The organism is Priestia filamentosa (assembly GCF_900177535.1).
GTDB lineage: Bacteria > Bacillota > Bacilli > Bacillales > Bacillaceae_H > Bacillus_I > Bacillus_I filamentosa.
Genome location: NZ_FXAJ01000006.1, coordinates 1 through 56392, shown reverse-complemented (window position 1 = coordinate 56392; position 56392 = coordinate 1). Strand labels below are relative to the sequence as shown.

The following is a 56392-nucleotide window of genomic DNA, read 5'->3' as shown; positions in this document are numbered from 1 at the left end:
ACTACCCTTTTGATACACCACTCATCCATACAGTTAGAGGAGTAGGCTATACGCTAAAGGAGCAAGCTTAATGCCTATTAAGTATAAAATTTATATTTTTACAACAGTAACGTTACTCTCGTTACTGTTGCTTGCAAATAGTGCTGTTTATTTGTTGTTTAATAAAATGACAACAGACAGTGAACTAGAACGTCTTCAAACTCAAGCAAAAGACATGGTTGGTACAATTCAACCTCAGGATAATCTTCAACAGCTATTAACAGCATACCTGCCCCCAAATGGAATGATACGCGTGATTGACGAAGACAATAAGCTTGTATCAAATACTCTAACAAAAGAAATTCATTTTCAGAAGCTGCCTGTTACGTATCAGCATGGGGAAAAAGCATTTGTACGGGAATATAATGGAGAAAAGTTTGCTGTTGTATATCATCCCTTGATTTGGACAGATGGTTCAATTGTGAGCTTAGAGATTACAACAAGCTTAAAACAAATGAGTGAAAATTTAAGTGCTCTTCGTTTTGTTTTGATTGGGACGTCACTCTTAATTTTAATTCCCATTATTCTTGCGAGCCGAACCTTAGGAAATATTGTGCTTTCACCTATTCAATCTCTTGTGCAAACGATGGAAGAAATTCAAAAAAACGGACGATTTAAAAAACTTTCATTACCAAAATCTTCGCGTGATGAGTTATACATTATGGGGAAAACATTCAATAATATGATGGACATTTTAAGGCGGAATTTTGAGAAACAGCAGCAGTTTGTTTCAGATGCTTCGCACGAATTAAAGACACCACTAACTGTTATTGAAAGCTATGCAAGCCTCCTAAAGAGATGGGGTACAAAAAAGCCTGAAGTCCTTGAAGAATCAATTGAAGCTATTCATTCTGAAGCTGTTAGAATGAAAGAGATGACAGAACAGATGCTTATGCTTGCTCAAAGCAATGAACAAGGAGATCTTCAGGAAGAAGAAGTGGATGTTGTTCACCTTGTTGCAGAACTTTCACAGCGCTTAGAACATGCCTATAATAGGACAATTAAGGTTCATAAAGAGGAAGAGAACATAACTATTGTAGGCGATTGCAATAAGCTCAAACAGCTTTTGATTATTTTACTTGATAATGGCCTAAAGTATAGTGAGAAACACTTGGATGTGTCTCTTCACAAGAAGCCAAAAGGTGTTACAGTTTCTGTTCAAGATTACGGAATTGGTATTCCCCAGGAAGATCAAGCATCTATTTTTGATCGGTTCTACAGAGTAGATAAAGCAAGAAACCGAAAAAGCGGTGGAACAGGTCTAGGTCTTGCTATTGCCAAAAACATTGTAGAAGCTCATAAAGGCACGCTCATCTTTACGAGCGTGCCTGGAGAAGGGTCAACATTTACAATTGCCCTTCCATTTCATATAAAACAAGATATGCCCAAAAAAAGATTGAAAAGGAAATAAAACCCTTGCAGTATTTCAATCATTTATAGTTCTTTCTTACTGTTTTCTCATTTTGTTTTGCTATAGTTTTTGATAAGAAGGGAGGAACAGATATGAGAAAAAGTCTGATTGTTCTTCTTAGTTTACTCCTTATTGTCATTTTAGGATTTGGTACTTATCGTACGATTGCATCAAAAGATGAAAAACATTATAGTCAGCATGATGTAAAAGGTCTTATTACTGAAAAATATAGAGGTAAAATTCAAAGTGTCGAACATATTGGCGAAAGCTATGTTGCTCAATTTCAAAATGAATCAGGAATTTATAAAGCTATTATTAATAGTGAAGATGGAGAAGTAACAGATCTTGTTCAAATTAAAAGTAGCGGTAAAACATCGCTAACTGAAACAGAGATTAAAGATATTGCTTTGAAACAAGCGACAGGCGATATTTCAAATATTAAGCTTCACGAGGATAAAAAGAATCCTTATTATGATATTGAAGTGACAGGGAAAGAAAAAAAAGTGGAAATGAAAATTGCTAAAATGGACGGAGAACTTTTATCTAAGGAAGAGTATAAGCTTGAAACTAACGAAACAGAACAAGAAGGAAAAGGTAGTGAAAAGTCTTCAATTATTAATAAAAAGAAAGCAGAGGAAATTGCTCTTACCAAGTTTAAGGGAAAAGTAAAAGAAACAGATTTAGGAGAAGAAGATGGTCTTTTGCAATATGAAATTGAGATTGAAGACAGCAGCGGGCAAGAAGCTGAAGTTTACATTAATGCTTATACTGGCACAATTATTCGTTTTGAACTTGATAAAGATGACTAAAAAACCTTGTACACACTGTGCAAGGTTTTTCTTTCATCATGGAAATTAAATAGTTTTCTCATACGTTTATCATTTTCTTTTCCTTTTCTTATCATTTTCCGTGGGTAATATAAAAGTAAGAAAACGATAGGAGGATGAAAGTTATGAAATTCAAAGCAACAGTATTAGCAGGTGCAATAGCATTTGGCAGTGCAGCTTATGGAGTACATGCAATGGGAACAAATAGTGAAGAAGCAAATAAAAATACGCAACCTGCTAAAATTAGCATAGATGAAGCAAAAAGTATTGCTGTAAAAGAAGTTGATGGAAAAGTTACAGACGTTGATCAAGATCGAGAAGGTCCATATGTTGTTTATGAAGTAGAAGTTCAAACTTCAAATGGAGAAAAAGACATTGAAATTAATGGGCAAACAGGTAAAGTGCTAAAAGATGAGGATGATCTGCTAAAAGAGCAAGCTAAAATTACAGCACAAGAAGCTGAGACAATTGCTTTAGGAAAAGTATCTGGAGAAATGACGGATCTTGACTTAGATTATGACGACCGAACAGCAAAAGTAGTTTATGAAGTTGAAGTAACTCACAACGGATTAGAGCAGGACGTGAAAATTGATGCTGTTACAGGTGATGTGCTGCATGTTCAAAAAGATGAGGATGATCGTGATGACGACCGCGATGACGAAAATATTAATTCATCTCAAGTGAAAGTCACAGCACAAAAAGCAGAAAGTATTGCTGTAAAAGAAGTTGATGGAGAAGTTGTGAGCATTGAACTTGATGAAGATGATGGTGTAGCACTTTACGAGATTGAGGTTCAATCCAATAAAGGAGAAGCAGAAGTAACTGTTTCTGCCACAAATGGTGATGTGCTAGAAGTAGAATGGGATGATTAATCTATAAGAGAGCTACAAGATCGCCTAAAATGTTGGATGTAAGTTAAATAGAGGTCGAATAAAGTGGAATAATAAAATAAATTAGTATTATTTTACGGGAAATACATCGAAAAAAGGGGAACCGAGTCCAAGACTCGATTCCCTTTTTTTAACGTAAGTAACGTCTTGCTCCTGCATATTCTTCTCCATATCCAGATGTCTCAATTTTATCAATTTTCACCGTTGTGCTCGTATTAGGAGAATGAATCATTTCACCATTTCCAATATACATTCCAACATGATGTACACGCCCTTTGCCTTTTTCATATGCAAAGAAAACAAGATCGCCTTTTTGTAGATCTTCTCGTTCAACAGGCTTTCCATGTGTTGCTTGGACAGATGAATCACGAGGGATAGTGATACCATGTGATTTATAGAGAGTGTACGTAAAGCCTGAACAATCAAATCCATACCCAGACATTCCCGCCCAAAGATATGGCAAACCTAAAAACTGTTTCCCAGAGCGAATTAAATCATCAGCAGTTGGCTCTGGAATGTCTTGCTCTGTTTGATAAATAGAAGCATCAGATTTGCGTAGCCACTGTGCTCCGCTGTTTGGAGTGTATACAAGTAATTTATTTCTCTTCTCTTTGAGTACAGGAAGTCTTGTATTAAAACTGATTTCTATTCCTTTCTTCTTTTCGGCAAAATCCTTAAAAAGAGGGGCAGTGTTTGCTGTTACTAAAGCAAATGGACGTTTTTCTTTTAAGACGGAAAAGGAAGGGCTTTTAGAGAGTTGAGCTTTAGGCATCCAGCCAGGATAACCTTTGTCATTTCTAGGTGTTGGCTGATCATGTACGGCTACTTTAACCCAACCATTTTGTTCTTCAAGGATGGTCACCTTTGAGCCATAGAGGGCTTGTGTTTCTAAATTCCCAACAAGCCATAACTTCTCCTCATAGCTCATAGCTGAAGTCCATTTTTTCATATCAACCGGATTTGAAGTAGAAGGGGCATCAAGTTTTCTTGCAATGTTTGGTTCTGTCCAAAGTGTCGCTACTGAAACATTCACAAAAGCTTCATCTTTTTTCATTTCCTTTGCTTTTGTCACAGAAGAAAAAGAAAACAAAAATAACAGAGATAAAATAAAAACCCACATTTTTTTCATAACAAATCCTCCTTTAAATTAGACAGAAATGGAAAGGGAGTTGTGAGAAATACCAATCCCGCTGTCTTCTGATAAAATGATTTTCTCCTTCAGAATATGATGATCAACAGTTAAATCTTCCAACCAAAGCGGGGCATCAAGGTCAATCATCGTAATGTTAGGATGGGATGCTGCTACATGTGCAGCAGCAACAACGCTAATAGAAGCTTCCATCATACTTCCAATCATACATTCGACATTATAAGACTGGGCAATGCTGGCAATCGTAAGAGCATTTCGTATGCCTCCAGTTTTCATTAGTTTAATATTCAAGAAATCAACTGCCTTGTTCTCAAGGAGGCGAATAGCATCTCTAGTTGAAAAAAGACTTTCATCAGCCATAATAGGAGTGAAAACATGCTCTTTGACAAACTTAAGCCCTTCAATGTCAGTAGCATCAACAGGTTGCTCTACAAGTGTAAGGTTTACCTGTTGTCTTTCAAGTGATTGAATAATTTTGACCGCTTCTTTTGCCCTCCATCCTTGATTTGCATCAATTCTTAGAGAAACAGAGGGACCCACAGCCTTACGCACGGCTAAAATTCGTTCTATATCTTTTTCGCCGTTTTTCCCCACTTTAATTTTTAAAATCGAGAATCCTTCAGAAATTAGCTTTTTTGCTTCATTTGCCATGTTTTCAGCAGAATCTACGCTAACAGTCATATCGTTTTCTAATAAAGTCTTTTTTCCGCCGAGTAATGTATACAAAGGAAGACCCAACAGCTTGCTGTAGCCATCATAAAGGGCAATTTCAACGGCTGCTTTAGCACTCGTATTCCCAATACACGCATTCTGGATAGCGGTTAGAAGAAAGTTCAAATTGTGAATGTCTTTGTTTACTAAAAGTGGAGCTAGTACATTTTTAATAATATCTTTGATTCCTTCAGTACTGTCTCCTGTAATAGCAACAGTTGGAGCTGCGGACCCTATTCCAACTATGCCGTTTTCAAGCTTTAAAAAGACAAACACGTTTTCAATTGATGTTACAGTGCGTAGAGCAGTCTTAAACGGTTTTTTCAATGGAATAACTTTTGTATGGAGAGAGATCGTCTCGATTTTCATTTTGTTCATCCTTTCTTACAGTTTGGAAAGAATAAAGTTTGTAATAAGGCCAAAATACGTACCAAAAAAGCTGCCCATAATAGCCATAATGATGCCAATTGGAATTAATGAGCGATGAAAAGCTCCTGCTAGAATAGGCGCTGAGGCAATTCCTCCTACGTTGGCCAGAGAAGCGACGCCCATTGTAAATAAATCAAGTTTGAAAATTTTGGCTAGAAGAATCATGATTAAAGCATGAAACAACAGAATCATAAAACCAGATAAAATGTAGATAGGGGCTTGTAAAATCTGTGAGAAGTCTGCATGTGAAGCAATAAGTGCAATGACGATATAAAGCATCACTTTGGATAACTCCATGGAACCAGGAATTTTTGCTACTTTCGTCATAGCAAGCACAACCCCCACAAAAGATGCGATAACGATGGTCCATGTTGTTCCATTTACGGCTTCTCCAAGTTCAGGAAGCCTATTTCCAATTGCTGTTGAAATTGCGGCTACGAAAAGTCCGAGTGCAAGCATCCCAAGCATTTCAACAAAGCCGATATTTTTAGATTCGCTTTCTTCAGATGAAGCAGCAAGCTCTGCCGTCACTTGGTCTAAATACTTCGTATCTGTTTTTGTCCACTTATTAAAAACTTTTGCAAAAGGCACAAGCCAAAACATAAACATTACCCAAATGGAATAGTTAATCGTGTCCATAATAAGCGCGTAGCCGAAAATGCCTTCTGGAACGTTTAAAATATCTTGAAGGACCACCATATTGGCAGAACCACCTGTCCAGCTTCCGCTTAGTGCTGCGAACGCTTTATCAGTACCAGGTGCATAAAAGCTTTGCAAAAGAGCAAAGGTAATAGAAAATCCTGCGATAATACTAAAAGAGGCTGCAAAGAAAGTGAGCAACATCTTTGGCCCAAGTTTAAATAACTTCCGTAAATCACAGTGTAAAAGCATCAGCATCAGCATAGCAGGTAGAAGAGCACCTCTTAAGGAATTATAAGTGCTATCCATTGAGTCACTCGTGCCAAACAGCCCAAATGTTTGCATAAGAGTACAGCCGATATAAATCAATACAATGCCTGGTACATATTTAAAAAACTTGCTTTTAATTTTGCTTTCAGCAAGCGCAACAATAGCTGTAAAGGCGATTAAAATACTCACATATAAGAACCCATCTTCAATCATAAAAGCTCCTCCTTAAAATAAAATGAAAAAATCCAGCCCTTAGAAGAAAGTGTCCTCTAAAGGCTGGATTTCATCTGCGTGAAACAGATCAAGCAGCACTAATTATTTTAAACTATTATATTTAATGAGCGCATTTTTAAGCGCTACTGTTAATGCCTTTTGGGAAGATCCAAAATAACGATTTTGAATTTCAGCACATAGTTCTTCATAGTCTTGAATGTTTTTATAAATGAGAATGGACTTAACAAATGCTGACGTAAGAGGAACGGTAGCAGAACAGTCTGCATCTATAATCATTCCTGTTGAGCGCTCTACAACAAGCGCGATAAAAAAAGCATTATATTTTTGCGTAATTGGATTATTCGAAGATGTTTTCGCATCTCCAATAATATAAACAGTATCGTTTTTGAACACAAAAGTTCCTCCTGCTCGCTGCGGGTATTACGGGCGATATTTACTTTTAGAGTAAACAAACCTCATAATAAGAGACAAGCTTTAATCTTATTGTATTATACGGAGATAAAATTCTCAATATTTAAATAATTTATATGTATAAAAAAGACAACTTATTTTTTCGTTGTCTTTTCTGTTTGAAGTAAAAAGTAAAGTTCTGCTTCATTTTGAATTAAATCTTCTAATGTATACTGCTTGAGAACAGCTAAAAAAGCTTTTAGGGCTTCCCTTAAAACACCTTTTAATTTGCAGGCAGAGGAGATTGCACAGCAGCTATTTTGCTGGAAGCATTCAACAATTTGAAAATCTTCTTCCGTTTGAGCTACAACGTCTCCAATATTAATATCTTGCGGAGCTTTGTTAAGAGCGATGCCCCCATTTCGCCCTCGAACAGTTTTGATCAAACCCATTTGTCCGAGCTGATGAGTCACCTTCATAAGATGATTTTTGGAGATGTTATAAGAATCTGCAATTTCTTTAATGTTGCTTAATTTATGTTGATCACGCAACCCTAAATAAATGAGAACGCGCAAAGAATAATCCGTATACTGTGTTAATCTCATGGAACAGCCTCTTTCCTTTTATTCTTATCTACTATAATAGCATGTTTAATTTTTAAAACTAAATGTGACAAATATTTTAAAGATGTATTTTATATATATCTTTTAAGACTTTTTCGATGTACAATCAATCTGAAGTTAAAAAATCCCACTAAAGGTGTGATGAATAATGTTAAATGAATCTGTTATTAAAATTGTAAAAAGTACAGCTCCTATTCTTGCAGAAAGAGGAGAAGAGATTACAAAATGTTTTTACAAGCGTCTTTTTGAAGACTACCCACAATTGCTGAACGTATTTAACCATACAAACCAAAAGACAGGTGAACAGCCTCGGTCTTTAGCAACAGCTGTATATGCTGCCGCCGTGAATATTGACAAATTAGAAAATATTACAGCTGCTGTTGTCCAAATTGCTCATAAACATCGCAGTGTTGGTGTACAGAAAGAGCATTATCCAATCGTTGGGGAGTACTTGTTAAAAGCTATTAAAGAAGTACTTGGAGACGTTGCAACAGATGAAGTACTACAAGCATGGGAACAAGCTTATGGTGTAATTGCTAAAGCATTTATTGATGTTGAAAACACAATGTACGAAGAAGCTGAAAAAGGAGAAGGATGGAAAGGGTTTGCTCCATTTAAAGTTGTTCGTAAAGAAAAAGAAAGTGAGCTTGTTACATCCTTTTATCTAAAAAAAGAAGATGGAAAGGCCCTTCCTGCTTTTTCACCTGGTCAGTACATTAGTATTGAAGCGCATATTCCAAATGAGGAATACACACATGTAAGACAATATAGTGTTTCATCCACTCCAAACAAGCAGTACTTACGTATTTCTGTAAAGAAAGAAGGAAAAGTATCATGTTACCTTCATGAAGATGTGCAAGTTGGAGATCTTCTTCAAATTAGCGTACCAGCGGGTGAATTTGTTTTACAAGAGCATCATGGGGAGCCGCTTGTTTTCCTTGGTGGTGGTGTAGGTGTAACACCGCTAATGAGTATGCTTGAAACGTTGGTAGACCAAAAGTATAGTGGAAATATGACGTTTGTTCAAAGCTCATGTAACCGAAACTTACACCCTTTCTATGATTATGTACAAGAGCTTATGGATAAACATTCGTTTAAATCCTATAATTTCTATTCCAAACAGACTGAAGCGTGTGGGGAAAATTATTTCAATGGAAGAATTGGTGAAGAATGGATTAACGATAACCTCATACAACCAAATGCCCACTATTATGTTTGTGGACCAAAGGGATTTATGGAACAAGTTGTAGGTGCTTTGTATAAAAAAGGCGTACCAGCAGATTGTATCCATTATGAATTTTTCGGCCCAAAACTTATGCTCGATGTTGAACAAGAGCAAGCAGTCCTATAAGAGAAAAATGAAAACCAGTTCACATTGTGAGCTGGTTTTTTAATTGAGAGAATTGAACAACGCGGCATGTTTAATTGAAATCTTAGCGGGTAGATTAATTATAGATATAAAACAATTTTATTTAGGAGTGAAGTTATTATGGGTAAAAAAATTGCAGTAGTACTAACAGATTATTTTGAGGATGTAGAGTATACAGATCCAGCTAAATCATTTAAAGAAGAAGGGCATGAATTAACAGTAATCGGTGCTGAAAAAGGCAAAGATGTAAAAGGAAAGCAGGGAGAGGCGACAGTGACAATTGATCAAAGTATTGAAGATGCAGATCCATCTCAATATGACGCTTTATTTATCCCTGGCGGTTTCTCACCAGATATGTTGAGAGCAGACGGCCGTTTCGTAGCTTTTGCAAAATCATTTATGGACGATGAAAAACCTGTTCTAGCAATCTGTCATGGTCCACAGCTATTAATTACTGCAAAAACGTTAAAAGACCGTGGCGTGACAGGATTCAAATCTATTCAAGTAGACCTTGAAAATGCAGGAGCATCATTCCAAGACAAAGAAGTTGTCGTTTGTCAAAACCAACTTGTAACAAGCAGAACACCTGATGATATCCCAGCATTTACAAGAGAATCATTAAAAGTATTATCTTAATATAATTTATTGAGGTTTTCGTACGCTGAAAAACCTTTTTCATTATAGAACACCTATAAAAGGAATAAATTAGCATGGTAAACTGAAAAAAGAGCTATACCCTTTCTATATCAAGGGGTTTAGCTCTTTTTTATATTTTTCTAGAAAGTATTGGTAGCTTATAAAGGTTGATAGTTTACTAGTTTTTTTGCACAATGAAGAACGTGAGGGGGTCAAAAAATATAGGAGGTATTATTTTATGAAGAAACTTCGTGCATTAACAGTCGCAGGTGTGATGTCACTAGGAATTGTCGGTGCAACAGGGCAGGCTGATGCAGCATCTGTGCAAAACTCACAAATGAAAGAACATACGTACAGCTATACAGTACCTTGTGATGGCAGTACAGTAAATAGCGGCGATGTGACAAAAACAGCAACGCCAACAACAGAGAAACAAACAAAAACAGCAGCGCCAACAGAGAAACAAACAAATGCTGCAGAAAATCAAGCAGAATCATCTGATTCTAGTCAATATGCAGAACAAGTTGTTCAGCTTGTAAATAAAGAGAGAGAGAAGCAGGGTCTTAAACCTGTAACATTAGATAAAGAACTAAGCGATGTTGCAACTAAAAAATCAGAAGATATGAAAGCAAAAGGCTATTTTGATCATACTTCTCCAACATATGGTTCACCATTTGATATGATGAAGCAATTCGGTATCGAATATAAATCAGCTGGAGAAAACATTGCTAAAGGCCAACAAACACCAGAAGAAGTAATGAATTCTTGGATGAACAGTGATGGACACCGCAAAAACATTCTAAATCCTAGCTTTACTCATATAGGTGTTGGTTATGTAGAAGATGGTAATTCAACATATTGGACACAAATGTTTATCGGAAAATAAGTATAGAACAAAAAACCTCTTACGCATACTAGGCGTAAGAGGTTTTTTTATTCTACTTATTTGCGTAATGTACCGAGCTCTGTAGCAATAGCTTGCATTTCACTTGGACTAAACTGACGCTTGGCTTCTACCATCTCATAAATTTCACGAAGTTCTTCATAAGATTCTTCATCAAACTGCTCTGGTTTCATAACACCCATATTCATAATGTTTAACTTCTGGCTGATTTTTTCAACCATATACTTAATATTCTCTGCTGATTTCTCTTGCAAATTCACGCCTGTCATCCTTTCGTATTAAAAGCTTTTGTTTATTGTAACATGGAAAGAGAACAGAAAAGAAGAAAGGATTGAATTTCTAGGAGAGAAGAAGAAGGATTAAATATTGTAGAACATAGGCATTCTATGGGATTATAGAGTCAAGTTAACCAAAAAGGAGGAGTTTTATGATTCGTGTATTGTTCGTGTGTTTAGGGAACATTTGCCGTTCCCCAATGGCGGAAGCAGTTTTTCGAGATTTAGTCAAAAAAAAGAATTTGCAACATATCATAGAAATAGACTCAGCTGGGACAGGTAATTATCATATTGGGAAATCTCCGCATGAAGGAACTCTTCATATCCTAAAACAAAACAGCATAAGCAGTGAAGGGATGAAAGCTCGTCAAGTGAAAGAAGAGGATTTAGGGAACTTTGATTATATTATTGGGATGGACGCAGAGAACATAGGGAATCTACATCGTCTAGCTCGATACAATAAAACAGGATATATTGGGCGTTTATTGGACTTTGTACCACAAGGAAAAGTTGATGATGTTCCTGATCCGTATTTTACAGGAAACTTTGAGGAAGTATATGATCTTGTGAAAGAAGGGTGTGCACGTCTACTTGAGGAGATTATTTTGAAAGATTTGAAAAAGGAGGAAATGCAATGAGCATAGGAGGAAGAGTGTTAACGAAAATGGCGCTTGGAGCTTTAATTGGGGCAGGAGCAGCTATGGCTGATCGGGAAACGCGCCAATATGTGATTCAAAAAGGAAAAAAAGCCGTAAGCTATACCACATGGGCAATTAAAAACCCTCGTGAAGTCTCAGAAGAGCTGAAGATTGTGTATGAAGACACAAGAGACCTTTTCAATAAGCTTGCAGATGATGTTTCCTATTTAAATAATAAGTGGGATGAGCTAAAAGAAGCAACTCCTCCTGTGTTAGAAGCTATTCATGATACAAAAGAGGTTATTGAGAAATGGAGAGGCGAAGAACCGAAACAATGAGCCAAAAATGAAGGAGAGAAAAAATGAAAAAAAGTGTTAAACATCAGCCATTTATCAAGGAGATGTTTCTTCGGTTTCATAGAGATGAAGTGCTTAATTTATCTGCTGAACTTGCTTATTTTCTGCTTCTCTCTCTTTTTCCATTTTTAATTTTCATGTTCACGCTTATTGCCTTTTTACCTTTTCAAGGGGATGATTTGCTTTCTCTTGTGCGTCAATTTGCTCCTGAGGAATCACTCTATTTAATTGAGCATAACGTTCAAAACGTATTGAGTAAGCAAAATACATCACTCTTATCATTTGGGGCTATTGCGACAGTTTGGTCTGCCTCTAACGGTATCAACGCGATTATTCGAGCGTTAAACAGAGCCTATAATGTAAAAGAAACTCGTTCTTTCCTTATAGCGAGAGCAATTGCTATCTTACTTACTATAGCAATGATTTTTGTAATTGTGATTGCATTGCTTCTTCCTGTATTCGGAAAAGCGATCGGCGTTTACTTTTTCTCTTCTTTTGGGGCTTCAGAAGAATTTTTAGACGTTTGGAATATGCTTAGATGGATTGTGAGTATTGCCATTTTATTTATTGTTTTTACATTCTTATACCTATTCGCTCCAAGTAAACGCCTAAGGTTGTCACAAGTAGTACCAGGGGCCATTTTTACGACAGTAGGGTGGTCCTTTTCTTCGCTTGCTTTTTCGTACTATGTGAACAATTTTAGTAATTATAGTGCTATGTACGGAAGTCTTGGAGGTGTCATTGTGTTGATGATTTGGCTGTACTTATCAGGTATCATTCTCGTGCTTGGAGGGGAAGTGAACGGAATTTATCAGGAGAGGATAGAACTAGAGGATTAACCAATGTTCGTCATGAATGTTTTGTGCTCTCTTTCCTATACTATAAGAGAAAGTTCTTATAAAGGAGAGATAGCGATGAGCAAGCATACAAAAAAAGGCGGAAGCCATAATAAACAAAATTCAAAACAATCTCCAAAACATAAAACAAGCGGCAGTCAAAATGGTCAAAATGGCTACCATTAAATAAAAAAGCGCTCATCTGAGCGCTTTTTCTTTAGTTTTTAAGAAGGCGTAATCCGTTTAAGATAACAAGAATTGTACTACCTTCATGACCGATTACTCCAAGAGGAAGATCTAAAAATTGAAGAAAGTTTGAGCAAATTAACAGTACAATAATGCTGATAGAAAAGATGATATTTTGTTTTATGATAGCGTTCATTTTTTTGGACAACTTAACAGCTTGAGCAATTTTAGATAAGTTATTTTTCATAAGAACAATATCGGCTGTTTCAAGCGCTACATCTGTTCCTTCTCCCATGGCAATTCCGATGTTTGCATGAGCAAGAGCTGGGGCGTCATTAATGCCGTCTCCAACCATTGCAACAGTTTCGTGCGTTTGTTTTAGAGTTTTTACATGTGTTACTTTTTCTTCTGGTAAGCAGCCTGCGATATAGTTTTCAACAGAACATTCTTTACTAATAGCAGAGGCTGTTTTTTCACTGTCACCTGTAAGCATAACAGTTTTAATACCAAGTTCATTCAAAACAGAAATGGCCTCTTTTGCTTCTGAACGAACCATGTCTTTTAAAGCAATCATTCCAATAATTCCTTGATCATCTTTTGCATATACAACTGTTTTTCCTTCTGTCGCAAAACTTTCCGAAAGGTTAGGACAAAATGCATGGGCCTCTTTTTTGAAAAATTCCCTTTTTCCAATTTTAATTTCTTGGTTATTAAGAGAGCCGATAACACCAAATCCAGGCACGTCTTCAAGTTGCTCTGGCTGTTTTAGCTCCTTTGTTATTTTCGATTGAGCATGTTGCACAATTGACTGTGCAAGCGGGTGATGCGAGTAGCGCTCAATAGAAGCAACTATGTAAAGGAACTCCTCTTCTGATACGCCTTCTCTTGTTATAACGTCTGTGACAGCTGGTGTCCCTTTTGTGAGCGTGCCTGTTTTATCAAAGGCAATTGCTTCAAGATGAGCCAAGCGTTCGAGATGCAAACCGTTTTTAAATAGAATTCCATGCCGAGCTCCATAGGAAATAGCGGAAAGGGAAGCAGGTGTAATAGCTGCTACAAGTGCACAAGGAGATGCAACAACAAGCAAAATCATTGCGCGATAAAATGTCTCTGTCCAGCTCCAGTCTAAAAGAAAATGAGGTAAAAACATCATAAGAGCTACAATAATTAATACTGCTTTCACATAGACAGACTCAAACTTTTCAATAAAAAGCTGTGAAGGAGACTTTTCATTTTGGGCTTGCTGAACAAGTGTAATAATTTTTTGGAAAAGTGTATCTTGGGCAGGCTTTGTGACTTCTACTGTAACAGCTCCGTTTACATTAACAGTTCCTGCATATACTTCATTACCAATCTCTTTGAAAACAGGAACAGCTTCACCTGTAATGGCAGCTTGGTCAATGGACGTTTGACCACTCAAAATAGTGCCGTCAAGTGGTACACGCTCACCTGGTTTAATTAACAGAATATCACCTTTCTTTATGTTAGGAAGAGAAACTGTTTTTTCTTTTCCTTCATAAAGAACTGTTGCCTCCTCTGGCTGAAGTTCCATTAATGAGGTTAGCTCTCGTTCACTTCTGTTCATTGTGTAAGTTTCAAGAGCTCCGCTTAAGGCAAAAATAAAAATAAGAAGAGCTCCTTCAAGCCAATAACCAATAATAGCTGATCCAATTGCAGCAAGGAGCATGAGCATTTCTACGTTCAGCTCTTTTTCCTTGATTGTTTCTTCAATTCCTTCTTTTGCTTTAGCAAATCCACCAATTACATAAGCTAAAATAAAACTTCCAATACCAAATTCACTGTAGTCTTGATTCATCAAGAACCAACCGATCACAATTAAGATTCCGCTCACAATAGCAGCCGTCATTTCTCCATGTAAAACTAGAAAAGATGGACGCTCATTCATCGGCTGTTGTGGTGCTGATTGTACAACTGCTTCTCTTTCCATTTTCATTCCCCCTTAGCTAATTGAGAATTAGAATCAAAATCATTCCCTTAAAAAACACAGTGGTGCTGCTATCATGGGATAGCAGCACCAACTATAAAACCTATAGGAAATCTCTTGTTTCTAACTTTGTTTTTTATAGTATAGCACTTATTTACTAAAAGGGAAATATTATAACTTAATAATTATTTTAATTTAGGTTTTTATTCTGCAATTTCTTCATGATAAAAATAAGTTGTGTTATAAACTTGCTCAAGATCAGCATCCGTCATGTACATGAAAAGCTCCATATCTACTGGTCTTACTCTTGAAATAAATTCGATCATATTTTTCCGTTCTTGTCTGCTCATATTCTCCATCTCCTCTTTTCTGTTTTAATACAGTTTATTTTACTTACTTGTATTATATAACAGAGAAAGAAAAATGTGTATCTTTTTTTTGAAAAAAATATTTTTCCGCTCATTGTATGAAGCTGTCAGCCGTGATATAAGGGAGAAAAGAGGTGAAGAGATGGAATTACAAAAAAGTGAAGGGTGTTTTAGTACAGAAAAGGAACATATCAGATTATATATATCAGGGAGTAATAAAAGAACGTTTTCTCCCTCAGATCTCATGATTGCATCAATTGCTTCGTGCAGTGGAGAAGTTTTACTCTCTACGTTAGAAAGAAAAGGGATGGCTATAACAGATATGAAAATAGAAACAAAGGAAAAGAGAAGTACTGGTCTTATCAAACGTCTTGAACATGTTCATCTTCATTATTCGATAAGAGGTACTGCCTTAAAAGAAGAAGAAATTAAAAAAGTTATTCAATTATCTAAAAAAGTGTGTCCGATGATTCAATCTGTGCAAGGAAGTATAAGTATTACTGAAAGCTTCTCAATTCTATAAATAAAGAGGGGCTCATATTGAGCCCCTCTTTATTTATAGAATTTGAGCTTTACTTCCAGGTTTTTCGTAGTAATAAATCTTTTTTGGTGTCAGTTGAAGAAGAAGGTAGTCTGGATCCTCTGGACTATCAATCCATTCCTTCAGCTGTTCGTTCCAAAATTTTTCCTTTAATGCTTTTGTTTCTTCAACTGTTGCTTCCGCTTCAATTTCAACATATGGACTATTCCACGAATCTTCTTTTCTTAGCAGAATATGAACATGGGGATTTTTCTCAATGTCCTCTGCTTTATGAGTTTCTTTGTTTGTTGCTGTGTAAAGTACAAGCTCTTCATGGAAAAACATCATAAAGCGAGAGAATGGTTGATCGTTCCGAATTGTTGCTAGCGTTCCTACTTTATAATTGTTTAGGATAGACAATACATGTTCTTTCAAAGCTTCACTCATCGTAAATAAGCCTCCTTTTCGTCTTTAATTTTCCTAGTTTTCGCTGTTTTAAACACACTTCCTAAAATCTTCTTCATAATAAGTGAAAGATTAGCTCAAAATAACGTAGATATATGAAGTATGAAGTGAAAAGCTATGAAGGGAGGCAGTTTGTTTGATTAATAAAGTCTTTCTTATTATTACAATTATTGGGGTTCCGCTCTCTGTTATTGGTCATCTTCTACATTTTTCTCCACTTGTTATGTTTGGAGTATATTGTTTGACAATTATTGCTCTAGCAAGCTATATGGGGAGGGCAACAGAAAGTCTTGCAATTGTAACAGGCCCACGAATTGGAGGTCTTTTAAATGCGACATTTGGAAATGCTGTTGAATTAATTATTTCAATTTTCTCTTTAAAAGCTGGACTTGTTACAATAGTACTAGCATCGTTGACGGGCTCTGTGTTAGGGAATCTTTTACTCGTTGGCGGCCTTTCTTTTTTTGTTGGCGGGCTGAAATTTAAAAGACAGACGTTTAATGTCTATGATGCGCGCCACAATTCAGGATTGCTTGTTTTCTCTGTTATGGTTGCTTTTGTTATTCCAGAAGTATTCTCAAAAGGAATGTCAGAGCAAAATGCTATTAGTCTTAGCATTGGGACTTCTATCATCCTCATTTTTCTTTATCTTGCTGCTCTTTTGTTTCGTCTTGTCACACACAGAGGCGTTTATACACAAGAAGGGCAAAATGTTGCTCATGAAGAGGAAACAGCAGAATGGACAACAAAACGAGCGTTTGTGATCCTTGCATTAGCAACAATTGCTGTCGCTTATATTTCAGAAAGTCTTGTGGAGACATTTAAAATTGTTGGAGAAAGTTTTGGATGGAGCGAGCTGTTCATCGGGGTAATTATCGTAGCTATTGTAGGGAATGCAGCTGAACATATTTCTGCTGTTATTATGGCTTATAAAAATCGAATGGATGTTGCTGTTGAAATTGCGATTGGTTCAACGCTTCAAGTTGCCATGTTTGTAGCTCCAGTGCTTGTATTATTATCTCTCTTGTTTCAAGAGTCAATGCCTTTAGTATTTTCTTATCCAGAGCTTATCGCTATGTTTTCTGCAGTATTTTTAACTGTAATTGTATCAAACGATGGAGATACGAATTGGTTTGAAGGAGCTATGTTATTAGGGGCATATGTCATTATTGGAATTGGTTTCTATTTATTTTAAAAAAGAATGTTACGGATAAAAAAATAGGGATAAGAAAAAACTACGAACAAAGGAATTTCTTATTGTTGAAAGGAGTGTTAGAATGCTTCGGAAAGTAGTGTTAAGCTTTCTTATTTTTCTACTTGTATTTGGAGGAGTTTCCTCAATTTCTGCTGAAGGAAAGAAAAAAGGAAGCAGTGGCGTTGAAATTCCAGGGGCGACGTTAAATATTGGGAAAGAGAACACGTATCCTAATTCAAACCATGATTCACCTTCTTTACAGCCTAGTGAGCTTACAAAAGAGCTTATCGAAACATCCAATGTTAAGATTGAAAGTCCAGACCTTATTCGCATGTTAAACGAGTCTTCTATTTCTTCTAATCCTCTTTCACTTGGTTTTAAGGCAACGGTCTATTTAGGGGAATGGCCACTGAACTATCAGTCAGATGAAACAAATACGAACTGGGAGTATCAGAATATTAATACGAACCGTTACGATAACCGAGGAGTTGAAAGTCCTGCTAAGATGTACTACAGACAAGAACAGCAAAAGCAAGTTAAAGGTGGATTAACAGCTGACATCCCAAATGCGGATGAAGTAAAAAAGATGATGCTTTTAAAAGCGCAAGCAAAAACAAAGCTTCCTCTTGCATTTACAACGGTTGTTGGGGCAGGAACGAAAAAAGAAAGAGAATATACGGTGCCAGCAAAGAAATTTGCTCAGCTTCACTCATATGTTCCCGCTGTAAGTGAGAAGGGGAAAGTCACATATGGGGAAGTGTATCTTGTTATTAAAGGAACGAAGCGAACAATTGTTGTGAAGAATGTTACATCACAAGGAATTGGAGCTTGGATCCCTGTTCAAGATCACTTATCTTTTACTTATCATGTTTCATAAAAAAGGTGCTCAGTTGAGCACCTTTTTTTATAGTTTGGAAGAAAGTTTTGTAAAATCTGTATCTTTGTAATAAGAATCACGTACTAAAATATTTGGTCCAAGGCATTTCACCGCCGGACAGTGACAGCTTATTTCTTTTGAGATATTAGAATTTTGCCATGTTTGGAAAGCATCTAGAAGTTTTGTGTCCTGAATATTTCCAAGTGCTGGCGTATCTCCGAAATCTGTGACGATAATATCTCCGGAAAAAATGCTGACGTTCAGTCGTGAACGGCCATCAGGATCGTTTCGAACTGTAACATTTTTAGCACTATGAAGACGTTTTAAAAGTGCTAAATCTTCTTCATTTGAGCTACAAGGATAAAAGGGAAGCGTTCCAAACAGCATCCATACATTTTCATCTCGAACATCTAACAAATCATGAATCGCTTTTCTCATGTCTCTTAAAGAAAGGGTTTCAAGAGCGCTTGCAAAGTCACTCGGATACATAGGGTGAACTTCGTGTCGGCCACATTGCATTTCGTTAACAATTTGATGGTGAATATCTTTCATGTATGGTAGCGTTCGCTTGTTTAACATAGTTTCTGCAGAAACCATAACACCTGCTTTTGCAAGGGCTCGGCTATTCTCAATCATTTTCTCAAAATATTTTGCACGTTGCTTATACGTTGGTTTGCGCTCCATCATCGCAAATCCGCCTTCAACAAACTCATCCATTGTTCCCCAGTTATGAGAAATATGTAAAACGTCTAAGTATGGAATAATAAGCTCATAACGAGATAAATCTAACGTTAAGTTCGAATTGATTTGCGTGCGCACACCACGCTCATGTGCATACTTTAATAGCGGTACAACGTAATTTTTTACAGATGAAAGAGAAAGCATTGGCTCTCCACCTGTAATGCTAATGGAACGAAGATGAGGAATTTCCTCTAGTCGCTGAATTAACAAATCTAATGGAAGAGCTGGATCATCTTTTGGTTGTAATGTGTAACCAACAGCACAGTGTTCACAGCGCATATTACAAAGAGTAGTTGTTGTAAACTCGACGTTTGTTAATGTTGGTTTACCAAACTCCTCGATATCTAAATAAGCTTCCCACGGGTCGTACTGTGGGGTTATCGGTTTTAAAACCGTTTGTTTCATCATAAAAACTCCTTTAAAAAGAGAACTTGTCTCTCACATTATTTCATCAAACTAAATAAAGGGCACTAACGATTATTATGGAATTATCCGCTTTTAGTTGTCAATGCTGAAATCATTCGCTACCATTAAGAATGTGAAGGGAGAGTGTGAAAATGGGCAATGCAATTCACGATAAAGAAGCACAGCTTCAATATTTAAGAACCCGTCTTGATATGTTTATGCACGTACTGGACTCTTTAGAGGCAGAAAATGCTGACATTGAAGATATTGACCGCCTTATTGGCATGATGGACGACCTTCAGCTAAAGTGTGAACAGTTCAAAAAAGACTGGAAGTAAAAGCAGTCAAATAATGGTGTGCATGAACTTGCTGACTCAAAGTCCAAACTAACAGTAAATGACTGAAAGGGGACTAGGGGATGCGTTATTTTCTTCTCGTGCTATGCATGATATTAGCATTGCCAATGAGTATCTCAGCAAGTTCTTCGAACACACCTTACAACTGGGGATTTGCGAAAAACAAAGACCATGTAAAACCCGAAGTTGGAAAGCAGTATGAAGAAATGTTGAAAAGGCAAAAGTCTGTTTACGTTGGTAAAGACAAAAATGTCTATCTAACTTTTGATAATGGTTATGAAAATGGATATACACCAGGTGTTTTAGATGTTTTGAAAAAACAGAATGTCACAGCAACGTTTTTTGTGACAGGTCAGTTTCTAGAGAGTGAGCCTTCACTTGTAAAGCGAATGGCGAAAGAAGGCCATATAGTTGGAAATCATTCTTGGCATCATCCAGATTTTACCCAAGTAAGTGATGAACGATTAAAAAAAGAGCTTAAATGTGTAAAAGATGAATATACAAAACTCACTGGAAAAAAAGAGATGCGCTATTTAAGGCCACCAAGAGGGGTTTTTAGTGAGCGTGTTTTAGAAGTAGCTCGTAATGAAGGATACACGACAGTTTTTTGGTCTGTTGCATTTGTGGACTGGAAAACAGATCAGCAAAAAGGATGGCGTTATGCATACGATAATATTATGGAACAAATCCATCCGGGGGCTGTCATTTTGCTTCATACAGTGTCAAAAGACAATGCTGAAGCACTTGAGCGTGCCATCATTGATTTAAAAAAGCAAGGATATAAATTCAAATCTTTGGATCATTTACTAAACGAAAAGCAAAAGGAGAAGTCTGCTGACTAAGCAGGCTTTTCCTATTTGCGTTTTAGCCCCTAGTTCGTTTACTATTATAAGGTTGATAAAAAGGAGGGGGAAGGGAAATGAGAATAGAAAAGAAATTAAAATCCCCATATGATTTTACCCACGTTTTTACCCGTCTTTCTCTTGATTCTTTACACAACATTGATCATGACTACAAAGGGATGAAAGTACCGTTACGGATTCATAATATCCCTACTGTTGTTTATATAAAAAGTACTGGAACTGTCAAAGAGCCTTCGTGTGTTATCTATAGTGAAGATTCTCTAGATGAAAAAGCAGTTATGGAAGAGCTCTCACGCATTTTTCAGTTTGATCGAGACTTACAAAAAGTAGAAGATCATTTTAAAGAAACAAGTCTAGCGCCACTTTTTAAAAAGTTTCGTGGCTCTCCGCTTGTTTGTGAATTTAACCTTTATGGATGTTTAGTGAAAAACATTATTCATCAGCAGGTGAGTATGAAAGTTGCAGATCTTTTAACGGCTCGCTTCGTAAGAACATTCGGGACAATGATAGACGAAGTTTTTGTCTACCCAGAGCCAGAAGAAATTGTTGCTCGCTCCATTGAAGAACTCCGTGAAATTGGATTAAGCGAGCGTAAAGCAGAGTATATTCTAGGTGTCTCTAGAGAGATTGTTTCAGGAACTTTGTCTCTGGAAGCTTTACAAGAGCTTTCAGATGAAGAGGTTGTTAAAACTTTAGTTGAAATTCGCGGTATTGGTCCGTGGACAGCGCAAAATTTCTTAATGGCAGGATGTGGACGAGAAAACTTATTTCCGAAAGCAGATCTTGGCTTACAGAACGCTGTTGCTAAGCTTTTTAACTTAGAAAAGCGACCAACCCTTTTACAAATGGATGAACTTAGTGAGGGCTGGGCTCCATATTTAAGTTATGCAAGCTTGTATTTATGGAAAAGCATTGAATAACATTAAAGGAGGTGCAACCTTTTGAAGACAAATCAGAAAAAAGAAAAGGTTGAGATGAAAGTAAAAGTTGGACAACATGTTCCGCTTACAATCAAAAGACTCGGCATTAATGGAGAAGGTGTTGGGTATTTTAAAAAGCAAGTCGTATTTGTTCCGGGGGCGCTTCCAAATGAGGAAGTTATCGCGGAAATTACGAATGTAAAACATAAATTTGCCGAAGGACGTGTAAAACGCATACGCAAAATGTCCGACGAACGTGTTAAAGCTCCCTGTCCAATTTATGAAAAATGTGGCGGCTGTCAGCTTCAGCATTTAAGCTATGAAGGGCAGTTGAGAGCCAAACGAGACATTGTTGTTCAGGCATTTGAACGTCATGGTAATGTACGTAATTTAGAGAAAAAGCTTGAACAAACAATTGGAATGGAAGAGCCATGGAAATATCGTAACAAAGCTCAGTTCCAAGTAGGCCTTTTAAAAGGAAAAGTAATTGCAGGTCTTTACGGAGCAAATTCACACCGTCTTATTAATATTAACGAATGTATTGTACAGCGTCCTGAAACAACGAAAGTCATTAACAACGTAAAACAAATTCTTCAAGATTTGAAGATCTCGATTTACGATGAACGTAAACGTAAAGGGCTTGTTCGTACAATAGTGACTCGTATTGGAGTGTCAACAGGGGAAGTACAGCTTGTTCTTATTACTTCTAAAGAAGAGCTTCCTAAAAAAGATCTTCTTATTCAAGAAGTGAAAAAGCGCCTGCCAGAAGTGAAATCCATTATGCAAAATGTGAACGGTCAAAAAACCTCACTGATTTTTGGAGATAAGACATTTACGTTAGACGGAAAAGAAACAATCGAGGAAGTACTTGGCGACTTGTCTTTTGACTTATCAGCTCGTGCTTTCTTCCAGTTGAATCCAACGCAAACTGTTAAACTTTATAATGAAGTAAAAAAAGAAGCTGGTTTAACAGGAAAAGAAAAAATTGTAGATGCTTACTGTGGCGTCGGAACGATTGGTCTTTGGCTTGCTGATGAAGCAGGTGAAATACGTGGCATGGACGTTATTGAAGATTCTATCGTCGATGCTAATAAAAATGCCAAAGCAAAAGGCTATGACAATGCTCATTATGTAGTTGGAAAAGCCGAGTATTGGATGCCGAAATGGGTAAAAGAAGGATGGAAACCAGATGTCATTGTTATCGATCCACCTCGCACAGGATGTGATGAAAAACTTCTAAAAACCATTTTAGACGTCAAGCCGAAAAAAGTCGTATATGTTTCATGTAATCCATCAACTCTTGCTAAAGATGTTAAGATCTTAACAAAACTATATAAAGTAGAGCGCATTCAGCCTGTGGACATGTTTCCTCAAACAGCACACGTCGAAAGTGTGACAACGCTGAGCTTGAAATAGGAAAGGGAATAAGATATTTCTTGTTCCCTTTTTTAGTCGCAACATCTCTTTTTCGCCCATATACTGATACAAAATGATTTGAAAAGGAGAAGACTATGCACTATTTCAGACAACAGCTAAGCACTGTAGCTTTTACGACAGGAGATGTCACAGGAGATAAGGTGCCAGATTATATCTCGTTAGTCGGGGAGAGGACGGCTGATAGTCCCTTTATTCAGCACCTCCGTCTCCTTGTAAAAGATGGGAGAACAGGAAAGGTAGTAAGCGTTTCTTTAACAGAAGATGCGGGATATGCCCCATCATTATTTGTTGGAGATGTTACAGGAGATAAAACAGCTGATATTTTAGTAAGTATTGATTCAGGGGGAAGCGGTGGCATGATGTATCATAATCTCTATTCGTTCGTAAATCTCACACCTCGGCTAATTTTTGATTCGAATGTATATAATGACTACTATAAGTATGAAATCACGTACAAAAACGATAAAAAAGTAGAGGTCATAAGCGAGCGGAATCGGAAAAAATACATCATTGATATTTCGACAAGAGATAAGCAATATTTAGATGAGATATATAATAGTGATGGAACATTAAAAGAGCCCATTAGTGGGTTTGTCAATCCCCTTAGTGGATTGTATCCTGTGGACTTCGATCGCGATGGTGTGTATGAGCTTTTAGCCTATCAGCGAATTGCGGGGCGCTATAATGCAGATGCTTTAGGATATGTATTAAATACGCTAAAGTGGAGAAACCAAACGTTCTTCTTACAAGATCAACAAGTTGCTATTTTCGGGTCGTAAAGCAAAAGATAGAGGAATAAGCTTATTTTTACCTGAGCCTAATTCCTTTATCGTCTTTTTTCTGCTGTATGTATAAGCGAGCACAAAGCATTCTTTTTGTACAACCTATTACATATTCTCATACCTAAAAGAGAAAGAAAACGACTGTTGATTATTTCCCTTTTGTATATCTCCTGTTACTATAGAAAAGGGTTAAGAAACTACATGACTTATTATTAAATGAAAAGAGTAAGAAATAGATCTACCAATAGATGTCAAACTTAGATTGTAAATAAAGGAGAATTTCATGAAAGACCAAGAATTTTTATCATCATTTCAGCCGTTTTTGCAAGAAAAGTGGGAAGAAGCAGGATTTGAAGCACCAACAGGCATTCAAAAGAAGGCTATCCCTGCAATTCTAGAGGGTGGAGACGTTATTGCAAAGTCTCCAACTGGAACAGGAAAAACACTTGCTTACCTACTTCCTTTGATTGAGAAGATTGATCCGAGCAAGCCGCATATTCAAGCCGTTGTCCTCGCTTCCTCACAAGAGTTAGTTATGCAAATTTTTGAAGAAGCTCAAAAGTGGACAAAAGGAAGTGATGTGAAAGTTGGCTCATTTATTGGAGGAGCTAACGTAAAGCGTCAAGTTGAGAAGTTGAAGAAAAACCGTCCACATATTGCATTCGGAACACCTGGCCGTGTTAATGAACTAATTAAAATGAAGAAGTTCAAGATGCATGAAGTGAAGACTATTGTAATTGATGAAGGTGACCAACTTCTTATTCCAGAGCACATTAGTACTGTTCAGGATATTATCAAATCTTCGCTAAGTGAGCGTCAAGTCTTATTGTTTTCAGCAACGTTAGCAGGAAAATCAGAGCAGCTTGCAGATGACTTAATGAGCGGAGCGCCACACATCTTTAAAATTGAGCGTGATGAGCTTACAGCGGCAAAAGTAGAACATATTTATTTTGTTTGTGAAGGGCGAGAAAAGCTTGATGTGCTACGTAAGTTTCTTCATGCTGAGAAAGTAAAAGCACTTGGGTTTGTACGTGATATCGGAAATCTTGTTGTTGCTGCTGAAAAGTTAGAGTATAAAGGCATTTCGCTTGGTGTTTTGCATAGTGAGGCGAAAAAAGAAGAACGTGCAACAGCTCTAAAAATGCTTCGTAAGGGAGACATCCCTCTTTTATTAGCAACAGATGTAGCTGCACGTGGATTAGATGTAGAAGGTTTAACCCACGTAATTCATGTTGATTTTCCACAAGATGTGACTCAATATACACATCGTTCAGGTCGAACAGGACGTGGAGGAAAAGAAGGAACAGTTGTTTCTATTGTTACACAGCGTGAAGAAAGAACATTAAAGCAGTTTGCAAAAGAAATGAACGTAAGTTTAACTAAGAAAGTCCTTTCAAGAGGTAAAGTAGTAGATGAAAACTAAAAGAGAAGCCTTCAAGGCTTCTTTTTTAGTTATCCACAAGAATTTTTATTAAAAATAGTGTATAAAGTCTGAATATTAACAACTTTATACACACTATCCACAGTTTTGTGGATGAAAAAGGTGTTTTTGTCCCCATTCTTGTCCACAGTAAGAAGCTCCAAAAACAAGTAATACACAATATAATCCACAATTTTAAGAAAATTGTGGATTATATTGTGTATAAGTAGAATGACTACTGATTTTTCTGGCGCTTATGAGAAGCAATGGAGCGTTCCTTTGCTTTTAAATCTTCTGTATCAGCTAATTCATCAGAATACTCAATATCATGACCATCTGGTTTTACATGCTTTGGCATCTTTAATTTTTCTTTATAATAGTTCTCTTGCTCTTTATCTTTCATAAAAAATTCTCCTTTCTTAACGTAGAAATAGTGCGTTTCAACAAATAGTTTGCGTTAAGAAAGGACAACATATGTGTGAAGAAATAAGATTATTTTGAGCGTTTTGGTGTAAAGCCGCCTGCTCGATCTGCCATTTTAAATTCATGTGAGTATGTTACTTGCTGTGAACTTGAAAGTGTATTTCTTGATAAGCGATCATGTTTCTTTTTTTCTGGCATAGAAGATCCCTCCAAACTGTTATAGTTTTAGTTTATCCATTTTCAATCTCTTTAAACGAAAGGAAGGATAGGATGATTCGAACTATTTTAATGATTATCGGGATAATCGTTGTCATTAGTATTATTATGAATTTATTTTAAACAAAAAGCAGTCATTTGACTGCTTTTTATGCCTCTTTTGCCTGCTGTTCTTCGTCTTGTTGACGTAAGCGATAAAGAGTGTAGAGATCTTTTGGAATAGCAAAAAGGTGATACGTATCTTCTTTTTCATTAATTTCATCATATAAGCTTTTATAAAGTTCATTTGCATTAATAACGTATGGAAGTTTTTCAGCTGCTTTAATGGAACGAATATTGCTTTTCCGAATTTTCATAAAGATACGCTCCATTCCAAGCTCATAGAATAGTTCATCAAAGAAAGCATCTTTTGCTACTTGGTTATATCCTTTTCCATGATATGGTTTACCAAGCCACGTACCGAGAAATCCTGCTCCCTCTTCAATATCGAATAGATTGATGGTGCCAATTGGAGCACCCCATTCATCTGTAATTGTTCGTGATATAAGCTCTCCTCGTTCTTCTGCTTCAAGAAGCTGTTTTGTTATGAAAATAAATTCATCATAGGACGCCGGTTTATGACGCACAAAAGGGAAGACTTCTGGATGGACCATAAGCTCATATAAATTTTGACAATCATGTAAATCACGTTTTTTTAACATAGGGTTCCCCTCCATGCGAGGGCAGAATGATAGCATGCTAAAAAACCACCCTCGAAATTTTTTTATAAGTTCAAAAAAATTTCGGGGTGGGAATCGAACCCACTAGAACCAAGTAAAACTTGGTGGCGCACCATTTGCCTTCCCATTTCCAGAAAACAGTATTGACTAAAAAAAGTGACGACTTTTATTAGAAATGAATATCTTTTTTTAGGCTTTAAAAAAAGATATTCAGCAAAATCTTAAGGTCGTAAATGAAAACTTCTTAGATATAATACTAAAGTTTTTTGTAAAAAGGAATAGGCAAAATGTTAATTTTTTTTAAAGAAAATTTCTCCACCAATCATTGTTAAAAAAGGCTTTGCTAAGTAATGGAAGGGATGATAATTCCACAGAACAAGATCTGCATCTTTTCCTCTTTCAATGCTGCCAACTTTATTATCGATGCCTAAGTTTCGAGCAGGGAAAATAGTAATACCTTCAAGTGCTTTTTGCTCATCTAAACCTTCTCGAACAGCAAGGGATGCACATATATTCAGATATTGAACAGGTGTGTAAGGGTGGTCCGTTGTAATAGAAACTTCAACATTTTGTTCTGTTAGGGCACTATAAGTTTTCCAGCTCTTATTACGGAGTTCAACTTTTGAACGGCGCGTTAATGTTGGACCTACGGAAACTTTTAAATTTCGTCCTCCTAAGGCAGAAGTAATGAGATGCCCTTCTGTACAGTGTTCTATTCGTAAATCAAGTTCAAATTCATCAGCAAAGCGAAGAGCCGACAAAATATCATCAGCTCTATGTGCATGAATACGTACAGGAATTTCACGATTCAATGCTTTTACAAGTGGCTGGATGCGTAAGGTATCTGGGTTATCTGTATATTTTGCTTCATAGAAAGCTTCTCGCAACATTCCCATGATGCCCATTCGTGTAATGGAGTCTTTGTTTCCTTGACTGTGAATACGTTTAGGATTTTCACCAAGCGCAATTTTTAGGCCTGCTGTTTCTTTCATAAGTAAATCGGTAATGTTTTTGGCACCTGTTTTAATAACAGAAGTTGTACCCCCTATGACATTCATACTTCCAGGCATAACGTGAACGGTTGTGATGCCATATTCAATTGCATCAGCGAACCCTGAATCAAGCGGATGAACGCTGTCAAATGCTCGGATATGGGGGGTGAGGGGTTCAATGGTTTCGTTCGCATCATTTCCCGCCCAACCAGTTCCTTCATCGTAAAGACCAAGATGTGTATGAACATCAATAAACCCAGGGAATAGAAACAATCCTTCACAATTGATAACTTCCATTTCTTCAGTTAACTCAATGCTTGATCTAACATCTTCAATTTTATTGCCAACAACAAGCACATCGCCTTTTGGTAACATCTCGCTTGTAATTGGAAAAACAGCTGCATTTTTGAACAAGATTTTCTTCATAGTTTTAGCCCCTGTAGTTTTTTACCTATTTTACCATGATAGAAGAAAAAATAATCTTTAAAATATCGAAGATTATCTTTTCTTTAGAGTATTAAATGCTTCTCTTATTTCTTTATGCGAAAACTCATAGCCGTGTTCTTCAAGTTTCTTTGGCAAGGCTTTTTGGCCTTCTAAGACGAGCATGCTCATTTCACCGAGTACACTTTTAATAGCTGAACTCGGTACTTTTAACCAGTGAGGCCTATTTAGAGAGGTACCAAGCTCTATTCCGAATGTTTTCATTCGAACTGGCTGTGGGGAGGTGACATTAACAGGGCCGCTAATGTTTTCATTTATACAAAACTGAAGAATATTAATAACATCTTCAATATGTACCCATGATACCCACTGTGCTCCAGTGCCAATCGTTCCACCAACTCCTATTTTGTACGGCATTTTCATCATTGGAAACGCACCTCCATCACTTCCTAGCACAATGCCAAAACGGGTGAAAACTGTTCTTACTCCATATTTCTCTGCTTTTTTAGCCTCATGTTCCCACTGTTTTACGGTTTTTGCGAGAAAATCTTCTCCTTGTGAAGGAGACTCTTCCGTAAATACGGCTGTTTCAGAAGTCCCATAGTATCCAACAGCACTTCCGTTTATGAGAACTTTCGGTGGCATTTTCATTTTTTGAATCATATGAACAATAGACTTCGTCGCTGCAACCCGACTATCAAAAATGGCACGTTTGTTTTTTGCTGTCCATCTATTTTGAATGGACGCTCCAGCAAGATTTATAATAGCATCAACACCATCTAGCTCAACCTCAGGAGTTGTTCCTTTTGTGAGCCATGGTACATAATGCAAGTGAGGCGTTGTCGAAGCTTTTTCTTTATTTCGTGTTAAAATGTAAACAGCATGATGTTCGGATAGGAGCTTATCAGCAAGCTTAGAACCGACAAATCCTGTTCCTCCAGCAATAGCAATTTTCATGAAATCCTCTCCTTTATAAGGGATAAAATACATTAATAAAGGCGGTGAACTGAAATGCCTGTTGTTACTAAAATTACCACGCAAAAGAAAAATACTGAGCGCTATAATGTTTTTCTTGATTATGGAAAAGGTGAAGAATATGCGTTCAGCGTTGATGAATATGTACTAACAACTTTTGCAATTAGAAAAGGGCAAAACTTAACAGACGATGAAATTGCCGAAATTCAATACGAAGATCATGTTAAAAAAGCGCATAATTTAGCTCTTACCTATTTATCATACCGCATGCGTTCTGTAAAAGAAGTTCAGCAGTATTTACAAACAAAAGAAATGGGTGACGACGCAATCCGTCGGGCAATTGAGAAACTTCTTGAATATCGGTATCTTAACGATTTGGAATTTGCGAAAGCTTACGTTCGCACGCACATGCGAACAAACTCAAAGGGTCCTGGGCTTTTAAAGCAAGAGCTGATTGAAAAAGGAATTACAGGTCCTGATATTGAAGAGTCTCTTCTTGAATATGATGAAGAGCTTCAGTTTGAAAATGCCCTTAAGCTGATTGAAAAAACGAGAAAGAAAAGCCAGAAGCAGTCTGAAAAGATGATGAAGCAAAAAGCTAAAACTACCCTGCTTACAAAAGGATTCGATCTTTCTCTTATCACAAAAGCGCTTCATGAAGTCTCTCTTGAGAAAGATGAAGATGAGCAGTGGGAAGCCTTAAAAAAACAAGGTGAAAAAGCTCATCGACGCTATCGTAAATATGAGGATTTTCAATACACACAGAAAATGAAAACTCATCTTTATCAAAAAGGCTTCCCACTTGAGCAGATAAACAAGCTTCTTGATCATTTAGCCCAGCAAAATGACTAACTATATGTTATTTATGCGATCTTTTGCTACAATTTAAACAATAAAGAAGCCTTCAAAGCTTCTTTATATAGGAAAAAAGGTTTTGTAACCTTTACCACGTAATGATGTTATTAAAACAATCATATAAACAAGAGGGGAAGAAGGGGTCAAAGATGGAGAAAAGATATAGTGAGTACACAGAATATGAGTTAAGACAAGAAATTAGTCAGCTTGGTGAGAAAGCTAGGAAAGCAGAACAACTTGGGATTGTGAATGAATACGCTGTATTAGAGAGAAAGATGGTTCTTGCCAAAGCCTATTTGTTAAATCCTGATCATTTCAAACCTGGGGAAGTTTATGAAATCGAAGGGGATCCTGGCCGTTACTTCAAAATTGATTATTTAAATGGCGTTTTTGCATGGGGAGTTCGTACGGATGAACCTCATAAAGAAGAAGCGCTGCCTATTTCTCTTTTGAAACAAAGCGAAAGCATGTAAGAGCTTGTCTTACATGCTTTTCGCTTGTTCATTTTATTTGAGGGAGTTACGACTGATATTTGCGCATTTGTTTTTCTAACACAATTAATCCTTGAGTTTGTTGAGTTTCGCCATTCACTTGTGAAGACGCATGTTTTGGACTCGACCATGCTTGTTGAAATGGGTTTTGATAGCCTTGATTTGAAAATCGATTTTGTCTATTTTTTCCCACTGTGAGCACCTCCAGAATTATGTTTCGTTAGAGTTAATAATCCGCGCGTTCATTAGAAGCACGCATGCGTTCAGCCGGATGCGTATTAGTTGTTCCATCTGCTCGTTTTGACGCATATTCAGCTTTTGCTCGCGGTTCACCTTCAAATTTGTTATTATTTTGATTTGGGAATCCTTTTGCTTTATTTCGCATCGTGCGTTCGCCCCCTTGTTAGAAGTAACGTGCATAAAGAACATCCTTATGCACGTTTAGTATATGCTATAAGCTTAGCGGGATATGTAACCAGATATTGCCCTAGGACAGAAAGGAAATGAGAAAATGGAAGATATTTTTGAGCGTTTAACAACAATGCTGTTAGAAAAGAACGATAGTCTATCATATGCCAAAGCGCGGACATGGATTGAGCTTTTATGGGAAGACTTTGAAGCAACATATGCTAAAGCAGGTAGGGAGTATAAAGGACAGGAGTTAACAGAGCAAATCGTAACAAACTGGATTAATCATTATGGACCGAGACTGCACGAGTTCAAAACAAGCAATCCAAAATTCAAAGCACTAATGGACAGTGAAGATGATTTAAAACATTAAAAAGAAGTGGAAACCCACTTCTTTTTAGTTTGGTAAATAATCTAGTTTTTTACGGAGTTTCTTTTCACTAAAAATCCATCCTGTATATGAACAGATGATATTTAAATCAAAATCAAGCTGAACAACAGCTACGAACGGATAATATCCTTTACTTCGATAACGAAGGTCAATAAAGCGTACTTCAATATGATCGCTATACTCTGCAGTCTCGAACCTGTATACAGGGGAGAACGAAAGGAATGCTGATAAGTTTTCATCTTGTTTTGCAGCTTCCATAAGCGCTGATGAAGGTTCTTCCATCCGTTCAAAAACATCATGAACTTTGATTTCTCCGTTTGTGGCATTTCCCACATAAAAGTGATTTTTAGCAATGATAGCGAGATGCCAACGATTGAAACGCATTGTTGGTGAAATAATGATCTTTTCTACATTTGGAAGTTGTTTTTTTATTTTATGACGCAAGTTAAGATTCATTGCAATTCGGATAAAATAGTAGACGATAATAACGCCAAAAACCGTAATAAAGGTTGGACCAGGACTTCCACCAATAGCCCAAATGATTATGCCAATGATATGGATAGTGAAAAAGTACGGATCAAACGTATTGATAATCCCAAGAGCTACCCATTTTTGAGAAAAGGGTCGAAATGCCTGTGTTCCATAGGCATTGAAAATGTCGACAAAAACGTGAATAATGACTCCTATAAATGTCCACATCCATAAATCAAAAAGGTGGGCATCTCGAAAAAGTAGATGCAAAATAAATGTAATAAGAAGCGGCCATAGAAGAACGGCAGGAATCGAGTGAGTAATCCCGCGATGGTTCCGGATGTATTTGGCGTTGTTTCTTAATTTCAATATCGTATCAATATCAGGAATAAGTGATCCTGCAATAGCTCCTATCATAACAGCTTCTTTCGTATCTAAATGAGAGGAAACAGTCGGATCTAGCGTTGCTAATCCTCCTAAAGCAATTCCCATAACAATATGTGTTCCAGTATCCAAAAAAAGACCTCCTAATCGTTCGGTTCTAACAGGTCATAACTAATATATGTTAGGCTAAATTCTTGTGATTCATGTTGTTATTTAAACAATTTGCTTTATTGCAAATTGGATTATGTGGATTATAACGCTTTTGAACTCTGTTCATCAAGTTTCACTGTAGAGTTGGTATATAGGTGACAACTTATGGAAGCTTGTTACCTATAGTGTTTAACAATAAGAAACATTATATAGAAGAAAATATTGTAATTATTGCACGCTTTTATTATCTATATTAAACAGACAATAGAATGAAATGGGAAGAAATGAAGAATCCCTATATTCATATTTATCATAATACCTCGGAGGATAGCACATGAAACAAAGTAAAGAAATTGTAAAGGATTTTAATATAGCAAAATTTCAAGAAGATTTGATTGGTTGGTTTACAGCAGAGCAGCGTGATTTACCGTGGCGCCAAGATAAAGATCCGTACAAAGTGTGGGTATCTGAAATTATGCTTCAGCAAACAAGGGTTGATACAGTTATTCCTTATTTTAATAATTTTATAAGTAAATTTCCAACACTTGAACATTTGGCTGATGCTGATGAAGAAGACGTATTAAAAGCATGGGAGGGGCTTGGCTATTATTCGCGAGCGCGCAATCTTCAGTACGCGGTTAGGGAAGTGCGCGACGAGTATGGTGGCATTGTTCCTGAAACAAAAGATGAAGTATCTAAGCTAAAAGGAGTTGGACCATATACAACAGGAGCTATTTTAAGCATTGCCTACGGCGTCCCAGAACCTGCTGTTGATGGAAACGTAATGCGTGTTCTCTCCCGTATTTTGTTCGTATGGGAAGACATTGCGAAGCCAAAAACACGCAAGCTTTTTGATGAACTTGTTTATGCCATAATTTCACATGAGAACCCCTCTTTTTTTAATCAAGGGTTGATGGAACTTGGCGCTCTTATTTGCACACCAAAGTCTCCAGCCTGTTTACTTTGTCCTGTTCAGGAACATTGCAGGGCATTTGAAGAAGGTACACAAAAAGAATTGCCAGTTAAGACAAGTAAGAAATCTGTAAAAGCTGTGGAACTTGCAGCAGCAGTGGTAACAGATGAAAGTGGGAAAGTTCTTATTCATAAAAGGTCAAGTAAGGGACTTCTTGCGAATTTATGGGAATTTCCAAATGTTGAAATTCAGAAAGCTCCTTCTAAGGAAGAGGAATTAACAGCATTCTTAACAGAAAAATATGGGGTGGAAGCTGAAATAGGACAGCCTTTTACAACAATTAGTCACGTTTTTTCACATCTTACATGGCATATTACAGTCTACGAAGGAAAGATTAGAGGGAAAGTAGAAGAGAGCGAAACCCTCAAACTTCTTACATGGGAAGAAGCAGAGCAATATGCTTTTCCTGTTTCACATCAGAAAATGAAGAAGGCATTTAAGGAACGCCAACAAGATTAAACCCTACCCGAGCTTTCTCGGATAGGGAAGTATTAGTCATACACTATTTCAGTTCCATGCGTATAGTCGCCTTCTCTGCGATGAAGGCCACCGCGATTTTGAATTTCATTTATAATTTGACGATGAATCGTTTGTCCTTCACTATTAAGATAAGGCATAATTTGTTGAAGAGAGTGATGAAAGTAAGCAAGTTCGCTGTCTTTCCACTCTTCTTTCCCTATCATTGAAAGAGCAGTCATATCGCGTCCAACATACATAATGGGCGTCCCTCCATACACGTGTTGTGAAATTTATGAGCCTTGTGCGTGCTCGTTTTATTTTTACAACAATGCTTGTCTCTTATACACGGTAAGCATTACAATAAAATAGCAAATTAAGATGATTAATGAATTTAAAATGAGGTGTCATGATGGAAAATAAAGTAGCTTTAATAACAGGAAGTAGTCGCGGAATTGGCAGAGCTACAGCATTACGTTTAGCAAAGGAAGGGTATGACATTGTTGTTAACTATGCGCGTAGCAAAAGCGCAGCCCTTGAACTAGCCGCTGAAATTGAAAGCATTGGACAGCGTGCATTAGTTGTGAAAGCAAACGTTGGAAAAGTGGAGAAAATTAAGGAAATGTTTGCTGAAATTGATCACACTTTTGGCCGTCTTGACGTTTTTGTAAGCAATGCAGCATCAGGTGTTCTTCGTCCAATTATGGAAGTTGAGGAAACGCATTGGAACTGGACAATGGATATTAATAGCAAAGGTTATTTATTCTGTGCTCAAGAAGCGGCAAAAAGGATGGAAAAAACGGGCGGAGGTAAAATTGTTACAATTAGCTCGCTTGGTTCTATGCGCTACTTAGAGAACTACACAACAGTTGGAGTTTCAAAAGCAGCTGTTGAAGCTTTAACACGTTACTTAGCTGTTGAGCTTGCACCGAAGAATATTCAAGTTAACACAGTTTCAGGTGGTGCTGTAGATACGGAAGCATTAAAGCATTTTCCAAACCGTGAAGAGCTTTTAAACGATGCAAGAGAAAATACACCTGCAGGACGTATGGTTGAAATGGATGACATCGTAAATACAGTTATGTTCCTTTTATCTGAAGGAGCAAGCATGATTTGTGGACAAACAATCATTGTTGATGGTGGTCGTTCACTGCTTGTGTAAAAAAATAAATAATTTTGGATAGTTCTTTCACCTTCTGGACATATTAATTTTCGTGGAGGTGAAAGACAATGGCAAAGAAAAATCAAAACCAAACAACAGCTGGTACTAACGTTCAACATGTAAAACAACAAAATGCTCAAGCTAACCAAGGCCAATATGGCACTGAGTATGCTGCTGAAACTGATGTACAACACGTGAAGCAACAAAACGCTCAAGCTAATAAAAACAAAAACCAAAACAGCTAATTTGTAAGTTCAAAAGACACTTCCTTCATTCGGATAGGAAGTGTCTTTTTTCTGTGACAAAACTTGTCTAAACTTTACATATCTCGGCAAAGGGAAAAGCGTGTTAATCAAGAATTAAACTAGTGAAGTAAGTCGCAGAACGTGAAGCATCTACCCATACTAATGATAAAGTGGAGGGAAACGCGTGCAAAAATTTGATCAGTTAGTTGTGAAGCAAATGAAGACAATGGATGAGCTGTTGTTTATTCAATCAGAAATAGAGCGTTGCCAAGAGATTGAAAGAGAGCTTTTAGTACTTCAAGAAGAAACAAAATTAAATTCTTTGCAAGAAGAGATTTCAATCATGAAACAACAGCTGAAGGATATTCAGACAACGTTTCAAAACCAAACTGCATCAATTATCGAAACGTATGAAAAAGAAGCGGTAGAAGAACCGCTTTTTAAATAGGTAAAAAGGGGGCGTCTGGAGTGAATTGTTTGCTCTAGGCACCCCCATTTGTTTTAATTTGTTCTCCAAAAAGTTATAATAGTAAAGAGCCTATGTAGTTACGAACGAATAATTGTAGTTATTAGACAAGATAGACGAAAAGTGGACAAGGGAGAACTCCAAAGCAGTACATAAAAGATTCATAAACAAACGAGAAGAGTTCTAAAATAGAAAGAAGGGGAAAAAATGATTCAACCAGCGGAAGGAGAGCCAATTGAAATCCAAAGCTATAAGCATGATGGCCATATCCATCGCATTTGGGATGAAACGATGATTTTAAAAGGTACCCAAACGCTTATGATTGGTGGCAATGATCGAACGGTTGTAACAGAATCTGATGGTCGGAAATGGGTGACACGAGAACCCGCGATTTGCTATTTTCATTCTCAGCATTGGTTCAATGTGATTGGCATGATTAGAGAAGACGGTATCTACTACTATTGCAACATTAGCTCGCCATTCATTTTAGAAGAAGGTGCATTAAAGTACATTGATTATGATTTAGATATTAAGGTGTTTCCCGATATGACATATACAATTCTTGATGAAGATGAATATGAAGATCATCGGAAGAAGATGAATTATCCACTTGTCATTGATCGGATTTTAAAATATAACCTAGAAAATTTACAAAACTGGATTCGACAAAGAAAAGGACCGTTTGCACCAGACTTTATTGATATGTGGTATGAAAGGTATTTAACATATCGAAGACCGCGCATTTAACCTGTTCCCTTTCTGGCAGGTTTTTTCTATATATGAGGGGGGCCTTGTTTGAGTAGCATAAAAAGATACTTTGTATTTGTAAAACCATACAAATGGAAAATTGTTGCAACAATTATTATTGGTCTTGTTAAATTCTCTTTTCCTCTTACCATCCCACTTATTTTAAAATACGTTGTTGATAATATTTTAGGAGGGAATACTCTTTCAGACAGTGAAAAATTAACAAGACTCTTTTACTTAATGGGATTTATGTTTGTTATATTTGGCCTTCTTCGTCCTCCTGTTGAATATTATCGTCAATATTACGCACAGTGGGTGGCTAACAAAATTTTATACGATATTCGGAGAAAGCTTTTTGATCATATCCAACGTCTAAGCATGCGTTTTTACGCAAATACGAGAGTTGGAGAAGTGATTTCAAGAGTAATCAATGATGTGGAACAAACGAAAACCTTTGTTATTACAGGGCTTATGAACGTTTGGCTTGATACAGCAACTATTTTTATTGCGATTGCTATCATGTTTACAATGAATGTGAAATTAACTATTGTATCGATTATCTTATTTCCAGTCTATGCTTTCACTGTTAAATACTTTTATGGCAGGCTGCGTCATTTAACACGCGTTAGATCTCAAGCTCTTGCAGAAGTGCAAGGTCATCTCCATGAAAGAGTGCAAGGAATCTCGCTTATCAGGAGTTTTTCAGCTGAAGAACATGAGGAAAAAGAATTCGATAAGCATAACGGTAATTTTTTAAAACGAGCTGTTGATCATACAAGTTGGAATGCCAAAACATTTGCAGTTATTAATACAGTAACAGATCTTGCCCCTTTATTAGTAATTGGTTATGCAGGTTATTATGCTATAAAAGGTGGCTTAAGTGTGGGAACGATGGTTGCCTTTGTTACATATATTGATCGTCTGTATAGTCCGTTACGCCGGCTTGTTAACGCTTCAACAACTTTAACTCAAGCAATTGCTTCAATGGATCGTGTTTTTGAATTTATGGATGAAAAGTACGATATTGAAGATAAGCCAGACGCAAAAGAATGTAAGAATATTAAAGGAAGAGTGACTTTTGAAAATGTCTCTTTTTCTTATGAAGATGAAGAAGTGCTTCATAACATTTCTCTGGATGTGCCAAGTGGAAAATCAACCGCATTTGTTGGAATGAGCGGAGGAGGAAAATCCACAATTATTAGTTTAATTCCTCGCTTTTACGATGTAAGTAAAGGGGTTTTGCGCATTGATGGAGAGGATATTCGTTCTTTCAAAGTGCGAAGCTTGCGCGACCAAATAGGAATTGTTATGCAGGACAATGTTTTATTTAGTGATTCTATTCGGGCCAACATTGCTTTTGGAAACCCAGAAGCAAGTGAAGCGGAAATTATCGAATCTGCTAAAGCAGCAAATGCTCATGACTTCATCTTAGAACTTCCTGAAGGATATGATACAAAAGTGGGAGAACGAGGTGTCAAGCTTTCGGGAGGTCAGAAACAACGTATTGCGATTGCTCGCGTATTTTTGAAAAACCCACCAATTCTTATTTTTGACGAAGCAACTTCTGCACTTGACTTGGAAAGTGAACACATTATTCAAGAAGCCGTTGAAAAGTTAGCAAAAAATCGTACGACATTCATTGTCGCTCACAGATTATCTACGATTACACATGTAGACGAAATTGTTCTTGTAGAAAATGGAAGAATTAAAGAGAGAGGATCACATGAGGAGCTAATGAAGAAAAAGGGAAGTTACTATAGTCTCTTTAGCGTGCAACAATTGGATGGATAAAAATGTCGAAAACTTATTTAAGTTTTCGACATTTTTTTACACCTACTTAAAAACTTTTGTATTATAATTTTCTCAACTGTAATTTTCTGATAAGTCAGAAAATTACAGTTGAGGATGTTTTCTAAATTTTTATATAAGGAGTGAGGCTGTGGAATCTGAAAAAGTGATTGATGTACAGAACTTGCGCATCTCTTTTAAAACAGAAGATGGCAGGGTGCCAGCAGTTGATGGCATTACGTTTCATATTAAAAAAGGCGAGATTTTAGGAGTAGTAGGCGAATCAGGGTGTGGTAAGAGTATTACATCTCTATCGCTTATGAAACTTGTCCCTGAGCCCCCAGGTATTGTTGAAGCAGATTCTATGCTGTTCAATGAGATCAACCTTATGAACCTCTCAGAAAAGCAAATGCGAGAAATACGAGGAGACGACATTTCAATGATTTTTCAAGAGCCTATGACGTCCCTTAACCCTCTTTTTACAATTGGCTCACAGCTCACTGAAGCAATACGCATACATAGAAAATGGAGTAAGAAGCAAGCGAAAGAGCGGGTTTTGGACATGCTGAAGCTTGTTGGTCTTCCTCGAGTTGAAGAGCTTATAAAAAACTATCCACATCAGCTTTCTGGAGGAATGAGACAGCGTGTAATGATTGCGATGGCTCTTTTATGTGACCCGAAGTTACTTATTGCAGATGAGCCGACAACAGCTCTTGATGTAACCATTCAAGCTCAAATTCTTCAGTTAATGAAAGAATTAAATGAAGAATTAAATACAGCAATTATGCTTATCACTCACGACCTTGGAGTTGTTGCTGAAGTGTGTGATCGGGTCATGGTTATGTATGCGGGAAAAATTATTGAAGAAACAGACGTTCTCACCCTTTTTAAAAATTCAAAACATCCGTACACAAGGGGCCTCATTAAATCTGTTCCTGATAAAAGAATAAAGAAAGATCGGTTGTATTCTATTCCTGGTAATGTTCCTAAGCCAGGATCTATTAAACAAGGTTGTCATTTTGCTAGTCGCTGTGAATTTGTAACAGAGCGATGTCTTATCGAAACCCCACCTATTTATCATCTTAAAAACTATCATAAAGTACGCTGCTTCTTACATGAAGAGGAGGGGGTTAGAGATGAGCAAAGCATTGCTACAAGTTAATGGTCTCAAAAAGTACTTTTTAAATAGAGAAGGAATATTAGGAAGAAAGGTTGGCAATGTAAAAGCAGTTGATGATTTAAAGTTTGAGGTATATGAAGGCGAAACCCTTGGGATTGTAGGAGAAAGTGGATGTGGGAAATCAACGATGGGCAGATTATTGCTGCGCTTAATTGAGCCAACAGAAGGCAGTGTTACCTTTCAAGGAAAAGAGGTTACAAATCTCTCTAAAAAAGCTGTTCGCTCACTGAGAAGAGATATGCAGATGGTTTTTCAAGATCCATTTGCTTCGTTAAATCCCCGCCATAACGTTGAGAAAATTTTAGAAGAACCGCTTATTGTTCATGGAATTGGTTCAAAAAAAGAGCGGAAGAAAAAAGTACAAGAGATGCTTGAAATAGTAGGTCTCAGTGCGTATCATAGCAAGCGCTATCCACACCAATTTAGCGGTGGCCAAAGACAAAGAATAGGAATTGCCAGAGCTCTAATGACGAACCCTCGTCTTATTGTTGCAGATGAACCTGTTTCAGCACTCGACGTTTCGATTCAATCGCAAGTGTTAAATCTGATGGAACATTTACAAAAAGAATTTGGACTTACATACATCTTTATTTCTCACGACCTTGGCGTTGTTCGTCATATTAGCGACAGAGTTGGAGTGATGTATTTAGGTCAACTTGTAGAGCTTACAGACAGTGAACGTCTTTATGAGAAAGCTTTTCATCCTTACACAGAAGCATTGCTATCTGCTGTTCCTATTCCAGATCCAGAAGCCAAAAAAGAGCAAGTTGTTTTAAATGGAGATTTACCAAGCGCATCTGCTGCTCCTGTTGGCTGTGCTTTTCATACGCGCTGCCCTAAATGTATGGATGTTTGTAAAGAAAAGCGTCCAATTTTTAGGGAAGTAGAGGAAAAACATTATGTAGCCTGTCACTTGTATGAGTAAAGATGACAGAATTTTTAAAAATATCATATGAGGTGAAAGAAATGAGGAAAAAGAAATGGTCGTTTGGGTTACTGGTCTTATCGGTGGCAATTGTGATGACTCTTGCCGGTTGTAGTAATTCGGAGAAAGCAGATGGAAATGGGGAGAAAGGTAGCACACTTGTATTTGCTCGCGGCGGCGATTCTGTCTCTCTTGACCCAGCAATTGTGACAGATGGTGAGTCATTTAAAGTGACTCAAAATATCTTTGATACGTTAATTCTATTCGGAAAACAGAACACAGAGCTTGAACCAGGTCTTGCGACAGAGTGGAGCACCTCTGAGGATGGATTAACATATACGCTTAAATTACGTGAAGGTGTTAAGTTCCATGATGGTACAGACTTTAATTCAGAAGCTGTAAAGGTGAATTTTGAGCGATGGAAAAGTGGAAATGAAGAAAAATTTTATTACTATAATTCACAATTTGGAGATGTGATTGAGCAAATTAATACTCCTGATGAGTACACGGTGGAATTTAAATTAAAGCGTCCTCTTGCCCCATTCTTTAAAAACTTAGCAATGTCTCCATTTGCAATCGCCTCTCCAAAAGCTTTAAAAGAGCAAGGAGATAAGTTTGGAGATCATCCTGTTGGAACAGGAGCATTTAAGTTTAGTGAGTGGAAACGTAATGACCGCATTACAGTTACAAAAAACGAAGATTACTGGAACGAAGGACGTCCGAAATTAAACGAGGTCATTTTTACGGTTATTCCAGAAAACTCGGCTCGTCTTAATGCGCTAAAAACGGGGGAAGCGGATTTAATTGATGGAGTAAACTTCAGTGAAGTAGAATCTATCGAAAACGATCCTAACTTAAAAACATTTTTCCGTCCGTCACTAAACGTAGCGTATGTTGGATTAACAACAAATCGTGGCCCGTTAAAAGATAAAAAAGTTCGTCAAGCTTTGAACTATGCAGTTGATAAGGAAGCATTGCTGAAAACATTTTATGCAGGAGAAGGACAGGTAGCGGCTAACCCAATGCCTCCAGTTGTTGAAGGATACAATAAAGCTTTAGATCCATATCCATATGATCCTAAAAAAGCAAAAGAAATATTAAAAGAAGCAGGATATGAAGATGGATTTGAGATTGAACTATGGGCAATGCCTGTTCCACGCCCATATATGCCAGATGGTCAAAAAATTGCAGAAGCTGTTCAATCTAACTTTGCAGATATCGGGGTGAAAGCCAATATTAAAACGTATGAATGGGCTACGTATTTAGAAAAAGCCCGCTTAGGTGAAGCAGATAGTTTTCTACTAGGCTGGACAGGAGACAATGGTGATGCAGATAACTTCCTTTACGTTTTACTTGATGAAGATGCAATCGGAAGCAACAATTACACCTATTATAAGAATCCAGAGGTCCATGAACTGCTCATCGAAGCACAATCAACAATTGATAAAGAAAAGCGCAATGAACTCTATAATAAAGCGCAAGAAATTATCAAAGATGACGCTCCGTGGATTCCACTTGTACATTCTAAACCAGCTCTTGCAGGAAACAAGACGATTGAAGGATTTGCTCCACATCCAACAGGGTCAGATCGTTTAGATACAGTTGAAATTAAAGAATAGACAATTTAAAAAGGGAGTAAATTTATTTACTCCCTTTTTGAAATTTAAGAGGGAGGAGAAGTAAAGTGATTACGTATATTATTCGACGTTTATTAATGCTTGTTCCAGTCCTAGTTGGACTATCTCTTATTGTCTTTTTTATGATCCGAGCTATTCCAGGAAATCCTGCTCAAGTTATTTTAGGACAGCTTGCTACAAAAGATGCTATCGATTCCTTAACGAAGGAGCTTGGCTTAAATGAGCCATGGTATACTCAGTACTTTCATTATATTGGAAATCTTTTAACAGGTGATTTAGGAGAGTCATTACGGACTAAAAACCCGATTAGTGAAGAGCTTTGGCCATATCTAACAGCAACACTAGAGCTATCTCTTGTGGCCATTATTATTGCTATTGTGGTTGGGGTAAATGCAGGAATTATTAGTGCTTGGTTTCAAAATTCTTGGTTTGATTATATCGCAATGCTTCTTGCTCTTATCGGCGTATCAATGCCAATCTTTTGGCTTGGTTTGATGGAACAATGGTTGTTTGCAATTCAGTGGGATCTATTGCCTACTGCGGGTCGTGAAGATATTCGAAACCCAATTGACTCCATAACAGGGTTATACATATTTGATACTCTTGTTCAAGGAAAATGGGATCAATTCGCTGTTGTTATAAAACACTTAGCGTTACCGAGCGTTGCGCTTGCAACAATTCCGATGGCTATTATTGCTCGTATTACACGTTCAAGTATGCTTGAAGTTATGCGCTCTGATTTTATTCGAACTGCAAGAGCAAAAGGACTTCGTATGTTTTGGGTTGTTTATCGACATTCTTTAAAAAATGCCGTGATTCCGATTCTTACGGTAATTGGTTTACAGTTTGGAGTATTACTTGGAGGAGCTATTTTAACAGAAACAATTTTTAGCTGGCCTGGGATTGGACGTTATATTTATGAAGCAATTGGATATCGTGATTATCCTGTGATTCAATCTGGAATTCTTATTATTGCTCTCCTCTTTGTATGTATAAATTTAATCGTTGATTTGTTGTATACAGTTATTGATCCAAGGATTAAATATAACAAGTAAAGGAGGAGCAACAAATGGCAGAATTAATGAAAAATAACCTTTTACCACCTGAACCTCCTGTTGTAGCAGAAACATCTTCTTCTTTTCGAGAAGGGTGGCGCAGTTTCAAAAAAAATAAACTTGCTTTAGTAGGAGGCGCCATTGTTCTGTTTTTCATTCTCTTAGCGATATTTGCTCCTGTTATTGCTCCTGAAGGGGTAAATGAGCAAAAATTGCAAGAACGACTCCAGGCCCCTTCAAGTGAGCATTGGTTTGGAACAGATGATTTTGGTCGGGATGTATTTTCACGCGTACTGCACGGAGCAAAAACATCACTTTGGGTTGGCTTTTTTTCTGTAATGGGCTCTATTATTGTAGGGAGCTTTCTTGGGATTATAGCAGGTTATTATGGAAGAATTGCAGACGCTATCATCTCACGGATATTTGATATTTTACTTGCTTTTCCAAGTATTTTATTAGCTATTGGAATTGTAGCAGTCCTTGGTCCATCTTTACAAAATGCGTTAATTGCCATTGCTGTCATTAATATCCCGAACTTTGGTAGGTTAATTCGTTCAAGAGTGTTAAGTGTTAAAGAAGAAGAATATATTTTAGCAGCGAAAGCAATTGGTATGTCAGATCACCGTATTTTATTTCATCATGTGTTACCAAATAGCATTACGCCTATTATTGTACAAGGAACGCTTGCAGTTGCAACAGCTATTATTGAGGCAGCTGCGCTTGGCTTTTTAGGACTTGGAGCACAGCCTCCGAATGCGGAATGGGGAAGAATGCTAGCGGATTCTAAGCAATACTTAATTCAAGCACCTTGGACAATGATTTTTCCAGGAGTAGCTATCATGCTTGTTGTTTTAGGGTTCAATTTACTTGGAGATGGATTGCGAGATGCACTTGACCCAAGAATGAAAAACTAAAAAAGCACGTGTCAGCTGACACGTGCTTTTTAATTTTCTTCTTCACCACTAATCTCAAAAGAGTTTTCCGTTGTATGATAGCTTTGAAAGCTATCGATAAGCAAATCAAGATGTTCAAGTTCTTCTCCATATTCAATGATAGAAGCAATGAGCGGAAAGAGATTATACAGCATTTTATTTTCATCTTCATCTTCAAGAAGCTTATATTTCATAAATGTATCAATAAGCCCACGTTTCCCTGTACAAGAAGGGTCAATCGCTTTATGCGGCTGCTGAGCACGAACTTTTCCAATAAATTTTAAAAGAGTTTGTTCATGGTAGCTTAAAATGTACTCTATTTGCTCTTTTAAAACTGTTTGAAATTTCTCTGGCATGTGATGAATATCATTGCCAAGTCTATGCAGCAAACGTAGCGTTGTTAATGCTCTTTTTGTTGTAAGCAACATTTGGCGAAATAAAACAAGTTTACGAGACTTTACATGAGCATTTTTCTTAGAGTATTTTCGTTCTTCTTTATAAAAATCAAACGTTTGTTCAGTTTGTTTAAGGCGATCATCAATTTTTTCAATATCTTCTTTCAACAGTGTATATGCGGAAGCTTCTCTTAAGGTCATTCGAATCCATTTAATAATGTCTTCTGTTATGTGTGTCAACTTATAATAAAGTTTTGTCTCATATTTAGGTGGTAGAAAAATAAAATTTACGATAAAGGCTGATAATACTCCAAGCATGACAGTACTAAATCTAAGCAAAGCATAATCTGTTGATTCAATCGTTGTGCTTTCCATAATCGCAATAACTGTTACTAGAGAAAGCGGAATAATATTTTGGGATTTTAGACGCAAGTTGATTGTAATAACTAGAATAGCCGTCAATCCGATTACAACGGGATGATTCCCTAGTGTAAGAGAAAAGATAACCGCTACTAAAGCTCCGATAATGTTTCCCTGAAGCTGGTCTAAAACCGTTAAATAAGAACGATAAATAGATGGTTGAATCGCAAATATAGCCGCAATCCCTGCAAATGCAGGCGCTGATAGTCCAAGCAGCTCTGCTAAAAATAAGGCAAGTGTAATTGCAATTCCTGTTTTGAAAATACGAGCACCAAGTTTCATGGTGAGAGTTAATGACATTCCCTTCGTAATAAAGTTTTTCTCTGAAACCACATTATAAATCATTTGGTAAAAAAAGAAAGTCTGACTTTTATTATCTTTAATAAACAGTCAGCGTTTCCTTACTAAATAGAGAAGAAGGAGCGCTCTATAGCTTTTAGAAAATAATTTTTTCTTTTAGTAATTGCTAAACAATAACCTACTATACAAGGTTTAGGAGAGGATATCAAGAGAAAATCTTCAACAAAAACCACCATTTTTAGACGATGATAAAAAAACACCTCTAGAAAGGTTTCTAGAGGTGTTTTTGGTTAGTTACTTACAGTTGACTGAAAACTTTTTCAACCGCTATTAACGTTTTTGTAATATCTTCTTCTGTGTGAGCTATTGTTAAAAACCAAGCTTCATATTTAGAAGGAGCAAGATTAATGCCTTCATTTAGCATAAGCTTAAAGAATTTTGCAAACATCTCTCCGTCTGTATTTTCAGCTTGTTCATAGTTCACTACAGTTTCATTTGTAAAGTACACTGTAAGAGCACCTTTTAAACGATTGATCGTAATAGGAACATTGTATGTTTTAGCGTGGGCGGCAATTCCTTCTTCAAGCATCTCACCTAATTGATCAAGACGTTCGTAGACGCCTTCTTCTTGCAGTACTTCTAGACAAGCAATTCCAGATAGAATAGAAGCTGGATTACCTGCCATTGTGCCTGCTTGATAAGCAGGTCCAAGCGGTGCTACTTTTTCCATAATATCTTGACGACCGCCATAAGCTCCGATTGGAAGTCCGCCTCCAATAATTTTTCCTAGAGCAGTTAAGTCTGGTTTGACTCCAAGTAAATCTTGAGCTCCTCCATACATAAAACGGAATGCTGTGATAACTTCATCATAAATAACAAGCGCTCCAGCTTCATGAGCAAGATCATTTACAGCTTGTAGGAAGCCTTCTTTTGGTTCTACAATTCCAAAGTTCCCGACAATCGGTTCTACGAGAACACCGGCAATTTCGTCTCCCCATTTTGCAAGAGCTTCTTTAAATGGTTCAATATCGTTAAATGGAACGGTAATAACTTCTTTTGCAATACTTTTGGGAACTCCAGCAGAATCAGGTGTTCCAAGTGTTGAAGGACCAGAACCTGCTGCAACAAGGACAAGGTCAGAGTGACCGTGATAGCAACCAGCAAATTTAATGATTTTGTCACGTCCAGTATAAGCACGAGCAACGCGAATTGTCGTCATTACGGCTTCTGTTCCAGAGTTCACAAAGCGTACTTTATCTAAATTCGGCATTGCATCTTTTAGCATTTTCGCAAATTTTACCTCATGTGCTGTTGGTGTGCCATATAAAACGCCATTTTCAGCAGCTTCTGTAATAGCTTTTGTAATATGGGGATGTGCATGACCTGTTATAATCGGTCCATACGCTGCAAGGTAGTCAATGTATTGATTGTCATCAACATCCCAAAAGTAAGCGCCTTGACCGCGCTTCATAGCAACGGGGGTACCGCCGCCAACTCCTTTATATGAGCGAGAAGGACTATTTACGCCCCCAACAATATGTTCAAGTGCCTCGCTATGTAATTTTTCAGAATTTGTAAATCTCATAAATGATGCCTCCTAGAGCATTAAAGTTTCTTCTTCTATTCTAGCAAACTTTTGCCTCTATGTACTAGAGGGAGCAATCTTACCATTTGTGTAGATGCGTCTTATTGGTTACACTAACGTATGGTAAATAGTAAAAAGAGATGGAGGAGTGAAGATGAAGGAAATTATTGAAGTAAAAGGATTGCGTAAAGAATTTAAAGCATACGCAAATCGTTCAGGATTAAAAGGAGCTTTTCGCGATCTTTTTACTCGTCAATATAAGATTGTTCCTGCTGTTGATAATGTATCAATGTCAATCAAGCAAGGAGAGATGGTTGGTTATATTGGAGAAAACGGCGCAGGGAAGTCAACCACAATAAAAATGCTAACAGGTATCTTAACCCCAACAAGCGGCCATGTGCGTGTAAATGGAATGAATCCACATAAAGAAAGAGAGAAATTTGCTCAAACGATTGGAGTTGTATTCGGGCAGCGTTCTCAGCTTTGGTGGGACATTGCGGTTCAGGAATCTTTTCGTCTTTTGAAAAAAGTATATAAAGTGTCTGACGAAGATTATAACGAGCATATGAACCATGTTATTGAAACACTTGATATCGGACCACTTTTAGACAAGCCAGTTCGAAAGCTTTCCCTTGGTCAACGTATGCGATGTGAGCTTGCAGCTGCACTTATTCACAATCCGCCATTGCTCTTTTTGGATGAACCAACAATTGGATTGGACGTACTTGTAAAACTAAAGATTCGTAAGTTTCTTAAAGAAATTAACGAAAAACATAAAACAACGATTTTGCTTACCACTCACGATTTAGCTGACATTGAAGCGCTTTGTGAGCGCGTTATTATGCTTGATGAAGGAAAAGTCATTTATGATGGTCTTTTAGACAAGCTGCGTACAAACTGGGGCGAGCAAAAGCAAATTTCGTTCCAATTTACAGTTCCACCGCTTCACGCTGACTTAATTAAACTAACGAAAGACCTTGATGTATCTTGGTTTAGTGGTGATCATCCAGACGTATATGTTGCCCATGTTGGTACAGATCAAGATATTATGTCAGAGCTTATTGGTAGAACAGTTGGGGCATACCGAATTCAAGATATGAGCATTGAAAAAATCTCTACAGAAGAAATTATTCGCAACATTTATGAAGAAGGTGTTGTGAGTGGATAAGTATATTGAAATGATTCGCATCCGCTTTTTAATGATGCTTGCTTACAGAACAAATTACTATAGCGGTATTTTAATTTATGGAATTAATATTGGTGCCTATTATTTTCTGTGGTCTGCGATTTATGGTGGACAAGAAAATATTGAAGGGTTATCGATTACGCAGATGGTAACATACGTAGCTGTTTCATGGATGGCAAGAGCTTTCTATTTTAATAATATTGATCGCGAGATGGCAACAGAGATTAAGGAAGGAAAAGTAGCAGTAGAACTTATTCGTCCATATAGTTATCTTGGTATGAAAACAATGCAAGGGCTTGGTGAAGGTCTTTTTCGCTTTTTCTTCTTTTCGATTCCAGGTCTTATTATTGTTTATTTTATCTTCCCAATTGAATTTTCAGCGAGTCCGGTAACATGGGGCCTTTTCTTGCTTTCACTTGTATTTAGCTTTTTTATCAATATGCAAATTAACTTGCTTACTGGAATTACCACGTTCTTTTTATTTAACAACGATGGATTAATTCGAGCGAAACGAGTTGTTATCGACTTATTTTCAGGATTGCTTTTACCAATCAGCTTTTATCCTATTTGGGCACAAAATATTATGGGATACTTACCTTTTCAAGGGATTAGCTATATTCCGAGCATGATTTTCACGAATGGATTCAAAGGAGCAGACGTTTATCAAGGATTGCTATTTCAGGCGCTTTGGTCTGTTGTTTTATTAATTCCAATTTCTTTAATATGGTGGGCCGCTCGTAAGCGTCTCGTCATTCAAGGAGGGTAGAGAAAAATGTTTTACTTCTCAATATTTTTTCAATATATCGGTCAATATATGAAAACAAGGCTTCAATATCGCGCAGATTTGTTCGTTGAAGTTTTATCTGATTTGTTGTTTCAAGCCGTTAACTTAGTATTTATTCTCGTTGTGTTTGGTCATACACAGCTTTTACATGGCTGGTCAAGAGATGAAATTATTTTTATATACGGATTTTTCCTTGTCCCATTTGCTATTTTCTCTACCTTTTTTAACATTTGGGACTTCAATGAACGATACATTGTAAAAGGAGAAATGGATCGGATTTTAACAAGACCTATCCATAGCCTTTTTCAAGTTATATTAGAACGCATTGAACTTGAATCTCTTTTCGGAGCTGTAACAGGTTTAGCGGTTATGATTTATGCAGGATCGCTTCTTGATCTTCCATTTCATTGGTATGATCCATTTATATTTCTTCTATTTGTCATTGGGGGAGCTCTTGTTTATGGAGGCATCTTTATTTCACTAGCTACAATTGGTTTCTGGTCTGATGCTAGAACATCCATTATGCCAACAATGTATAATATCGGAAACTACGGACGTTATCCTGTAGATATTTATAACAATGTTATTCGTTACATACTTACATGGATTTTGCCGTTTGCATTCGTTGGTGTTTATCCTGCTGCATACTTCTTAAAACGAGAAGAATGGTATTGGTATTCATTTTTAACGCCTGTTGTTGGTTTAGCTTTCTTTATTTTATCTATTGCTTTATGGAATACAGGCGTAAAAAGATATAGAGGAGCAGGAAATTAACTGAAGTATGCTATAGTATAAAAAATAAGTTTAGGAGGTCTTTTTTTATGACATTAAATTTAGGAGAAAAAGCACCTGAGTTTTCATTACCTTCAAATACTGGAGAAGAAGTTAAGCTTTCTGATTTCGAAGGGAAATTCGTTGTTCTTTATTTTTATCCGAAAGATATGACTCCGGGATGTACAACAGAAGCTTGTGATTTCCGCGATCAGCATGAAAGTTTTAAAGAGCTTGATGCTGTAATTTTAGGTATTAGTCCTGATCCGGTTGCACGTCATCAGAAATTTATTGATAAGCATGATCTTCCATTTTTACTTCTAGCAGATGAGGAACATAAAGTTGCTGAACTTTATGACGTATGGAAGTTAAAGAAAAACTTTGGTAAAGAATATATGGGAATTGAACGTTCTACGTTTGTTATTAATAAAGAGGGGGAGCTTTTAAAAGAATGGCGCAAAGTTCGTGTTGCAGGTCATGTTGAAGAAGCCCTTCAATTTATTAAAGAGCAATAAAAAATAAAAACCGCTGTGAATCAGCGGTTTTTATTTTTCTTTAAACACGTTTGAAATTGATATATAGTTTGAATAGTGATAATATTTCGTTAATATATCTTCATCAATGCTAAAGCTCACTTCTTCATCTGCATCCATTTTGCATATTAAGAATGAGCTTTCTTGTTTTCTATAAACAAAGAGGTAGGGAGGAAATAGGGAGATGAAAGTGTTTTGGTTTATTCCAACATCAGGAGACGGTCGCTATTTAGGAACATCAAAAGGTGGCCGTGAGACGAGCTTTGATTATTTAAAACAGCTTGCAAGAGCTATTGATACACTTGGCTATCATGGAGCATTGCTGCCAACAGGGAGGTCTTGTGAAGATGCATGGGTAACAGCCTCTTCTTTGCTCAGTGAAACATTGAGGATGAAATTTTTAGTTGCTTTGAGACCAGGCCTTATGTCGCCGGCTGTTGCAGCCCGGATGGCTGCGACATTTGATCGATTTTCGAACGGTCGCCTTCTAATTAACATTGTGTCAGGTGGAAATCCTTCTGAACAAATTGGAGATGCACTTCAGGTAAAGCATGAAGAGCGCTATGAACTAACACGAGAGTTTCTACATATTTGGACATCTTTAATGAGAGACGGGAAATCAGACTTTTCAGGAGAGCATATTACAATTAACGGAGGTAGACTTGTTTATCCACCTATTCAATCTCCTTATCCTCCAATTTACTTTGGAGGATCATCAAGCAAAGCACTTCCTATTGCTGCAAAGTTTGCAGATGTTTATTTAACTTGGGGAGAGCCTGTTGAACATGTGAGAGAAAAAGTAGAAAAAGTGAAAGCTCTAGCAGCGGAGCAAGGAAGAACCGTTAAGTTTGGGATTCGCCTTCATATGATTGTGCGTGAGACAGCAGATGAAGCATGGAAATCAGCAAATGAACTTATTCAATATGTTGATGAGGAGCTTATTGAAAAAGCCCGCCAAGAAATGGGGCGTCATGATTCAGAGGGGCAACGTCGTATGCTTGCTCTTTATAGTGGAGATCGAAATGGCCTTGAAATTCGCCCTAACCTTTGGAGCGGAATAGGTCTTGTCCGGGCTGGTGCTGGTACAGCGCTTGTTGGAGATGCTAAAACAGTAGCAGAGCGTATGAAGGAATACGAAGAAGCAGGGGTTGATACATTTATTTTGTCTGGATATCCGCACTTAGAGGAGTCGTACCGTGTAGCTGAACTTCTTTTCCCACACCTACAATTAGAAAAACATGAAGAGCAAGCTGCAAAAGCTATAGCTTCTCCTGGAGTTATGATTGCTGACGACGTAAAACCTACTAAAAATTAAGCGACAGGGAGCAGGGGAGATATGGAGAATCAAAATATGTTATTTACTTTATTGTCTTGCCTATTTTTTGTCCTCCTTTTAGGAATATGGACGTATAAGAAAACAAAAGGATCAAATTCAACTACAGAAGGTTACTTTCTAGCTGGCAGAGGAATGTCAGGAGGATTTATTGCTGGAGCTCTTATCCTGACGAACTTGTCAGCAGAGCAAATGGTTGGGTTAAACGGTCAATCATATGGAACAAATATGACGAACATGGCATGGGAAGTCACAGCCGTTTTTCCGATTGTTATTATGGCTTTGCTTCTTCTTCCTCGTTATCTTGGAGGAGCTTTTACAACGCTGCCTCAATTTCTGAGAGATCGTTATGATGAAGGAGTAAGACGCCTTGTTGTTCTTTTATTTATGCTAGGGTATGTGCTTGTCACCATTCCCTCTACGCTATACTCCGGGGCTCTTGCCGTATTGAAAATGTTTGATGTTCCTGCTCTACTTGATATCTCATATTCACAGTCTATCTGGGTTATGGTATGGATTATTGGCCTGCTTGGCGCTGTGTTTGCAATATTTGGCGGAATGAAAGCTATTGCGGTATCAGATACTTTTATTGGCATTGGTCTTATTATTGTATGTACATTCATACCGGTTATTGGTCTCTATCAGCTTGGAGATGGAAGTATAAGCGAGGGAGCTCGTATTGTTTCAACAAATCATACAGAAAAACTTAATGCAGTTGGATCAAGTACAGACTCTGTTCCGTTTCTAACGATTTTCACCGGGATGATCTGGGCAAATCTTTTTTATTGGGGAACAAATCAATATGCTATTCAGCGTACGCTTGGTGCAGCGAATTTAGCAGAAGGACAAAAAGGCGTATTATATACAGGTTTTTTTAAACTACTTGTTCCTGTATTCATGATGGTTCCAGGAGTTATTGCCTTTCATATGTATGGAGGTGGATTGCAATCTGTTGACCTTGCTTTTCCAACGCTTGTAGCTAATACGCTACCTTGGTATTTACAAGGATTCTTTCTTGTTGTGCTTCTCGGTGCCGTATTTAGTACCTTTAATGCTTTAATTAACTCAGCAGCAACAATGTTTGCGCTAGATGTTATTCAGCCATTAAAACCAACTTTGTCTGATCGAAAACTTTTAGATTTAAGTAAATGGTTTAGCGGTGTTTTAGCAATTGCAAGCTTTTGTATTGCCCCCTTGTTAATGTATGCTCCAGATGGGCTTTGGGAGTTAATCCGTCGTTTTACAGGTTTCTTTAATATTCCGATCATTGCTGTTGTTCTTGTTGGAATTTTTGCACGAAAAGTTCCTGCAGTAGCTGCGAAAGTGGTTATTATTTTTCATGTTGTCACATATTACATGTTGATTTGGGGAATGAATCAATTGTTTGATATTCCTATTAATATTAATTACATTCATGTTTATGGAATCTTGTTTTTTACAGAGATTGTGATAATGCTTGCTATAAGCCGAATATCACCAAGGAAAGAAGCATGGAAGTTCACACCAAAACCTAAAGTGGATATGAAACCATGGAAATACTCCTTATTTACTTCTATTGTTTTAATCGGATTTGTATTTGCTTTTTATCTTGTGTTCTCACCAATTGGACTAGCATATAAACAGGGATATGTTTCTCCTTACTTTTGGCCGAGTTTAGGTTTGTTATCAATTGTAACGATAAGTATTGCGATTTTGTCAGTGAAAAAGTGGAATAAGAAATATGGCTCCTATATAGAGAAGACGACGAGTTCTGCTAAAACAATATCTTCATGAGTAACGCCCTCTTGCTCATTAGGGGGCTTTTCTTTTTCAAGCGATTCTAAGTATGTTACATTAATATGGAAACGTAAAGGGGGAGTTTAAGATGAGAGATTCACGCATTAGCACATTAGCAAGTTTGCTCACACATCATTCTATTAAGGTGAAAGAAGGAGAGAGGGTATTAATTAAAGCACATCTTATTGCACGCCCACTTGTCCTTGAATTAATTGATGAGATTTATAAAGCTGGTGCTTACCCTTATGTGGATATTTTAGATGATGAGATTTCAAAGCATATTGCAATGGGATATGAAAAAACACAGCTTGAAACAAGTGCTGCTTGGGAAATGCAAAAATATAAAGATGTAGACTGTGTCATTGCTGTTATTGGAGAAGAGAACGATGCAGAATTAGCAGAAGTACCTTCTGAGAAACATCGAATTCGTGGAGAGGTAATGAAGCCTGTTCAACAATTTTACATAAACAATAGAAGATGGACGCTTTTGAATTATCCAACAAAAGCGCTCGCTCAAAAAGCAGGTATGAGCACATCACGCTTTGAAGATTATCTACTTGATGTTTGTACAATTGACTACAGTAAAATGTATGAAGCAATGAAACCTTTAAAAGAGTTAATGGAAAGAACGGATAGAGTACGATTAGTTGGCAAAGGGACTGATTTATCTTTTTCAATTAAAGGAATAGAAGCAATTATGTGTGCTGGGGAAGCAAATGTGCCAGATGGGGAAGTTTTTACAGCACCTATCAAAGACTCTGTTAATGGAACGATTACATTCAATACACCTTGTCCATACCGTGGAACAACGTTTACAGATGTCTCACTTACATTTGAAAACGGAAAAATTGTAAGAGCAGAAGCGGATAAAACAGAGAAACTGAATGATATTTTAGATACGGACGAAGGATCTCGCTATGTTGGAGAATTTGCTATTGGCGTTCATCCTCTTATTCAAGAGCCAATGGGAGATATTTTATTCGATGAGAAAATTGGTGGAAGTCTTCATTTTACTCCAGGAGAAGCTTATGAAGAAGCGGACAACGGAAACCGTTCAGCAATTCACTGGGATATGGTTCTTATCCAGCGACCTGAATACGGCGGAGGCGAGATTTACTTTGATGATGTTTTAATTCGTAAAGATGGCGAATTTGTATTAGAAGAATTAAAAGGCTTAAATAGAGACAATCTTCTATAAAATCGGCATTTGTCTATGAACAAATGAGAGATTTCTTCATATAATAAAAATATGAAGAATACCTCCTCAGGTAAATAATAGTAGAAGGCACAAAGCGTGAAATGCTGTGTGCCTCTTTTTTTGTCGTATAATAAGAAAAAGTAGGATAAAATAGAAAGAGAAACAGTGGATTTCAAAAGGCCAGAAGTTGACAAAACAAGCTTAGCAGATGTACACTAATTATAAACATTATAAAGTAAGAATTTTTTTAGAAGAGAGGTGCATGGCGGTGGCAACAACAGACGATTTAAAAGAGGCTTTGGATGTACTTAAGGGTACTGGGGTTCGGATTACACCGCAACGTCATGCGATTTTAGAGTACCTAATTAATTCTATGTCTCACCCTACTGCAGATGAAATTTACAAAGCATTAGAAGGTAAGTTTCCTAATATGAGTGTTGCAACGGTTTATAACAATCTCCGCGTTTTTCGTGAAGCAGGAATCGTTAAAGAATTAACATACGGCGACTCTTCAAGTCGATTTGATTACGTAACAACTCAGCATTATCATGTTATTTGTAATGATTGTGGGAAAATTGTTGATTTTCATTATCCAGCTTTGAATGAAGTAGAAGCACTTGCTGCGCATATTACGAACTTTGAAGTTAGTCATCATCGTTTAGAGATATATGGAACATGTCCAGAATGTGCAAAAGATAAAAAAACAGTCGAAAGCTGATCGTACGACATGATCAGCTTTCTTTTTTCTTTCTATTATATTTCTCATTGAATTCTTTTCCTTCTAGGGAAGGATCAAGTGTAAGAGGCTCTCTACAATACATACACATGTCTACACGCCCTAATACTTTTGTATACTTTTTGCATTCAGGGCATACAACTTGGACGGCTTTAGTAGAAAGCATCCCAATCCAAAAATAAACAACAGTGCTGCCAATAATACATAAAAGACCAAGGAGCATAAAAAGGGTCATTAATAGCATTGATTCTCTAAAAAAAATCCCCACATACATAACAATAAAACCAATAAACACAAGACTTAAAGCGAAAGTGCGAATTTTATTAATTTTACTCGAATATTTAGTAGCCATGAAAGCCCTCCCTTTTTCTTATCATACCATAGGAAATGGCACATTTTTCTCATGAATTATCGCCTAATAGAAGAGGATTTCGACAATGGCTGTCGAAAGAAGAAGAATACCGAAGTTCCCTTCAAAGTGAAACGGAATTTAAATGTTGGAGGAATTATGATATGGAAGATATACTGCGCCCAATTTATCAGGAAAGAGCAAGTAATCGTGATACATTAGGGGTTTTGCTTATTGAAAAGAGTAAGTCAAGTTTACCTGTCACAGATAATCAAGATGCATTACTCGTTGTAATTGTTAAAAAAGCTGAAGTTCCGCTTTTTATTAAACACTATCATCGTCACGATACAACTGCTGCCCTTTATACCGTAACAGAGGAACAGCTTTATGATTGGTTAACAAACGGCAGCAATCGTCGAGTTGTAGACTGGATCTTTAATGGGCAAATCCTTTTTGATCGAAATGAGTACTTAGAAACTTTAAAAAAGCAGCTTGATGAATTTCCTTACTATGACCGCTATAAGAAAATAGGAATTGAGTTCGCGAAGCTTATTCGTCGGTTTATAGAAGGAAAAGCGTTTTTTACAAGCGGTAATCATTTAGATTCCTTTAATCATATGGTTCACGCTTTACATCATTTAGCTCGTCTTTCAGTTTTAGAGCATGGATTTCATCCAGAAGTAACGGTATGGAGTCAAGTGAAGAAACTTGAGCCTGAGGTTTATAAATTGTACGAGGAGCTTGTAGAAAGCAAAGAGGGAATTGAAAAACGTCTTGAACTGCTTTTCTTAGCGAGTGAGTTTTTATTAAATCAGCGCATTGATTTAGGCTCAAAACATCTTTTATCCGTCATGAAGCAAAAACAGGAACCGTGGACATTTCAGCAGCTTATGACAGAGGAAGAGATAGGGCCTTATAGTATTGACTTAGGAATTGTGTTAGATTTTCTTGTTGAGAAAGAGCTTGTCTTTATTTATGAAGAAGAAACAAAAGGGAAAAATATATATCACAGATACTATACAACAAGATAATATAGATAGGGTCTTCTAGCATTCAGCAAGGAGACCCTCCCTTATTTCTAAAAAAATAAAAAAAAATGAAAATAACTGTTGACGATTCTTTTTTATCTTGGTATAGTATTACTTGTCGCTGCTACGGTAGCACAAAACGGAAATTGAGTAAAAAAATATTTCGAAAAAGTTGTTGACACACTTCGGAAGAAGTGATAAGATGTAAAAGTCGCTGTTAACGACAAATGAAAAGATTGACCTTTGAAAACTGAACAAAATACGTCAACGTTAATTCTATTTTTAAAACAACGTTTCTTATAAGAAACAACAAGCTATGGACATCGAAAGATGAAACCAAACTTTCTATGGAGAGTTTGATCCTGGCTCAGGACGAACGCTGGCGGCGTGCCTAATACATGCAAGT

General features: G+C 37.1%; 64 protein-coding genes and 1 rRNA gene (1 of these 65 cut by a window edge). 43 read left to right on the top strand and 22 right to left on the bottom strand.

Translation table 11 applies throughout. The annotated features are described in order from the left end of the window. The 4 genes from B9N79_RS19585 to B9N79_RS19570 form a co-directional block, all read left to right on the top strand. Nucleotides 1-71, top strand: the end of a protein-coding gene (locus tag B9N79_RS19585; protein ID WP_040060679.1) for a response regulator transcription factor. 622 nt of this gene lie to the left of the window's left edge; 71 of the gene's 693 nt are visible here — the last part of the coding sequence; its start codon lies off the left edge, out of view; the stop codon is at nt 69-71. Further along, on the top strand, nt 71-1450 hold the full coding sequence (locus B9N79_RS19580; RefSeq protein WP_085118821.1) for a HAMP domain-containing sensor histidine kinase: 1380 nt from the start codon (nt 71-73) through the stop codon (nt 1448-1450). Before B9N79_RS19585 ends, B9N79_RS19580 begins: the two co-directional genes overlap by 1 nt. A 92-nt stretch (nt 1451-1542) precedes the next feature. Next, nucleotides 1543-2259, top strand: coding sequence for a PepSY domain-containing protein (locus B9N79_RS19575; protein ID WP_019390571.1), 717 nt, complete (start codon nt 1543-1545; stop codon nt 2257-2259). A 143-nt stretch (nt 2260-2402) separates the two neighbouring features. Continuing rightward, nucleotides 2403-3149 carry a PepSY domain-containing protein gene (locus B9N79_RS19570; protein ID WP_048896691.1) on the top strand — a complete coding sequence of 249 codons (747 nt, stop codon included), beginning with the start codon at nt 2403-2405 and terminating at the stop codon, nt 3147-3149. A 148-nt stretch (nt 3150-3297) separates the two neighbouring features. On the opposite strand, the gene B9N79_RS19565 is transcribed toward B9N79_RS19570, so the two are convergent. From B9N79_RS19565 to B9N79_RS19545, 5 genes are all read right to left on the bottom strand, one after another. Beyond that, on the bottom strand, nt 3298-4296 hold the full coding sequence (locus B9N79_RS19565; RefSeq protein WP_019390573.1) for a C40 family peptidase: 999 nt from the start codon (nt 4294-4296) through the stop codon (nt 3298-3300). A gap of 18 nt (nt 4297-4314) precedes the next feature. Then, on the bottom strand, nt 4315-5397 hold the full coding sequence (locus tag B9N79_RS19560) for a dipeptide epimerase (protein ID WP_040060676.1): 1083 nt from the start codon (nt 5395-5397) through the stop codon (nt 4315-4317). Nucleotides 5398-5412: 15 nt separating this feature from the next. Beyond that, a complete protein-coding gene (locus B9N79_RS19555; protein WP_019390575.1) occupies nt 5413-6579 on the bottom strand; it encodes a DUF819 family protein in 1167 nt (388 codons plus the stop codon). A 102-nt stretch (nt 6580-6681) separates the two neighbouring features. After that, nucleotides 6682-6993, bottom strand: coding sequence for a DUF3870 domain-containing protein (locus B9N79_RS19550; protein ID WP_019390576.1), 312 nt, complete (start codon nt 6991-6993; stop codon nt 6682-6684). 152 nt (nt 6994-7145) lie between these two features. Then, nucleotides 7146-7595: an Rrf2 family transcriptional regulator gene (locus tag B9N79_RS19545; RefSeq protein WP_019390577.1), complete on the bottom strand. Its 450-nt coding sequence runs from the start codon at nt 7593-7595 to the stop codon at nt 7146-7148. Between the two features lie 166 nt (nt 7596-7761). Between B9N79_RS19545 and hmpA the strand changes: the two genes are divergently transcribed. The 3 genes from hmpA to B9N79_RS19530 all read left to right on the top strand — a co-directional run bounded on the left by hmpA (nt 7762) and on the right by B9N79_RS19530 (nt 10504). Further along, a complete protein-coding gene (gene hmpA, locus B9N79_RS19540; RefSeq protein WP_040060673.1) occupies nt 7762-8964 on the top strand; it encodes an NO-inducible flavohemoprotein in 1203 nt (400 codons plus the stop codon). Nucleotides 8965-9102: 138 nt separating this feature from the next. Beyond that, nucleotides 9103-9618 carry a type 1 glutamine amidotransferase domain-containing protein gene (locus B9N79_RS19535; protein ID WP_019390579.1) on the top strand — a complete coding sequence of 172 codons (516 nt, stop codon included), beginning with the start codon at nt 9103-9105 and terminating at the stop codon, nt 9616-9618. 238 nt (nt 9619-9856) lie between these two features. Further along, nucleotides 9857-10504 (top strand): CAP domain-containing protein, encoded by a 648-nt coding sequence (locus B9N79_RS19530; RefSeq protein ID WP_085118819.1) that lies wholly within the window; start codon nt 9857-9859, stop codon nt 10502-10504. Between the two features lie 56 nt (nt 10505-10560). Here the strand turns inward: B9N79_RS19530 and B9N79_RS19525 are convergent, their stop codons facing one another. Then, nucleotides 10561-10782 carry a DUF1128 domain-containing protein gene (locus tag B9N79_RS19525; RefSeq protein WP_019390581.1) on the bottom strand — a complete coding sequence of 74 codons (222 nt, stop codon included), beginning with the start codon at nt 10780-10782 and terminating at the stop codon, nt 10561-10563. A 167-nt stretch (nt 10783-10949) separates the two neighbouring features. Here B9N79_RS19525 and B9N79_RS19520 point away from each other — a divergent pair, with 167 nt between their 5' ends. Genes B9N79_RS19520 through B9N79_RS19510 form a run of 3 tightly spaced genes read left to right on the top strand, consistent with a single transcriptional unit; the run spans nt 10950 to nt 12630 of the window. After that, nucleotides 10950-11435 carry a low molecular weight protein-tyrosine-phosphatase gene (locus tag B9N79_RS19520; protein ID WP_040060670.1) on the top strand — a complete coding sequence of 162 codons (486 nt, stop codon included), beginning with the start codon at nt 10950-10952 and terminating at the stop codon, nt 11433-11435. Beyond that, nucleotides 11432-11773, top strand: coding sequence for a hypothetical protein (locus tag B9N79_RS19515; RefSeq protein WP_019390583.1), 342 nt, complete (start codon nt 11432-11434; stop codon nt 11771-11773). The genes B9N79_RS19520 and B9N79_RS19515 overlap by 4 nt, the downstream gene beginning before the upstream one ends. Nucleotides 11774-11796: 23 nt before the next feature. Continuing rightward, nucleotides 11797-12630: a YihY/virulence factor BrkB family protein gene (locus B9N79_RS19510; protein ID WP_040060668.1), complete on the top strand. Its 834-nt coding sequence runs from the start codon at nt 11797-11799 to the stop codon at nt 12628-12630. 214 nt (nt 12631-12844) lie between these two features. Here the strand turns inward: B9N79_RS19510 and B9N79_RS19505 are convergent, their stop codons facing one another. Together B9N79_RS19505 and B9N79_RS19500 are read right to left on the bottom strand one after the other, a co-directional pair. Beyond that, a complete protein-coding gene (locus B9N79_RS19505; RefSeq protein WP_082864680.1) occupies nt 12845-14761 on the bottom strand; it encodes a heavy metal translocating P-type ATPase in 1917 nt (638 codons plus the stop codon). A 200-nt stretch (nt 14762-14961) separates the two neighbouring features. Beyond that, nucleotides 14962-15108: a BH0509 family protein gene (locus tag B9N79_RS19500; RefSeq protein WP_019390587.1), complete on the bottom strand. Its 147-nt coding sequence runs from the start codon at nt 15106-15108 to the stop codon at nt 14962-14964. A 160-nt stretch (nt 15109-15268) separates the two neighbouring features. Here B9N79_RS19500 and B9N79_RS19495 point away from each other — a divergent pair, with 160 nt between their 5' ends. Then, entirely contained in the window at nt 15269-15649 is a 381-nt protein-coding gene (locus B9N79_RS19495; protein ID WP_040060664.1) for an OsmC family protein, read from the top strand. A gap of 33 nt (nt 15650-15682) precedes the next feature. On the opposite strand, the gene B9N79_RS19490 is transcribed toward B9N79_RS19495, so the two are convergent. After that, nucleotides 15683-16093: a pyridoxamine 5'-phosphate oxidase family protein gene (locus tag B9N79_RS19490; RefSeq protein WP_019390589.1), complete on the bottom strand. Its 411-nt coding sequence runs from the start codon at nt 16091-16093 to the stop codon at nt 15683-15685. A gap of 154 nt (nt 16094-16247) precedes the next feature. Here B9N79_RS19490 and cax point away from each other — a divergent pair, with 154 nt between their 5' ends. Next, nucleotides 16248-17306, top strand: a complete 1059-nt coding sequence (gene cax / locus B9N79_RS19485) for a calcium/proton exchanger (protein WP_019390590.1) — start codon at nt 16248-16250, stop codon at nt 17304-17306. Nucleotides 17307-17388: 82 nt separating this feature from the next. After that, nucleotides 17389-18183: a YfkD famly protein gene (locus B9N79_RS19480; RefSeq protein ID WP_019390591.1), complete on the top strand. Its 795-nt coding sequence runs from the start codon at nt 17389-17391 to the stop codon at nt 18181-18183. Nucleotides 18184-18210: 27 nt separating this feature from the next. Here B9N79_RS19480 and yfkAB read toward each other — a convergent pair whose 3' ends face one another. Continuing rightward, entirely contained in the window at nt 18211-19329 is a 1119-nt protein-coding gene (yfkAB, locus tag B9N79_RS19475; RefSeq protein WP_372450219.1) for a radical SAM/CxCxxxxC motif protein YfkAB, read from the bottom strand. 152 nt (nt 19330-19481) lie between these two features. Here yfkAB and B9N79_RS19470 point away from each other — a divergent pair, with 152 nt between their 5' ends. The 6 genes from B9N79_RS19470 to B9N79_RS19445 all read left to right on the top strand — a co-directional run bounded on the left by B9N79_RS19470 (nt 19482) and on the right by B9N79_RS19445 (nt 25110). Continuing rightward, nucleotides 19482-19667 (top strand): SE1561 family protein, encoded by a 186-nt coding sequence (locus B9N79_RS19470; RefSeq protein ID WP_019390593.1) that lies wholly within the window; start codon nt 19482-19484, stop codon nt 19665-19667. Nucleotides 19668-19747: 80 nt separating this feature from the next. Further along, a complete protein-coding gene (gene pdaA, locus B9N79_RS19465; protein ID WP_019390594.1) occupies nt 19748-20527 on the top strand; it encodes a delta-lactam-biosynthetic de-N-acetylase in 780 nt (259 codons plus the stop codon). Nucleotides 20528-20604: 77 nt separating this feature from the next. Next, on the top strand, nt 20605-21468 hold the full coding sequence (locus B9N79_RS19460) for a DNA-3-methyladenine glycosylase family protein (RefSeq protein ID WP_040060659.1): 864 nt from the start codon (nt 20605-20607) through the stop codon (nt 21466-21468). A gap of 54 nt (nt 21469-21522) precedes the next feature. Continuing rightward, nucleotides 21523-22884 carry a 23S rRNA (uracil(1939)-C(5))-methyltransferase RlmD gene (gene rlmD, locus B9N79_RS19455; protein WP_040060867.1) on the top strand — a complete coding sequence of 454 codons (1362 nt, stop codon included), beginning with the start codon at nt 21523-21525 and terminating at the stop codon, nt 22882-22884. 95 nt (nt 22885-22979) lie between these two features. Then, the gene (locus B9N79_RS19450; protein ID WP_019390597.1) at nt 22980-23684 is read left to right on the top strand and encodes a hypothetical protein; all 705 of its coding nucleotides are present in this window, start codon (nt 22980-22982) and stop codon (nt 23682-23684) included. Nucleotides 23685-23970: 286 nt separating this feature from the next. Further along, entirely contained in the window at nt 23971-25110 is a 1140-nt protein-coding gene (locus tag B9N79_RS19445) for a DEAD/DEAH box helicase (protein ID WP_040060657.1), read from the top strand. Nucleotides 25111-25342: 232 nt separating this feature from the next. Here the strand turns inward: B9N79_RS19445 and B9N79_RS19440 are convergent, their stop codons facing one another. From B9N79_RS19440 to B9N79_RS19420, 5 genes are all read right to left on the bottom strand, one after another. Next, nucleotides 25343-25510 carry a YfhD family protein gene (locus B9N79_RS19440; protein WP_019390599.1) on the bottom strand — a complete coding sequence of 56 codons (168 nt, stop codon included), beginning with the start codon at nt 25508-25510 and terminating at the stop codon, nt 25343-25345. 89 nt (nt 25511-25599) lie between these two features. Continuing rightward, complete coding sequence (locus B9N79_RS19435) at nt 25600-25728, bottom strand: YfhE family protein (RefSeq protein ID WP_019390600.1); 129 nt, start codon at nt 25726-25728, stop codon at nt 25600-25602. Between the two features lie 167 nt (nt 25729-25895). Then, nucleotides 25896-26447 (bottom strand): GNAT family N-acetyltransferase, encoded by a 552-nt coding sequence (locus B9N79_RS19430; protein WP_019390601.1) that lies wholly within the window; start codon nt 26445-26447, stop codon nt 25896-25898. A gap of 308 nt (nt 26448-26755) precedes the next feature. Then, entirely contained in the window at nt 26756-27883 is a 1128-nt protein-coding gene (locus B9N79_RS19425; RefSeq protein ID WP_048896692.1) for an amidohydrolase, read from the bottom strand. A gap of 72 nt (nt 27884-27955) precedes the next feature. Then, nucleotides 27956-28858, bottom strand: a complete 903-nt coding sequence (locus tag B9N79_RS19420) for a TIGR01777 family oxidoreductase (protein WP_019390603.1) — start codon at nt 28856-28858, stop codon at nt 27956-27958. A gap of 54 nt (nt 28859-28912) precedes the next feature. Between B9N79_RS19420 and recX the strand changes: the two genes are divergently transcribed. Next, nucleotides 28913-29728 (top strand): recombination regulator RecX, encoded by an 816-nt coding sequence (gene recX, locus B9N79_RS19415; protein WP_040060654.1) that lies wholly within the window; start codon nt 28913-28915, stop codon nt 29726-29728. A 152-nt stretch (nt 29729-29880) separates the two neighbouring features. Beyond that, a complete protein-coding gene (locus tag B9N79_RS19410; RefSeq protein WP_019390605.1) occupies nt 29881-30204 on the top strand; it encodes a YfhH family protein in 324 nt (107 codons plus the stop codon). Between the two features lie 46 nt (nt 30205-30250). On the opposite strand, the gene B9N79_RS19405 is transcribed toward B9N79_RS19410, so the two are convergent. Together B9N79_RS19405 and B9N79_RS19400 are read right to left on the bottom strand one after the other, a co-directional pair. Continuing rightward, on the bottom strand, nt 30251-30415 hold the full coding sequence (locus B9N79_RS19405) for a YpzG family protein (RefSeq protein WP_082023755.1): 165 nt from the start codon (nt 30413-30415) through the stop codon (nt 30251-30253). Nucleotides 30416-30448: 33 nt separating this feature from the next. Continuing rightward, nucleotides 30449-30607: a small, acid-soluble spore protein K gene (locus B9N79_RS19400; protein WP_019390607.1), complete on the bottom strand. Its 159-nt coding sequence runs from the start codon at nt 30605-30607 to the stop codon at nt 30449-30451. A gap of 126 nt (nt 30608-30733) precedes the next feature. Here B9N79_RS19400 and B9N79_RS19395 point away from each other — a divergent pair, with 126 nt between their 5' ends. Further along, entirely contained in the window at nt 30734-31003 is a 270-nt protein-coding gene (locus tag B9N79_RS19395) for a YfhJ family protein (protein WP_019390608.1), read from the top strand. Between the two features lie 24 nt (nt 31004-31027). Here the strand turns inward: B9N79_RS19395 and B9N79_RS19390 are convergent, their stop codons facing one another. Further along, entirely contained in the window at nt 31028-32008 is a 981-nt protein-coding gene (locus B9N79_RS19390; RefSeq protein ID WP_082023754.1) for a metal-dependent hydrolase, read from the bottom strand. Between the two features lie 352 nt (nt 32009-32360). On the opposite strand from B9N79_RS19390, the gene mutY reads away from it, so the two are divergent. Further along, nucleotides 32361-33458 (top strand): A/G-specific adenine glycosylase, encoded by a 1098-nt coding sequence (gene mutY / locus B9N79_RS19385; RefSeq protein ID WP_040060653.1) that lies wholly within the window; start codon nt 32361-32363, stop codon nt 33456-33458. Nucleotides 33459-33490: 32 nt separating this feature from the next. On the opposite strand, the gene B9N79_RS19380 is transcribed toward mutY, so the two are convergent. Beyond that, nucleotides 33491-33715 (bottom strand): hypothetical protein, encoded by a 225-nt coding sequence (locus tag B9N79_RS19380; protein WP_019390611.1) that lies wholly within the window; start codon nt 33713-33715, stop codon nt 33491-33493. Nucleotides 33716-33867: 152 nt separating this feature from the next. Here B9N79_RS19380 and fabL point away from each other — a divergent pair, with 152 nt between their 5' ends. The 10 genes from fabL to nikC all read left to right on the top strand — a co-directional run bounded on the left by fabL (nt 33868) and on the right by nikC (nt 43574). Then, nucleotides 33868-34617: an enoyl-[acyl-carrier-protein] reductase FabL gene (gene fabL, locus B9N79_RS19375; protein WP_019390612.1), complete on the top strand. Its 750-nt coding sequence runs from the start codon at nt 33868-33870 to the stop codon at nt 34615-34617. Between the two features lie 68 nt (nt 34618-34685). Beyond that, nucleotides 34686-34862, top strand: a complete 177-nt coding sequence (locus B9N79_RS19370) for a gamma-type small acid-soluble spore protein (protein WP_019390613.1) — start codon at nt 34686-34688, stop codon at nt 34860-34862. 184 nt (nt 34863-35046) lie between these two features. Next, the gene (locus B9N79_RS19365) at nt 35047-35310 is read left to right on the top strand and encodes a YgaB family protein (protein ID WP_040060651.1); all 264 of its coding nucleotides are present in this window, start codon (nt 35047-35049) and stop codon (nt 35308-35310) included. Between the two features lie 225 nt (nt 35311-35535). Continuing rightward, complete coding sequence (gene ntdP / locus B9N79_RS19360) at nt 35536-36075, top strand: nucleoside tri-diphosphate phosphatase (RefSeq protein WP_019390615.1); 540 nt, start codon at nt 35536-35538, stop codon at nt 36073-36075. A gap of 48 nt (nt 36076-36123) precedes the next feature. Beyond that, nucleotides 36124-37866, top strand: a complete 1743-nt coding sequence (locus B9N79_RS19355) for an ABC transporter ATP-binding protein (RefSeq protein ID WP_040060649.1) — start codon at nt 36124-36126, stop codon at nt 37864-37866. Nucleotides 37867-38014: 148 nt separating this feature from the next. Further along, the gene (locus B9N79_RS19350) at nt 38015-39025 is read left to right on the top strand and encodes an ABC transporter ATP-binding protein (RefSeq protein WP_046218130.1); all 1011 of its coding nucleotides are present in this window, start codon (nt 38015-38017) and stop codon (nt 39023-39025) included. Continuing rightward, nucleotides 39000-39968 carry an ABC transporter ATP-binding protein gene (locus B9N79_RS19345; RefSeq protein WP_040060645.1) on the top strand — a complete coding sequence of 323 codons (969 nt, stop codon included), beginning with the start codon at nt 39000-39002 and terminating at the stop codon, nt 39966-39968. Before B9N79_RS19350 ends, B9N79_RS19345 begins: the two co-directional genes overlap by 26 nt. A gap of 41 nt (nt 39969-40009) precedes the next feature. Further along, nucleotides 40010-41587: an ABC transporter substrate-binding protein gene (locus B9N79_RS19340; protein ID WP_040060864.1), complete on the top strand. Its 1578-nt coding sequence runs from the start codon at nt 40010-40012 to the stop codon at nt 41585-41587. Nucleotides 41588-41652: 65 nt separating this feature from the next. Then, complete coding sequence (locus B9N79_RS19335; RefSeq protein ID WP_019390620.1) at nt 41653-42660, top strand: ABC transporter permease; 1008 nt, start codon at nt 41653-41655, stop codon at nt 42658-42660. Between the two features lie 14 nt (nt 42661-42674). Next, nucleotides 42675-43574 (top strand): nickel transporter permease, encoded by a 900-nt coding sequence (gene nikC / locus B9N79_RS19330; protein WP_085118817.1) that lies wholly within the window; start codon nt 42675-42677, stop codon nt 43572-43574. A gap of 29 nt (nt 43575-43603) precedes the next feature. Here the strand turns inward: nikC and B9N79_RS19325 are convergent, their stop codons facing one another. After that, nucleotides 43604-44689, bottom strand: a complete 1086-nt coding sequence (locus B9N79_RS19325; protein ID WP_019390622.1) for an FUSC family protein — start codon at nt 44687-44689, stop codon at nt 43604-43606. 316 nt (nt 44690-45005) lie between these two features. Then, nucleotides 45006-46292: a glutamate-1-semialdehyde 2,1-aminomutase gene (locus tag B9N79_RS19320; protein WP_019390623.1), complete on the bottom strand. Its 1287-nt coding sequence runs from the start codon at nt 46290-46292 to the stop codon at nt 45006-45008. 154 nt (nt 46293-46446) lie between these two features. Between B9N79_RS19320 and B9N79_RS19315 the strand changes: the two genes are divergently transcribed. The 8 genes from B9N79_RS19315 to perR all read left to right on the top strand — a co-directional run bounded on the left by B9N79_RS19315 (nt 46447) and on the right by perR (nt 54591). After that, complete coding sequence (locus B9N79_RS19315; protein ID WP_019390624.1) at nt 46447-47460, top strand: ABC transporter ATP-binding protein; 1014 nt, start codon at nt 46447-46449, stop codon at nt 47458-47460. After that, nucleotides 47453-48244 (top strand): ABC transporter permease, encoded by a 792-nt coding sequence (locus tag B9N79_RS19310; protein WP_019390625.1) that lies wholly within the window; start codon nt 47453-47455, stop codon nt 48242-48244. Before B9N79_RS19315 ends, B9N79_RS19310 begins: the two co-directional genes overlap by 8 nt. A 6-nt stretch (nt 48245-48250) precedes the next feature. Further along, nucleotides 48251-49036, top strand: coding sequence for an ABC transporter permease (locus B9N79_RS19305; RefSeq protein WP_040060640.1), 786 nt, complete (start codon nt 48251-48253; stop codon nt 49034-49036). A gap of 47 nt (nt 49037-49083) precedes the next feature. Next, nucleotides 49084-49548 carry a thioredoxin-dependent thiol peroxidase gene (gene bcp / locus B9N79_RS19300; protein WP_040060639.1) on the top strand — a complete coding sequence of 155 codons (465 nt, stop codon included), beginning with the start codon at nt 49084-49086 and terminating at the stop codon, nt 49546-49548. Nucleotides 49549-49750: 202 nt separating this feature from the next. Beyond that, nucleotides 49751-50881: an FMNH2-dependent alkanesulfonate monooxygenase gene (gene ssuD / locus B9N79_RS19295; protein WP_040060637.1), complete on the top strand. Its 1131-nt coding sequence runs from the start codon at nt 49751-49753 to the stop codon at nt 50879-50881. Nucleotides 50882-50902: 21 nt separating this feature from the next. Beyond that, nucleotides 50903-52672 (top strand): solute:sodium symporter family transporter, encoded by a 1770-nt coding sequence (locus B9N79_RS19290; RefSeq protein ID WP_040060635.1) that lies wholly within the window; start codon nt 50903-50905, stop codon nt 52670-52672. Nucleotides 52673-52763: 91 nt separating this feature from the next. After that, nucleotides 52764-53873: an aminopeptidase gene (locus B9N79_RS19285; protein ID WP_040060633.1), complete on the top strand. Its 1110-nt coding sequence runs from the start codon at nt 52764-52766 to the stop codon at nt 53871-53873. 262 nt (nt 53874-54135) lie between these two features. Continuing rightward, nucleotides 54136-54591 (top strand): peroxide-responsive transcriptional repressor PerR, encoded by a 456-nt coding sequence (perR, locus tag B9N79_RS19280; protein WP_019390631.1) that lies wholly within the window; start codon nt 54136-54138, stop codon nt 54589-54591. A gap of 13 nt (nt 54592-54604) precedes the next feature. On the opposite strand, the gene B9N79_RS19275 is transcribed toward perR, so the two are convergent. Beyond that, the gene (locus tag B9N79_RS19275; RefSeq protein ID WP_019390632.1) at nt 54605-54961 is read right to left on the bottom strand and encodes a YgzB family protein; all 357 of its coding nucleotides are present in this window, start codon (nt 54959-54961) and stop codon (nt 54605-54607) included. A 161-nt stretch (nt 54962-55122) separates the two neighbouring features. Here B9N79_RS19275 and B9N79_RS19270 point away from each other — a divergent pair, with 161 nt between their 5' ends. Then, nucleotides 55123-55989 (top strand): nucleotidyltransferase-like protein, encoded by an 867-nt coding sequence (locus B9N79_RS19270; protein WP_040060631.1) that lies wholly within the window; start codon nt 55123-55125, stop codon nt 55987-55989. Between the two features lie 341 nt (nt 55990-56330). Continuing rightward, nucleotides 56331-56392: ribosomal RNA gene (locus B9N79_RS19265) — 16S ribosomal RNA — on the top strand; the annotation flags it as partial.

Excerpts from the sequence above, each read along its gene's own strand:
- B9N79_RS19580 (WP_085118821.1), top strand. The coding sequence starts at position 71 with ATGCCTATTAAGTATAAAATTTATATTTTTACAACAGTAACGTTACTC.
- B9N79_RS19575 (WP_019390571.1), top strand. The coding sequence starts at position 1,543 with ATGAGAAAAAGTCTGATTGTTCTTCTTAGTTTACTCCTTATTGTCATT.
- B9N79_RS19570 (WP_048896691.1), top strand. The coding sequence starts at position 2,403 with ATGAAATTCAAAGCAACAGTATTAGCAGGTGCAATAGCATTTGGCAGT.
- B9N79_RS19565 (WP_019390573.1), bottom strand. The coding sequence starts at position 4,296 with ATGAAAAAAATGTGGGTTTTTATTTTATCTCTGTTATTTTTGTTTTCT.
- B9N79_RS19560 (WP_040060676.1), bottom strand. The coding sequence starts at position 5,397 with ATGAAAATCGAGACGATCTCTCTCCATACAAAAGTTATTCCATTGAAA.
- B9N79_RS19555 (WP_019390575.1), bottom strand. The coding sequence starts at position 6,579 with ATGATTGAAGATGGGTTCTTATATGTGAGTATTTTAATCGCCTTTACA.
- B9N79_RS19545 (WP_019390577.1), bottom strand. The coding sequence starts at position 7,595 with ATGAGATTAACACAGTATACGGATTATTCTTTGCGCGTTCTCATTTAT.
- hmpA (WP_040060673.1), top strand. The coding sequence starts at position 7,762 with ATGTTAAATGAATCTGTTATTAAAATTGTAAAAAGTACAGCTCCTATT.
- B9N79_RS19535 (WP_019390579.1), top strand. The coding sequence starts at position 9,103 with ATGGGTAAAAAAATTGCAGTAGTACTAACAGATTATTTTGAGGATGTA.
- B9N79_RS19530 (WP_085118819.1), top strand. The coding sequence starts at position 9,857 with ATGAAGAAACTTCGTGCATTAACAGTCGCAGGTGTGATGTCACTAGGA.
- B9N79_RS19520 (WP_040060670.1), top strand. The coding sequence starts at position 10,950 with ATGATTCGTGTATTGTTCGTGTGTTTAGGGAACATTTGCCGTTCCCCA.
- B9N79_RS19515 (WP_019390583.1), top strand. The coding sequence starts at position 11,432 with ATGAGCATAGGAGGAAGAGTGTTAACGAAAATGGCGCTTGGAGCTTTA.
- B9N79_RS19510 (WP_040060668.1), top strand. The coding sequence starts at position 11,797 with ATGAAAAAAAGTGTTAAACATCAGCCATTTATCAAGGAGATGTTTCTT.
- B9N79_RS19505 (WP_082864680.1), bottom strand. The coding sequence starts at position 14,761 with ATGGAAAGAGAAGCAGTTGTACAATCAGCACCACAACAGCCGATGAAT.
- B9N79_RS19500 (WP_019390587.1), bottom strand. The coding sequence starts at position 15,108 with ATGAGCAGACAAGAACGGAAAAATATGATCGAATTTATTTCAAGAGTA.
- B9N79_RS19495 (WP_040060664.1), top strand. The coding sequence starts at position 15,269 with ATGGAATTACAAAAAAGTGAAGGGTGTTTTAGTACAGAAAAGGAACAT.
- B9N79_RS19490 (WP_019390589.1), bottom strand. The coding sequence starts at position 16,093 with ATGAGTGAAGCTTTGAAAGAACATGTATTGTCTATCCTAAACAATTAT.
- B9N79_RS19480 (WP_019390591.1), top strand. The coding sequence starts at position 17,389 with ATGCTTCGGAAAGTAGTGTTAAGCTTTCTTATTTTTCTACTTGTATTT.
- yfkAB (WP_372450219.1), bottom strand. The coding sequence starts at position 19,329 with ATGAAACAAACGGTTTTAAAACCGATAACCCCACAGTACGACCCGTGG.
- B9N79_RS19470 (WP_019390593.1), top strand. The coding sequence starts at position 19,482 with ATGGGCAATGCAATTCACGATAAAGAAGCACAGCTTCAATATTTAAGA.
- pdaA (WP_019390594.1), top strand. The coding sequence starts at position 19,748 with ATGCGTTATTTTCTTCTCGTGCTATGCATGATATTAGCATTGCCAATG.
- B9N79_RS19460 (WP_040060659.1), top strand. The coding sequence starts at position 20,605 with ATGAGAATAGAAAAGAAATTAAAATCCCCATATGATTTTACCCACGTT.
- rlmD (WP_040060867.1), top strand. The coding sequence starts at position 21,523 with ATGAAAGTAAAAGTTGGACAACATGTTCCGCTTACAATCAAAAGACTC.
- B9N79_RS19450 (WP_019390597.1), top strand. The coding sequence starts at position 22,980 with ATGCACTATTTCAGACAACAGCTAAGCACTGTAGCTTTTACGACAGGA.
- B9N79_RS19445 (WP_040060657.1), top strand. The coding sequence starts at position 23,971 with ATGAAAGACCAAGAATTTTTATCATCATTTCAGCCGTTTTTGCAAGAA.
- B9N79_RS19440 (WP_019390599.1), bottom strand. The coding sequence starts at position 25,510 with ATGAAAGATAAAGAGCAAGAGAACTATTATAAAGAAAAATTAAAGATG.
- B9N79_RS19435 (WP_019390600.1), bottom strand. The coding sequence starts at position 25,728 with ATGCCAGAAAAAAAGAAACATGATCGCTTATCAAGAAATACACTTTCA.
- B9N79_RS19430 (WP_019390601.1), bottom strand. The coding sequence starts at position 26,447 with ATGTTAAAAAAACGTGATTTACATGATTGTCAAAATTTATATGAGCTT.
- B9N79_RS19425 (WP_048896692.1), bottom strand. The coding sequence starts at position 27,883 with ATGAAGAAAATCTTGTTCAAAAATGCAGCTGTTTTTCCAATTACAAGC.
- B9N79_RS19420 (WP_019390603.1), bottom strand. The coding sequence starts at position 28,858 with ATGAAAATTGCTATTGCTGGAGGAACAGGATTTGTCGGTTCTAAGCTT.
- recX (WP_040060654.1), top strand. The coding sequence starts at position 28,913 with ATGCCTGTTGTTACTAAAATTACCACGCAAAAGAAAAATACTGAGCGC.
- B9N79_RS19410 (WP_019390605.1), top strand. The coding sequence starts at position 29,881 with ATGGAGAAAAGATATAGTGAGTACACAGAATATGAGTTAAGACAAGAA.
- B9N79_RS19400 (WP_019390607.1), bottom strand. The coding sequence starts at position 30,607 with ATGCGAAATAAAGCAAAAGGATTCCCAAATCAAAATAATAACAAATTT.
- B9N79_RS19395 (WP_019390608.1), top strand. The coding sequence starts at position 30,734 with ATGGAAGATATTTTTGAGCGTTTAACAACAATGCTGTTAGAAAAGAAC.
- mutY (WP_040060653.1), top strand. The coding sequence starts at position 32,361 with ATGAAACAAAGTAAAGAAATTGTAAAGGATTTTAATATAGCAAAATTT.
- B9N79_RS19380 (WP_019390611.1), bottom strand. The coding sequence starts at position 33,715 with ATGTATGTTGGACGCGATATGACTGCTCTTTCAATGATAGGGAAAGAA.
- fabL (WP_019390612.1), top strand. The coding sequence starts at position 33,868 with ATGGAAAATAAAGTAGCTTTAATAACAGGAAGTAGTCGCGGAATTGGC.
- B9N79_RS19370 (WP_019390613.1), top strand. The coding sequence starts at position 34,686 with ATGGCAAAGAAAAATCAAAACCAAACAACAGCTGGTACTAACGTTCAA.
- ntdP (WP_019390615.1), top strand. The coding sequence starts at position 35,536 with ATGATTCAACCAGCGGAAGGAGAGCCAATTGAAATCCAAAGCTATAAG.
- B9N79_RS19345 (WP_040060645.1), top strand. The coding sequence starts at position 39,000 with ATGAGCAAAGCATTGCTACAAGTTAATGGTCTCAAAAAGTACTTTTTA.
- B9N79_RS19340 (WP_040060864.1), top strand. The coding sequence starts at position 40,010 with ATGAGGAAAAAGAAATGGTCGTTTGGGTTACTGGTCTTATCGGTGGCA.
- nikC (WP_085118817.1), top strand. The coding sequence starts at position 42,675 with ATGGCAGAATTAATGAAAAATAACCTTTTACCACCTGAACCTCCTGTT.
- B9N79_RS19325 (WP_019390622.1), bottom strand. The coding sequence starts at position 44,689 with ATGAAACTTGGTGCTCGTATTTTCAAAACAGGAATTGCAATTACACTT.
- B9N79_RS19320 (WP_019390623.1), bottom strand. The coding sequence starts at position 46,292 with ATGAGATTTACAAATTCTGAAAAATTACATAGCGAGGCACTTGAACAT.
- B9N79_RS19315 (WP_019390624.1), top strand. The coding sequence starts at position 46,447 with ATGAAGGAAATTATTGAAGTAAAAGGATTGCGTAAAGAATTTAAAGCA.
- B9N79_RS19305 (WP_040060640.1), top strand. The coding sequence starts at position 48,251 with ATGTTTTACTTCTCAATATTTTTTCAATATATCGGTCAATATATGAAA.
- bcp (WP_040060639.1), top strand. The coding sequence starts at position 49,084 with ATGACATTAAATTTAGGAGAAAAAGCACCTGAGTTTTCATTACCTTCA.
- ssuD (WP_040060637.1), top strand. The coding sequence starts at position 49,751 with ATGAAAGTGTTTTGGTTTATTCCAACATCAGGAGACGGTCGCTATTTA.
- B9N79_RS19290 (WP_040060635.1), top strand. The coding sequence starts at position 50,903 with ATGGAGAATCAAAATATGTTATTTACTTTATTGTCTTGCCTATTTTTT.
- B9N79_RS19285 (WP_040060633.1), top strand. The coding sequence starts at position 52,764 with ATGAGAGATTCACGCATTAGCACATTAGCAAGTTTGCTCACACATCAT.
- perR (WP_019390631.1), top strand. The coding sequence starts at position 54,136 with ATGGCGGTGGCAACAACAGACGATTTAAAAGAGGCTTTGGATGTACTT.
- B9N79_RS19275 (WP_019390632.1), bottom strand. The coding sequence starts at position 54,961 with ATGGCTACTAAATATTCGAGTAAAATTAATAAAATTCGCACTTTCGCT.
- B9N79_RS19270 (WP_040060631.1), top strand. The coding sequence starts at position 55,123 with ATGGAAGATATACTGCGCCCAATTTATCAGGAAAGAGCAAGTAATCGT.